Source organism: Pseudomonas oplopanacis (assembly GCF_057128725.1).
Map to the genome: position 1 here is coordinate 113,291 of NZ_JBSKHV010000001.1, position 55,886 is coordinate 169,176.

Sequence of the window (55,886 nt, forward strand, 5' to 3'; positions counted from 1 at the left end):
CGTTGGCCTTCAGCACTTTGGCGAGCATGCGTGCCGTCCCCGATGAGCCGATGGCCTGCTGCCAACCCAGGGCACGGTAACGTCGCGCGACTTTTTCAAACTGCAGCGTGGCCACCCGCTCCGCCTCCAGCAGCGCCGGGGCAGTGATGCAACCACCGGAAAAATAACGCGCGCCAAAGGTGCCGCTGCCAATCGCAATGCTTTCGGTCAACAGCGGTTGAGTGCCCTGGCCCAGAATCAGCTCGGTGGAGCCGCCGCCGATGTCCACCACCAGTCGCATGCTTAACGGACTGGGGATCGAATGGGCCACACCGGCGTACACCAGATGCGCCTCTTCGTGCCCGGAAATCACATCGATCCGAAACCCGAGATGACGTTCGGCACTGGCCAAAAACAGTTGTGCGTTGTCAGCCTCGCGCACCGCGCTGGTCGCCACCGCCCGCACCCGGCCGGGTTCAAAGCCACGTAATTTTTTGCCGAATCGCGAAAGCGCCTGCCAGCCACGGTCCAGTGCCATTTCATCCAGCGCACCGCCCTGGAAACCCTCCGACAAACGGACCGGTTCACGCAGGGTTTTCACCTCGTGGATCATCCACTTCTGGTTCCGTTTGACCGGCTGGCCAATCATCATGCGAAACGCATTGGAGCCCAGGTCAATGGCTGCAAACAGGGAAGCGTCTCCTTTCATGGGGCGGATTCCTGGCAATTTCATCAGCCCGCGGACGGAGTTCCGCTGAGCGTTCAAGACGGTTTGCGAGGATCCTGCCATGGGTTAGGTGACACCAAGATGACACCACGGTTTTTTTCGCCATGGCCTCATCGTCATTTGTCCGTCACATCCCCAGGCCTAGCATGGCCACTTCCACCTCTGTCGGGACTCGGACCATGCTTTTAGACAACGACACCCTGATTCAACGTATCCATCGTGAGCTGCTCGACCACAGCGACGAAGAGCTGGAACTGGAGTTGATGGAGGACGGACACGATCTGAGCGCGCTGTTCGATGAGCACGTAGGTGACAGCAGCGAGAAAGAACAACGTCGCCGCTATTTCAGCGAGCTGTTCCGCCTGCAGGGCGAACTGGTCAAGCTGCAAAGCTGGGTGGTGAAAACCGGGCATAAAGTGGTGATCCTGTTTGAAGGACGCGATGCGGCGGGCAAAGGTGGCGTGATCAAGCGCATCACCCAGCGGCTCAATCCACGGGTCTGCCGGGTCGCCGCCCTGCCCGCACCCAACGACCGCGAACGCACCCAGTGGTATTTCCAGCGTTACGTCTCGCACCTGCCGGCCGCTGGCGAAATCGTGCTGTTTGACCGCAGTTGGTACAACCGTGCGGGCGTCGAGAAGGTCATGGGATTCTGCAACGACGACCAATACGAAGAATTCTTCCGCACCGTGCCGGAGTTCGAACGGATGCTCGCCCGCTCCGGCATCCAGCTGATCAAATACTGGTTCTCGATCTCCGACCAGGAACAGCACCTGCGCTTCCTCAGTCGCATTCATGACCCGCTCAAGCAGTGGAAACTCAGCCCGATGGACCTGGAGTCCCGCCGGCGCTGGGAGGCCTACACCAAGGCCAAGGAAATCATGCTGGATCGCACCCACATCGCCGAAGCGCCATGGTGGGTGGTGCAGGCCAACGACAAGAAACAGGCCCGACTCAACTGCATCCACCACCTGTTGGGGCAGATGCCGTATGAAGAAGTGCAAGCCCCGGTAATCGAGCTCCCGGAACGCGTGCGCCAGGAACATTACACGCGCAGCCCGACGCCACCGGAACTGATCGTGCCGCAGGTGTATTGAGACCGACGGGGGCGCAAACGCCCCAACCGTCATCATTCTGTAACCTTGCGACAACAATACTGACGCCATACACCGCGTGCTTTTTTTTGGGCTGCCCTTTTGGGCGGCTTTTTTTTGTCTGGCAATACCCCTCAAGCCGCCCAATTGCCGCCCGGCTGTCGAACATTCATGAGCGCGTTGACCGGCTCACTTCTTGATCGGTGTGACGAGTTCCTTTTCGTTGGTGTCGAGGACGAACACCGCCAGCAGGCGTGCAGGCTCGGTGTCGCTGGCGTTGGCACTGACCAGGTGCACCGAACCCGGCTCCTCTACGAAGTTTTCGCCGACGTGGTAGATCTTTTCCGGCTGGCCTTTGACTTGGATGCGGAATGAGCCTTCCAGGACGGTTGCATAGATGAAGGCCGTTTTCGGATGGGTGTGGGATGGCGACGCGGCGCCCGGCCCATACTCGACGACGACGCCTTTCATGCTCTTGCCAGGAAGATTGGGAATGGGACGGTCGAACACGACCGTCACCTTGCCGTGGGGCGGCTCAGCGGCGGACGCTGCGCTGATCGATAGCGCTGCGAAGGCCGCGGCCAACAGGATTCGAGTAAGCATGGGATGGCTCCTTCGTGGGTGGGAATGTGAGGGTGCGAGCCGTTACCGGGCCTTCGATCGAGCTATCCAGTCTTCGAAGCGGATCGCCCCCAGCCGTGGGTTCTTGCCCGGCACCAGCGATTGATCATTGAGCACGGCACCGAAGTAACGCGCGTGCACGTCCGGCAAGACCTTGCGGCCGTCCCCAGTGGCCCGCAGAAAACGCCGGGCCAGTTCGTCGATCGGCATGGCTTCCGGGCCGCCGACTTCAACCGTGCCATTGACCGGTGCAGCCAGCACGACTTCGGCCAGCGCCGCCACTACGTCGTCGGACGCGATCGGCTGGATCAGCGCCGGCGAAACACAAAATTCCTCGCCTACGGCGAACGACTGGACGATGCCTTCGACAAACTCGAAGAACTGCGTGGCACGCAGGAGGGTGTAAGGAATGCCGGACGCCTTGATCAGGTTTTCCTGCGCGACCTTGGCCCGGAAATAACCGCTGTCGGGAAGGCGTTCGCTGCCGACAATCGACAGGGCTACGTGATGACGAACCCCGGAGGCCGCTTCGGCAGCCAGCAGGTTACGCGTCGATGTTTCGAAGAAATCGAGTACCGCCTGGTCCTCCCACGACGGTGCGTTCGCCACGTCGACAACGATGTCAGTGCCATCCATCGCTGCAGCCAGGCCTTCACGGGTGATGCTGTTCACGCCCGTGCTGGGGCTGGCGGCGACCGCGTCATGGCCGCGCTCGCGAAGGGTGTTCACAAGTTTCGATCCAATGAGGCCGGAGCCTCCGATAACAACGATCTTCATGGCTATTCTCCACGTGTCGACTGCAACCATTGCGTCGGTGTAGAGAGGTTGCGCGCACGCGCACGGCAAATCCTTGCAGCGGGCTTGGATTTCCCTTCATGAACCCTTGGATTTGCGTCCAAAGAAGTGGTTATTCGTCCATCGTCATCGTGGACCATGCAGCGGGTTTCGAGCTGCCGTATTATCAATCTCAACTAAATATCGCCAGCGGCCTGGGACACGGAGTTGAAGGCGCTTTGCCAGGGGAAGCCCGCTTTGCCATTCGCGTTTGAAGACTTCGTGCTCGATCAGGAGCGCCGGGAATTGTCCTTGCGTGGGCACGTCGTGGCCGTCGGGCCACAGACCTTCGATCTATTGCTGTATCTGGTGAGCAACCGCGATTGCGTTGTCAGCAAGGACGACTTGCTCAAGGCCGTCTGGAGCGGCCGGATCGTCTCGGAATCGACGATCACCAGCCACATCAATGCGGTGCGCAGGGCCATCGGCGATACAGGCGAAGAGCAGCGCCTTGTCCGCACGGTCGCCCGCAAGGGTTACCGCTTCGTCGGGCAAGTCCACATCGGCAATAGCGACCAAGCACGACAACCCGACATCGACGAACACGCGGCCGCCACGCAAACGTCCGCCTCTGCGCTGCTCCTCCCGGATAAACCCTCGATCACGGTCTTGCCCTTCCAGAACCTGAGCGGCGATCCCGAACAGGAATACTTCGCCGACGGCGTGGTAGAGGACATCATCGTCGCCCTGTCACGGATCCGCTGGCTGTTCGTCATCGCGCGCAATTCGAGCTTCACCTACAAGGGTCAGGCGGTGGACATCCAAGGCATCGGTCAGACGCTGGGCGTTCGCTACGTGCTCGAAGGCAGCGTGCGCAAGTGCGCGAACAAAGTGCGCATCACCGGGCAACTCATCGACGCGACCACTGGCACGCACATCTGGGCGGAACGCTTCGAAGGCCTGCTCGACGACATCTTCGAGTTGCAGGATCAAATCGCCGAAAGTGTCGTGGGGGCCATCGCGCCGCAACTGGAACGGGCAGAAATCGAACGCGCCAAACGCAAACCCACCGAAAGCCTGGACGCCTACGATTATTACTTGAGGGCCATGGCAAAACTGCACAGCGGCACCCGTGAAGCCATCGCGGATGCGCTGCCGATGTTCAACACAGCCGTAGAACTCGATCCGGAATTCGCCTCGGCCTATGGCATGGCCGCCTGGTGCCACTTCTGGCGCAAGCTCAATGGCTGGATGACTGACCGGCCGGCAGAAATTGCCGAAGGCACACGGCTCGCGCGCCTGGCGGTGACACTCGGACGCGACGATGCCGTCGCGTTGACGCGCGGCGGGCATGCGCTTGCTCATCTGGCCGGTGATGTCGATGGCGGCATAGCGCTGCTCGACAGGGCGCGGCTGCTCAATCCCAACCTCGCCCCCGCCTGGTTCCTGGGCGGAATCTTGCGTGCACTGCGCGGTGAAACAGAAGGCGCCATCAAGGACTTGACCCATGCCGTTCGCTTGAGTCCGGTGGACCCCGAAATGTTCAGGATGCAAATCGGCATGTCGCTCGCGCACTTCTTCGCCGGCCGCTTCGACCTCGCGACGCAATGGGCGGAAAAAGCCTTGGGCAACTTGCCCAATCTGCTGGCCCCGGTGGCCCTGGTGGCGGCCAGTTATGCGCTCAGCGGGCAAATGGATAACGCGCAGCAGGCAATGCAGCACCTGCGAGAGCTGGACCCGTTGTTGCGGGTTTCTAATTTGAGGGATTGGTTGCCCATCCAGCGCGCGGAGGATCTTGCACGGTTTGCGGAGGGACTGCGGCGGGCTGGGTTGGCTGAGTGAGCGTGGGATGGCTGACCGCAGGCGTATCAGATGCTTTATCGATTCAGGCAGTCATCGGCCACAAGCGACCCTTTGCAGGAGGTGATTAACGGCGAATAACAGTCGTTCCAGAGGGTCATGATTACGCGAAGAAGATGGGTTATCTTGTCAGCCGAATCACCTGCATCAGGTGAAGTTCATCAAGTAAGGATGCTGTATGAATCTATTGCCTCGTCGCCATGCCCTCTTCGCACTGACGCTCGTCAGTACACTCGCCGCAACCTCCGCGCTGGCTGCCCAGAGCCCTGATGCCCCGGCCTCCGTCGCGGGGCCTGTCGCCGGCACCAAAGTGACCGAACCCTATGTGCGCATGATGGCGCGCGAAGCGTATTTCTGGGGTTGGCCGATGGCCAATATTTTCAATCGTCGCCAGGCCTTCAAGGACCTGCCCGAACCCGGTTTGATGGGCGGCATCGTGCCGGTGGCCCCGATCAACCGATTGTCGATGCTCAGCGACTACATCGACCCGGCCGAACGGCTGGTAGCCTGTCCGAATCAGGACGTCGTGTACGGTGCTGGCAGCATCGCCCTGGACCTTGAGCCCGTGGTGCTGCAAGTACCGGACTTCGACGGCCGCTTCTGGGTGTATCAAGTGGTCGACCTGCGTTCCGACAGTTTCGCCGAGCTGGGCAAGATGTATAACACCCAGCCAGGTTTCTACCTGTTGGTCGGCCCGGACTGGAACGGCAAGGTGCCCCCAGGCATTACCCGAGTGTTCCGGGCACGTACCAACACTGGCTTCGTCATTCCCCGGGTGTTTCAGGACGACACGGCAGCCGATCGCCAGGCCGTGCAGCCGGCCCTGGCCGGTATCGACATGTACCCATTGTCCCAATATGACGGCAAGGTCAAAAAGCGCAATTGGGCCAAACTGCCGAAATTCCCGGGCCAGGCCTCGGATGGCAAAGCCGAAACCAAGTGGGTGATCCCGGAGCAGTTCTTCGACGAACTGCCGGCCCTGCTCAAGGACGCCAAGCCGTTGCCGGGTGAAGAAGCCCGCTACGCACAAATGGCGGCCCTCGCGGCCATCGCCAAAGCCGACCCGCAACTTCGTGCAGCGATGATCGACGAAGCGAAAAAAGCCGACAGCGAAGTGATCGACCCGCTGTTGCAGTTCCGCAACTATGGCCTGCAGCTGCCGGATCACTGGAGCACTGTCAGCAACGGCGCGGCGTTCGGCACCGATTACTTCAGCCGTACCGCCGTGGCACGCTCGAATATCTTCGTGAACCAGCAGAAAGAAACCAAATACTTCTATCAGGACCTGGATCAGTCCGGCCTGCGCCTCAATGGCCAGAACAACTACAGCGTGACCTTTGCCAAGGGCAAGCTGCCGCCAGTCAAGGGTTTCTGGTCGCTGACGCTGTACAACGAACAGCACTTCTTCTCGCCGAACGAACTCAAGCGCTTCTCCATCGGCACCAAGAACAAATCCCTGCAAACCAATCCTGACGGCTCGCTGACCCTCTACGTGCAAAGCGAATCGCCGGGCAAGGACAAAGAAAGCAACTGGCTGCCGTCGCCAAAGGACGCGGATTTCTCGCTGTACATCCGCGCCTACTGGCCGCAAGCCGATGCCCTCGACGGCAGCTGGACTCCACCGGCCGTGCTGAAAACCCATTGAAAAGGTTTTCGACGATGAACGCAGCCAGAAAGCGCTGACCGCACTGGCCTTGGCCGTTTCGGTCAGCCTCGGCGCCCAGGCAGCCACGCACTATGAACAATTGGCCGACCTGCCCTTCGCCGGCGGTTATCCAACCCTCGAAGGCGTGGCTCAGCTCAAGAATGAACTGCTGTTCCAGCGCGCCGTGCAGAGCTATATCTGGGCGCTGCCTGCGTTGAACATGTTTGCCATGAAAGAAGCCTCGGAGAAAACCTTCGGCGCCGGCTACAACGTGCTGCCAATCTGGAAGGACCGGCTCAACGCCAAGACCCTGGTGACCACGCCCAACTCGGACGTGATCTACGCCATGGGCTACCTGGACCTGAAGCAGGACGGGCCGATGGTGATCGAAGTGCCGCCGGGCATGCAGGGCATTCTCGACGACTTCTTCCAGCGCCCGATCTGCTCCGAAGGCCAGATCGAAGGCCGCCAGTGGTGCGGCGACGTCGGCTTGCCAGGACCGGACAAAGGCAAGGGTGCCAAGTACCTGGTACTGCCACCGGATTACAAGGGTGACGTACCTCCCGGCTACCTGACCTACCGTTCGCGCACCTACAACGTGTTTGTGTTCTGGCGCGGCTTCTTCAAGGACCCGAAACAGCTGGAAGCACCGGTCAAGCTCATGGAACAGACGCGCATCTATCCGCTGGGCAAAGAAGCCACGGCGAAAAAGATGGAGTTCCCCAACGCCTCGCAAACGCCGATCAACATGCTCTACCCCACCGATGGCAGCGCGTTCGACATGCTGTCGCGGTTTATCGACCATGAATATGTCGACCCGCAGGACATGGAAATGCGCGGTATGCTCGCCGCCCTGGGCATCATCAAGGGCAAGCCGTTCCAGCCGGACGCGGCAACTCGCGATCTGCTCGACAAGGCCGCGAAAACCGCGAGCAAAATGGGCCACGCCACTTCCTACACACCACAAACCATCGTCACCAATGGCACTTGGTATCCGGACCGCAAGTGGCTCAACGTCTTCCCGGGCAACGCGACTTTCACCGCCGACACCTTCAACTACATCGACCCGCGCACCGGCTTCTTCACCAACGCCTATTCGGCCAGCCCGGGCATGGCGGTCAACATGGAAAACGTCGGGGCCAAGTACCCGGCCACGTTCGTCGACGCTAAGGGCGAGTTCCTCTCGGGCAGCAACGCCTACACGCTCAACCTGCCCAAAGGCATCCCGGCGGCGTTGTTCTGGTCGGTCACCGTGTACGACTCAATCACCGCCTCAGGCGTGGACAACGGCCAGCCGTTCCCGTCGTTGAACACCATGGACAAACCGCTGGTGAATGCCGACGGGTCGATCGACGTACACTTCGGGCCGGATTCACCGGGCGAAGGCAAGAACTGGATTCGTACTTTGCCAGGCAAAGGCTATTTCGTGATTTTGCGGTTGTATGGGCCGACCAAGGCGTTTTTCGACAAGGCGTGGAAGCCTGGAGACCTGCAGAAGCAGTGACCTTAAAGGCTACTGGGTGATATGAGCGCAGGTTCGCTCATATCATTTCCGGGTACGGATCCGGTGGGTTTCGTGATGAAGTTAAACACGAGCCACCCGTCGGCTTCTGACCAATTTCTAGCGGTCATCACCGGCGGCTATATTGGGTTGTTTGCTGCGATTCGCGACTGGCAACAACCGGCCCAAAGCGGACACTTTCGAAGAATGAATCAGCCCTTTCGCTTATTCGAGAATAATCGCGCCGCCTATGACACCATCACGCTCAACCTGAACACGAGGGAATATTTTGTGAAATTTTTGGGTGCAAGGACGGAAATCAGATGAAGCACTACCAAGATACGGAAACGGGTGCAATCTATGCATTTGAGGATGACGTCGATCCTTGGGTATTGAATAACCGAAAAAATCCAACGACATTATCAGAAGCTATAAAGCCGAAGCCCGACGGTTCACATGTTTGGTATCAGGATGGTTGGATTAAGCGGGAAGAGGCGCCGCCGGGCTATACACAGCCCGTATCAAGTGTTCCTTCGTACAACCCAGCATGGATGGCTTATCTGCACCCATATACGGCAGTCCATCGTGATCAAAAATCGGGATTGAACATCTCCCTCGATCAGATCAATGCAAACTCTTACGATGGCAATAAACTTGCGGAAATTGTTACAGCTCTCCCATTAGGCACGTTGAGCGCAATACCTGCACTTATCAGTTATGACGGGGCAATAGCCATTCCCCAATGCATGGATTTTCCAAGTAAGGCTGACGGAGTTAGCAAGCTCAACGAGATTCTTTGTAGTCTTTTGCTGGGCGGTGTCCATGCGGAGGTGCTTCATTCGGATGCTCTTGTCATTGGTACGTTGCGGGACGAGATAAGGCTTTTTGCCTACACATCATCCCTGCATACCCAACTGCGGTTGAACTGGGCAGCCATAAGCGACCGGCTCCAACCTTTGGTAACACCAAGAGTGTTGATGGTGACGGAGATACAAGCGGCTTTCAGTCAGGGCCAACAAGTCGTTAACGCCATCCATAACCTCTCCCCTTTTTTTCTTTTGAATGGCTACACCGCCATGGGGTATCGAAATAACAGTGACGCACTCAATAATCTTTGGATAGCCGTGGAGCAGATCACGGAGCATCTATGGACAGAGTTCTATGTCCAGAACAAGAGCAGTCTCCCCGCTCGTGTTCTTGCGTGCCATACGCATTTAAAAAGACGTCCTGGCCTTGACAAAATTTCGACAAAACACAAGCTTTTACGACTATCAAAGATCATCAGCAAAGAATCTCAGAAAACACTTAATCTGGCGCGTGAAAAGCGTAATGAGCTAGCGCATAAAGGCATCGTACCGGACTTACGAATCATCGAAATGCTCTGGAAGACCTTACCCGATTTACTTGAGGAGGCCTCAGAAGTTCGATCACTTGGCATGAGAAAGCTTAGTGGTTGTGGCGAAAGCAATTGGGCTATACCCGCAAGGGCTAACTTCGATGAGTGGCGGAAGCTCGCTACCAAGGTATAGAGTCCAGACCGCTGAACACGTGGGCGGTAACGTGCATGGTGCGCTTGACACTATTGGCTAAAACGCTGGTCATATCAAACAAGGGCTAGCTCGACTCAAGGGGTTAGGTCTTACATAAAAAGTAGATACCTTCTAAATTCGTTTAATCGACTCACCACCATTAAATCAGCTTAAAACCTTCGGATGATCACACATGCAACTGCACCACTTTCAGACGCACTATAAGTTTTATCTCTACACGGAAGAACGGTCAGATATTTCTGAAGAAGACGCAGCTCAGGGCCTGTCGATTCCTTTTGGCTCAACGATCGTGCCACCTCCACTTGATCAGTGCCAACCAGATGAAATCCCGGTTTTTGAGGATGGAAAATGGACCATTGTGAAGGACGAATTTTGGCGGCCAACTGTTGAAGAAATTAATTACGATGCAAATAGAAAAGCAGACACCTTCCAATTTATCGACTCGTCGATATATGACTTCATAAAGTTTCCTTCGATACCTGTGCTTTTGAGCAGCCCCATGATAGGGATGAGAATCTCCCAATCATTAAAAATTATTAACAAGAAGTTCTCCCAATGCCTAGAAATGCATAAATCCATTTTACTTGGTAACTCCCCGATTGTTCTGGACTCCCCTAATCGCGGAGATCTCACTTTTTCACCAAGCCTAATATATGAATTTAAAACGGAGCTTGAGTCTATTATCTTCATAATGAGGAAAGTTCTAGACTCACTAGTCCAATTAACTGACATTTTAGTTAACCTCACTACAATTGAGAGAACCAAAATAATTAACTACGACTCAATTGGCTCGCTGCTTTCACCAAAAGCAGATAACAGCCCCGTAAAAGAAATTATTTTAGGGAGCACTACATACCTGCCAGACACCACTAACTTTTTAAAGATATCGAACGACTTATTTAATGGTTTCAAACACTCCCTAATAAATGACGAGACGTACAACTCAATCGGCGCGGACTGCCCAACGTTTGTTGGCCTATCTGTTAAATATGCGAATCATAAAAATACAATTCAATACCACAACCATAATGCGTATCACATAATGATGGGATTCCAAGACTGCATTGCTCGAATCCTCGAAAACCAAGAAACATATCGACAACACAATCCCTAGAGAGATCAAAATTCGCTTGCTGCTTGATTACAGACACGCGAACTTTCCCTCTCTCATCTACAGCACCATCCTTGACGCCGAAGTCCCCGCTATCAACTTCCCAAGCTGATAACGAGGGTTCGATTCCCTTCACCCGCTCCACTTCCTTGTTCCAGCATGTTCCCGCATATTCCGGCGAGCAGCTGAACAGCAAATAAACCGGCCCTCTTAGCCGGTTTTTTTGTGTCCGCATGATTTTGGTTGATGCCCCATACGGTTGTGATCGGTGTACACCCAGCTGTACACTAAAAAAAACACATAACTCTGGTGTACACAAATGAAGCGTGCGGACATCAAAAAGCGCCCCATATCTGACACCGCGCTCGCTAGCCTAGAGCCGGAAACCAAGGAGTACCGGGAGCTTGATGGTCACGGCTTGTATTTTCGTGTGAAGCCAAACGGTCAGAAGGGATGGTTACTCCGCCATAAAAAACCTGATGGTCGATGGGGCTGGCATGGACTCGGGGCATACCCGGACACCCCCGCCAAAGTCGCACGTCAAAAAGCCATTGAATTACGCGAGCTAGTGGCCAGAGGTGTCGATCCAGTCGAACATAAAGCGAAGGAGCGCGCGGCGAAATCTGCAGCCACCTTAAATCCGTTTCGAGAGTCCGTAGCCTATTGGTATCAACGCAAGGTTGATGACGGACTTGCCGAAAGCACGTTACGTCTGATGCGAGGGTACTTGGACAACGATATCTTGCCGGCTCTCGGGGAGCGCCCTATAGCCGAAATCAGCCCAAGAGAATGTGCCCTCCTCCAAGAGAAAATCGAAGCTCGAGGTGCAACGAATACCAGGGATAAAATTCGCGTAGCCCTGCGTCAGATTTTTAGTCAAGCGATTGCCAGAGGACTGTGTGAAGTCAATCCGGCCGCCGAACTCGTAACGATTGCCACAAAAACTCCAGCGGCTGTTCCGCACCCGCATTTGTTGGAGCCCGAGCTTCCTGCTTTCTTGAAAGCACTTCGCGGCAGTACTAGCCGTACTCCCGCGCGCACCGCAACATGGTTATGTCTATGGACTGCATCTCGCCCCGGAATGGTGAGATGGGCCGAGTGGTCAGAATTTGATTTAGACAGAAGCACATGGTCGATCTCAGCCGCCAAAATGAAAAGCAAGCGCGACCATGTGGTACCACTGTCCTCGCAAGCCGTCGAGGCGCTACGAGAGCTGCACCGGAGTACGGGAAGGGGTCGTTATCTTTTCCCTGGAATCGGGTCAAAAAAAGCAGTCATCAGCGAAAACACCATCAACCTGACACTAAAAAAAATTGGCTACCGGGGAAAACTTGTCGGCCATGGCACTCGTCACACCGCGAGTACCCTGCTGCGCGAGCATGGGTGGGACAAAGCTCATGTTGAAGCTCAACTGGCACATACTGAGGCCGGAGTAGCGGGCATCTACAACAAAGCTCAATACCTCATGCAGCGCCAGGTCATGGTGCAGTGGTATGCCGACTATTTAGACTGCCTAGAAAAAGGTATGACACCTGCACAACGAGCTGAGTTTGATGGCAGGATCATCCGTTGATTCACCAACGCAAAAAAGTCAGCTGAAAAACTAGCCCTTAGTTTGACTGGCAGGAATAACCCTCGTCATTACGATAGGTATCCGATCAAACGGAGACCTACAGATGCACATCGACGCACCATTCCAAATGCTAAGTTTGGCCGAAACCTGCAAGCTCCTTTGCAAGTCGCGTAGCGGCTTGTACAAGCTCATGGCAGCCGATATCACCTTCCCTCGACCGATCAAGGATGGCACCGCGCGTCAAGCGCGTGTCGTTTTCGTTTCCTCAGAATTGGCTGCTTGGCAACAGGCTAAATTGTCTGCCCGAGCATCGGCAACCTTCAGCAATGGGGAAGAGTTCTGATGACCAAGGAGCCAAAACCGGAATCAGTTCTTTGGTTCTGCAAAATCCAAAGAGGAATGATTACCAGCAGCGATTTCAAGGAGCTAAGTCCCGCGGCATTTAAGATTTATGTCGTGTTGAAAATGGGGGTGAATTATCACTCGGGAGAGACTGAAATATTCCATAGCAGCATTGCAAACCACTGCGGTCTGTCTATCAGCAGCGTAAAACGTGGTCTCACTGACTTGAAAAGGAAAGGTTACGTCACGAGCGAGGGGACACCTGGCCAAAATTGCATCTATCGAGTGTTCGAGCGAATTCCACTCACGCTGAAGGGTAAAGCAATCGCTACAGCGACGTATCTCTACACAGGAAAAACTAGTAAATCACGAGCAAACGAAATCAAAAAAATTCTGATCACGGGAAAGCTTCCAACCTCTTCACCCACTATCAAAATAGAAATAAATGAACAAAATCAGTTAATTAAAACTGAAGTACACCCCCCCACCAATGAAGACTTCGTCAGCAATGCATCTCCTGGCATCGCTGTTAGCTCCACGCTCCCAGCAGCGATGGGGAGAACACTAGAAAAGCATATGCTTAGAGCGGGAAAAGTAAAAATAGAGGATGCGAATTTTCACAGCAATCGCTCTGACGATGATGACCTAGCCCATGAGTGAGCTAGATCATCAGTGACTTAGGACGTAGCTCATCCGTGAGCGCCAACCTAGGTCACCATTGAGCGACATAAAGAGAGAGAACTAACAGAGAAAAAGATTAACGTTCCTCTCATCCTTGCCTGCAGATTTCTAATTCGGGTTGATAGGCGTCCATAATTGGGAGAGCTGTTTGATGGCACAGCTAATCATATTTCTTGATCAAAATCGGGGGGTAATGAGGTGTACTTCAGGGAGACTCAGGGCATTTCGGGGATAAAAGGGGGGGCTTCGGGGATAGGCTCACGCAGCTTTGGAGCTTCGCGTCACTACAGCTCGGTAGTGACGCGAAGCGAAGGGCCGCAACGCGGCCCCAATCGGCGAGCGGAGCGAGCCGACACAAACCCAGAAACAACGCAGTTATTCGCTTTGCCGTGGAACGGAGCTCAGCGCGCAGTTTCCTCGAGAGGGACTAGGCCTGCCGGTGTTTATATAATTTTTACTGCTAGGCTGCCCCTGCACAACTCGATAAACCTAGTGAATTTCTAGACACCATTTCGACTTTTCCGTTGCGTAATTCTGAGTTAACTTGCTCAGTGACACGCTAGTGATAGCCTACGAATTCTCATCATCAGCACCCTGGGGCCTCCTGTTTTTTCTTGAGGCCCCTCTGATGAGAGATGGCGTGTGATCAGCCTTTCTGATCACGCGCCGTCGCCAAGTCGCTCACCCGCTACTGCAGGTGCACGGCGCGGCAACATCGATCGGATTGGTAACCGACCTGATGCGATTCACCACCCGACAACCAAGTCGTAAACCCGGACCAACCAGTAGATCGCTCAACTACTGGTTTGGGAGGTAGAGCAAACGTCCAGCTCCGGACGAAAAACTGAGTCGTGCCCACCGCGACAATAGGCCTGATTAGACTAGGGATTTAATCAGTAATGGGCGCACTCCTCGGAGCAAGTCCTCCCGGCGCAGCATGGCGCTCGGGCTCCCGTTCACCAACCAGAACTTGTTGGGTTGTCGATCCATGCTCGACGAGATTGCGGTCTTAAACCGCACACAGCTGATGGCGGCTGCAGCTAATCCTATGGGACCAAGCGCCTGCCTATCGTTACCGCAGTTCCCCCGGGATATGCCGTAGCCGATGCCCCTTTGGGCCACCTGTGGAAACGCCGTTCCGCTCCTGAGCGAAAGCTCAGCTCCCCCCGATTCTTCGGCCGGGACAGGAACCAACACTTACCGAAATTGTGGCGTTTCGAACTCGACGAACAACTTGTGGATTTCCGGCATCGGATGGGATGGACTAATGAACAAACTGGCGTGGGACTTCTCCCAACAGCAACGGCACAACCGCGACGGGTCTTATTCAACTCAAGCGGCGCGTGCAGCGACGCTGAGATTAAGTGCGAAACACTTGCGAGAATTGGGGTATCGGAATTTACGTTCCGAAACGTTTGGCCAGCGACATTTGCAGGCACTCGTAGCCCACTGGCAAGGGTGCGGGATCAGCGATGGTGTTTTAAAAAACCGGATGAGTCATCTGCGCTGGGCGCTCGAAAAAGCAGGACGTGCTGGCGTCGCGCGAATCACTAACGACGAGTTGGGCATCGCTCGACGCACCTACGTCGCCAAGGAAAGCAAGGCCCGCGATTTGCCGACGGCCAATCTCGAAAGAATTACTGATCAGCATGTGCGTCACAGTTTGCGGCTGCAGGCGGCGTTCGGCCTGCGCCGAGAAGAAGCGATTAAATTTATTGCTGTGATCGCCGACAAAGGCGACCGAATCGAACTGAGGGCGTCTTGGACAAAAGGCGGCAAGGCTCGATCCATTCCCGTTCGGACCCTGCTCCAACGGATGGTATTGGATGAGGTCAGCGCGTTTGCCGGCAATGCCAGTCTGATCCCTGCTCACCTGAGCTACCGCGAGCACATGAGGCGCTACGAAGATCAGACTCGTGCAGCTGGACTGACTCGTATGCACGGCCTGCGCCATCATTACGCACAACAACGTTATTTGGATCTCACCGGCAAACAAGCCCCCGCGGTAAAGGCCTCTCTGGAGCGTGTCGAACAAGGCCAACTGATCGGCGGAGCCGAGCCTGGTTGGCTTGGTCAGGTCGGAGCAATACCGTCACTCACAACCTCAACCCATGCGGGCTTAAGCGATCGCGAAGCGCGGCAGCTCATCTCGCTGGAGCTCGGTCACGAACGAACATCAATTACCAGCGTGTACCTCGGATCAAGCAAATAAATCGGCCTCAACATGGGTGAATTTCCAGACCCTGTTTTGGCTGACGCCCACTTTTTTGCTGAGATTAACTGCTTGGCAGAACATCTAAAGGGACACCTGGACATGCGTAATCACGAAATTCCGCAGCAGTCTGCACGTAAGACAAGAGGCGGCAGCAAGCCGACACAAACGATCGCCCGGCTGTTCAAGCGACTTGATAATAACGGAGGCAACACCTCAGAAATGAACAACCGCAACACCCAAGAAGAATCCAAGCAAATGAGAGTTCTTCGAATTGTGGGGATGGTCGTGGTAGTTGGACTTTTCGGTTGGCTGGCCCGGTATGGCATCGATCAAGTGCCATACGTTGGGCATGCGCCAGGAATGGTTTTTGGTGTCCTTCTTTTCATTTGGATTGCTCCCAAGGCGAAGGCCATTGATAAGGGGAAACAATAATGGGAGCTGATTCGCTCGCTGGCCTTGAATGGCTGTTCGCACTGTTTGACGGTGCTCTTGATTTTTTGATCGTAGCGACTGCACCGTTTTTTTCTGCGATCGGCAAATCAATCAACGGCTGGCTGTCAGCAGTCGGTTTCATCGCTCTGATCATCGCGCTTATTCGCCTGCCAGCCGATGGACCTTTCAAGGCAATTTTCAGTTCGGCGGCGATTTTTCTAGTCATTACCTATGGCTTAAGCCCAACTACCATGACGTTGACAGGCGGCTCTACGATCGAGGCAACCCATGGCCAGCGGATTGCTTATTCAGTGGTAATGTCGTTCAACAAAACCCTAAATGCAGCGATCAGCAAGATCATGACTGAGTTGCACGTCGACGGGGCCTTCATCCCGACCTCGGCGATGATTCAGTACAGCGTTGAGCGCTCGGCTAATCAATATGCCAATAGCGATTTGGCACGGCTGATTCGGGACTACAACGAGCAATGTTCGCCATCCACGCGCGTATTTAGGGACTCTGCCGATGGCACCTCAATAGAGGCCTACCATGCGGTTGGCCTATTGGGAGGTGGCGGACTGGGCATACCGGAAGAAAAGGTCAGCCGAATTGCGCAGATGAAAATCGTTGGCCAAGGTGCGAAAGAGATCATCGGCAGCATGCCGTGGTCGCAGATGCAGACAATGCAAAACATGGCTAACAGCATTCTCGATGCTGGTTCGATTCGAGAACGCCGAGCAGAGGGGATAAGCGCCTTAGAGAAAGACGCGAAACCTTTTGTAACCTCCAGAGCCTATGCACTACCCACTAGGGAGTACTGGACGGGGATCGTCTCTGGCAACCCGGAATCCAAGCCCAGCTATTTGAAGGTGAGCGATGCACCCGGCGAGCTAGCGGCGACGATGGCTCAAAATGTCACCGCTTGGCAGCCTGAAGAAGGCGGCAAGGACGCAGCATTGGGCTACGTTCCAAAAAGCTGCGTCGAAGCTTATCAGGTTGCCCAATTTGCCGCCGAGCAAGCCTACAACGGGTTAGTAGAGACCGGCAGCATGAAAGCATCAGGCGGGCAAAGCAGCGATAGTGATACGGGTGTATTAGCCGCTCAAAAAGCCTGGATGCGTGTCCAACAAGCGACTTTTGCCGGCGGGGAAAAAGTAGCTCCAGACGGCCTCAACTCCATCGCTTCCGGCACGATATCGACCTGGCAATTGGGGAAAAACGCGCTTGCATGGTTCGAGTTACAAACACTTCTTCCGCTGTTTGTGGGGGCGATGGCTGGCATTTTTTGGCTGGTTTTGATTGCCGGACCGTTTGCTTTTCTACTCTCCCCATTACGAGGTGTTCAAAGCCTGACGGGATGGATCTCGATGTTGATCTTTCCAGTGTTATGCGTTTTTTTCGCACACCTTATTACATTGAGTTCGTCGGTGGTAATGAGCAGTGCAGCGCTTGCCCAAGCGGCATCCGCGGCAGGTTGGCAGGGGGGTGGAGCTGACATCGATATGGTGTACGGCATGATTCAGATGGTTTTTGGCGTGTTGCTAGCGGCCTCTAGCTGGATTTCCACCAAACTCACCGGAGTCGCCGTCACAGCCATGCTTGGCGCTGCTCGCTCGCAGGCGATCACCGGACCGCAGGCCATAAAAGCGACGGCGGATCTGGCAGCGTCGGCTGCCGGATTAAAAAAAGCCGCACTCAAGTTCGCTACTCCGGCAAGTGAGTCTGGGAAAAATAATGGCGGTGGCGGTGGCGGAAACAGTAATCCTAGTGTTCGTCCCGCTGTATCTGTTGCGAGTGGGCGTGCGGTCCAGCATACCGCTCGAGGCGCAGGTCGCGGCAGCTACAGTGGTCCAAGCCTAAACCCCACTCGGCCCAACATTGACAGCTCCCGCCCAGCTAGCAATAACGAAAAATTCGCCCAAGGGCGGACTCCTCGGAGTCAGAAACCGAAGTCACTATCGGATCACGATGAACAGAATTAATTTCGTTCGTGCTGATGCCGAGTTGATTTCAAATCCTAAGATTGGGAATGCGAAAGTGCTTCTGGCACGCAAAAAGTTCAGGAACCATGTGGCCTTCCGCGACCTATTGGGAACCGATTATGAGCCTTACGTTTGAGGACTACTTGACCGCAGACTGGAACAAAACATGGGACAGTCCGTTAGACCTTCGATATTTATTCGATGCTCTCGCTCCTTGGCCAGGATTGTGTTGGGTGCTACGAGGAGACCCTCAGCATTTGCGTCCGCAGCTCAGTGGATTGCCAACATTTGACTGGGAACAGGAAACGCCCATTGAAATCCGGCTGATGGAAACACCGAACATTGATGTGTTCACCTTTGATCTGGTGTTGGCTGAGCTGAACAAGCGTAATCGACTGGACGCCCGTCTCGAGGAAATCCATTTGTACTGGTATCAAAGCTTGCTGGAAAAGCTTTCACCGGCGAACGTTCCTTATTGCGGGAGGGCCTGATGTGAACTCAACTCAAATCCGATTCGGATGGCTGGCCACCTTGCTCCTGAGCATTCCGCTGATAGCTGCGGTGCCGGTTTGGCCAGGGTTCCTAACGGGCCAGCTGGTATGGGGTGCTTCGGCACTACTGGCAACCGCGACTGCCATTTATGTCCTGCGAGGCCGGCAAGAAAAACGTTTAGCTAGAGAGCTTTTCAGTGTCCTGATAGGCCTCGGTATCGGCTTGATCGCATCGCAGTTTTTCATTCAGTCATAGGAGCAATCGACATGAGGCGCGCCGATAGTGCAATTCGAGCAGTAGCCCTGCTCTCCCCCGATAAAATGGCTCAAGAAGCCTTATTGCTAGCCATAGGTGAGATCCCAGAGGAGGCGCGTGAAGCTATGACATGCTCAAGCTGGAATACCGCATTCGAGTCAGGTTTTCTTCAATTAGAAATGGCGTTGATGACCAGCACGAGCTGGGTTGATCGCGACGCCGTTGAGAATTTTGCGATCCGCGCCGTGGCCCTGATGACGAATCATGAGCCCGTTCGGGCTTGCCTGCTGTACATCTTGGCAGAGACGCCAGAAGTGGCTCGGCAAAAGCTCGCTAACAGCTGCTGGAGTGAATGCCTGTCATCTGACGTGGCCTTACAGCGCGCCAATCTAGCTCGCGAGTTTGGCCTGTCGGCGGTGATGTGAAGAGTTTCACAAACGCTCGTCAATCATTCTTTTCTGCGCGTCAGGCTGTCGGATATGAGTAAAGTGACCAATCAAAAAAGCCCCATCGTTTACCGGGATAGTGGCTTATTGACACGCACCAAAACTCCAATATAGTGGCACGATGCAGCTTAAACGGGGCGCTGAGAAGGAGCATTTGCAGTCACAACACTGGGGTGCCCTGCTGTTGGATGAAGGGGAGGCGGATCTACGGACGTGCCTCCCCTCGCCTTTTCTGGCTTTAGCATTCTAGCAACCGCTTTGGTGGTTCCGGAGTATGCGTCCGGCCAACACACCTTCCTGACCCCAACGCTTAGGGCGATGGTGGACACCTATTTAAGTGGACACCATTTCTAGCCCATCAAGCGGATTGCCATGCAACAACGACACTCTTACCCCAAATCCTTCAAAGCCCAGGTCGTCCAGGAATGTTTGCAGCCCGGTGCGTCCATCGCAAGCGTCGCGCTGGGCCACGGCATCAACGCCAATCTGGTGCGTAAATGGATACCGCTTTACCGTGACCTAGGCGGTAAAAACCTGCCAGCTTTCATCCCATTGACGTTAGATCCGAACGCCCAAACGCGTGCCGATCCCACGATCAAAATTGATGTGCCATTCGGGCAAGGGCAGCTTGTCGTGACTTGGCCGATTAACGATCCTGAGGGTTGTGCGCGGTTCGTCCGGGGACTAACGCGATGATCCGCATCGACACCATCTGGCTCGCCACCGAGCCCATGGACATGCGCGCCGGCACTGAAACCGCGCTGGCGCGGGTCGTGGCGGTGTTCGGTGCGGCGAAGCCGCACTGTGCTTATCTGTTCGCCAATCGCCGCGCCAATCGTATGAAAGTGTTGGTGCATGACGGTGTAGGGATTTGGCTCGCCGCTCGGCGCTTGAATCAGGGACGTTTCTTTTGGCCGGGCGTGCGGCATGGTTCTGAAGTCGAGTTAGATGCAGAGCAACTTCAAGCCTTGGTGCTCGGTTTACCTTGGCAACGCGTCGGTTCTGGAGGAGCTATCACGGTGCTCTAACTCGTCTGCAATGGCGCGCTTGCCAACGCAATTAGCCCATCAGTCTATCGCCGCCACTAGCCCGCTCTGGCAAAATCGGCGGCATGACTTCGCATCCGAATCTCGATCAATTAAACCCTGAAGAACTGCGTGCCTTGGCGGCGCAGTTGATCCAGCGTGTCGAGACGATGGACAAGCAAATTACTCATCACAAGTCGGTCAACGAGAAGCTGGCCCACGAGATCGCGTTGCTCAAACGCTTCAAGTTTGCCAAGCGCAGCGAGCAACTAAGTCCGGATCAAGCAAGCTTGCTCGACGGCTTGATCGACACCGATATCGCCGCCATCGAAGCTGAGCTTGAAGCGCTGCAACCGGAACCCGTTGAAGGCAAAGTACGCCAGCAACCCAAGCGCGCTGCGCTGCCGCCACAGTTCCCTCGCACACTGATCCATCACGAACCGGAAAACAGCCACTGCCAATGCGGCTGCGCTCTCAAGCGTATCGGCCATGATGCCAGCGAAAAGCTCGACTACACACCGGGCGTCTTCACTGTCGAGCGCCACATCCGTGGGAAATGGGCCTGTGAACAGTGCGAAACGTTGATCCAGGCGCCGGTACCGGCGCACGTCATCGACAAAGGCATACCGACAGCTGGCCTGCTGGCCCACGTCATGGTGGCCAAGTTTGACGATCATCTGCCGCTGTATCGGCAGGAGAAAATCTTCGGCCGCGCCGGCCTACCTATTGCTCGCTCGACCTTGGCGCAATGGGTGGGCAACTGCGGCGTGCAATTACAGCCGCTGGTGGACGCGCTGCGTGAAGCCGTGCTGACGCATGGTGTCGTCCACGCCGACGAAACCCCGGTACAAATGCTGACGCCAGGCGCGAAGAAAACTCATCGCGCTTACGTCTGGGCCTATGCCACCAGCCAGTTCTCCGATATGGCGGCGGTCGTTTACGACTTCAGCCCGAGCCGCGCTGGCGAGCATGCCCGGAACTTCCTAGGTAACTGGAACGGCAAGCTGGTGTGCGATGACTTCGCTGGCTACAAAGCAGGATTTGAACTGGGTGTTACGGAGATCGGCTGCATGGCCCATGCACGGCGCAAGTTCTTCGACTTGCACGCGACCAACAAGAGCCAGATCGCCGAAAAGGCATTGCACTACATCGCGGCCTTGTACGAAGTTGAGCGAGAAGTTCGCGATCTGGAGCCAGGCGACCGGCAGCGAATACGGCGAGAGAAAACAGCGCCAATTATCGACGTACTTCATGCCTGGATGATTGCCCAAAGGCAGCTTGTGCCTGAGGGATCGGCCATCGCCAAAGCCTTGGATTACAGTCTCAATCGCTGGATAGCGCTGACGCGCTATCTCGATGATGGTGCTGTGCCCATTGATAATAACTGGTGCGAAAATCAAATCCGCCCGTGGGCACTTGGGCGTTCAAACTGGCTGTTTGCAGGTTCGTTACGCAGCGGAAAACGCGCGGCTGCGATCATGAGTTTGGTCCAGTCTGCACGACTCAACGGGCATGATCCGTACGCCTACTTGAAGGACGTTCTCACGCGCCTGCCTACACAGCGGGCAAGTGAAATTAGCGAACTGCTGCCGCATAAGTGGGTGCCCGTTTAACAACGCAATGCGTGCTAGCCAAACGTTAAACCACGGGCTCATTCCACGGGCGGGTGACTTAAATGCCTCAGGGGCCATCGGACAACCACCGTCGGCGAAGGGGGGCCATCGTCGTAGGTCGTGTGCGCTTCCACCGTCATGTCGAGCGCGTCGCCGTTAAAGCGCCCGGTGAAAGTTTGGATGAACGTGTTAGCTTTCATGCTCGGGCCGCCCTTGTCGCTTATGCGTCGCTCGCCGGTCAACTGATCGCCCTCTCGGGTGTAGTTGGTCAGGATCTTGACCCCCGGATGATCGTGGGTGTAGTACGCCCATCGTTTCATGACCACGTCGTACGTCTCTTTGGTGCGCCACCATGTGAAGTGGCTATCGTCCAGAAACAACACGTAAACGTGATAGTGAAATTGATCGGGTTCTTCGCTCTTAGCATACCAAAGGCCATCCGGCACGCGATCACTGGTCACTGTTGTGCATCCCACGAGCGCGAGTAGCAAAAGCGCGACGATGTACATCGGCCTCATATATCCATCCTTAGTTTTTGGGGGGGGATAGTGTGTGGGCTCAAGATTGAGGTGTCTAGCGAGGAGCGGAATCTGAACAGTTGACCAGCCGCCTGCTTCCGTCGATTGGGTAGGATAATTAGAGGCCCACCGAATGAGAGAACCGTTTGAAATCGTCAGTTGTCGGCGCTGAATCACTAAACCCAGGCTTTCCACTGGTCTCCTAAGTGGACATAAGCGATAGCGTCAGACAGGCGTGTTTACCAGACGGTTACGTTCCGGAGGCAAGCCACAACATTGATTTGCGGTCGATGTAGTATGCCGGCTCAGAACGCCCGGTTCCTTGCTTGGTTGGAGGTAATGACCGAAAACTTAGTCAGCTTAGGGCATCCATCCGAGCTTTCAGACCAGGCAGCCCTCCTCGGCGCTGTTGAGGCTCATGCAGCTATTACTCCGCTTGAGAAATTCTCTGCTCTCATAGATAAGCATTCAAAGCCTGGAAATTGACTGACAACGCGTCTGCAAGGGCGCGAACTATCTCTGCAGATCACTTGTACGGAGTACGGTAATAGTCTGCCTCCATGTTTTGGGTTGATCTGACAACGACGGGCGACTGCACTTAGGCATTCGCCGATCACACGGCAGGTTGTTGTTACCCGGGTGTCACGGGTTACCGGCCATCTGGCGGGCGTAATGACGGTCACTGAGATCCTTCTTAGGATCAGCCTTGGCCCAACGCTCCGACTTCGTACAGTCCATGCAGCTCAGTATCGTTCTGTCGGTGCTGAGGGTGTACAGGTGAGCTTTAGGGCCATCTCCAATCTTCAAGCCAGCGTCCGTGACTTCGAACCTGGGAACCTCGTGTCCCAAGCGAGAATCAATTTTATCAAAGTTGAAGGACCAGCTTTTGATCTGGCTTTTGCTCCAGATGGTCATGATGGTCAATGGGTCTTTTTTCGTGGTGCGTTGATAGACCCAGTCACCTTCATAAGGCGTCAGCTTCGGGGCTTGTGCATCACGTCTAATTTGCTCCAGAGCGTCCTGCTGAATTTTTTCCAGCGCGGCATTCATTGCTTCCTCATTCTTGCGGGCCTGATCCTTCAGCAGCTGCCCTACGTCATATGGCCCTTTAGGGTCATATTTCCAAACCAGTTCGTCCTTCCTCGCGCCGATTACCTTGCAGTTAAGACAGTCAAGGCTTCGCTCATCGACGTTACGCTTCATGGCTATGCGCGTAGTAGCAGTCACATCATCAAGAAGAAGTTTTCCATCTTTTACCGAGACCCTCATTTTACCCAAAGGTTTGATACCGTTTTCGTTATCCCCAAAGAGTTCTGCTTCATCACCATGAATATTGAGAACCATGTCCCCCTGCATACTTGAGTCTTTAAACCGGTAAGCCCCTGTGAAGTCTTCGCCATCACAGGCAGCAAGAATTGAACCGGCGATAGCAACTGCCACTAACTTTAAAAAAGTGCGCATAACATCCTTTCGTTCAATCGATGACGCCCTGTTGCCAAGCGTCCAGTGAGTGGGCAGAAGCATCTGCGCCCAGTACCGCAACAGCGGTAATGAGCCAGCACATAGGACTCCTGTCTGTATTCGCGAACGCAACAATCGCGCCCTGTACTACCCTAGACACGTAGCGTCCCTGTCATATCAGGTTGCTTTAAGGCCAAGTCATATTATGGCAAAAAGCCATCGTCGATGTCGATGAATCCAAAATCTCAGCATTCCCGGCCAAATGAGGAGATCGGTTGCCTATTGCACTGGTCATGCTCCGCAGAATCGCGATGCATTGACGTACCCCAATCCCCTGCAGGCATTAAAGGTAAGCGTCTGCCCAAGACACCTTGCATGACCCAGGCATCCGCTTCACCGGATAAGGGGCATGCGCCGCCCCCGCCCACTCCCCCAACATTTACTTTCTCAGAAGCATCCACGATCTACTTGACGACTAGGGAGTTCCGGACCCACGGGATCCAGCGAGAAGCGAAGAAGCCAGCATGGCCAGCCACCAGACTGCACGTAAAAAACCCGAACAATTCTTGGCCGAATGTAGAGACCCAATGGTGGGCAGACTCACCACTTTCCATTAGGAGCGCCAGACACAGGCGCTAACGAACATGACCACATACTGGCGGTAAAGACCACATACTGAGCCAATGGCGATAGAGGAGAGAGCAAGAGCGAATCCAGAGTGTTCCATGGAGGGGCATTCCTTTTGCGTTAAAAATAAAGCACCCTGAAAACAACCTCAAAATGACATCATGCACATCCTGTTAGCTAAGCTGACATTCTCGCTGGAAGTGCATAGGAGATGACCTAGTCGCGCATCACCTATTGGCTGGTATTGGGTATCTTCAAGGTGTTGTGTCGTTAGCGATTTTTGAGGATTGATGTCAAAATAGTGGCTCAGATCCACTTAGACCGATCAGAAATAGCTCATGAAATCAATCAAGCTCGCGATTACCATCCTGGCTCTCATACCCACACTAGCCTCTGCTGACTTTTGCGACATCATGTCTGGCCCTGGTGCACCTCAGTGTCGGGAAATCTCCAAGGAAAACAACGTCAAAATCATAGGTAACTGGGCGCAACAGGAATCACTTGAGGTTCACCCCAATACTGGCAAGCAGGGAAAATTTGTAACGGCACATACACAGGCCATGTACATGATCGACACTCCTCGTATCGCTGAAAACGCCCTCACGGTTAAATGCTCATTTAATAGGAGTGCCACCACAATCGACGCGCTGCCTCACATGCTCACTCCATCAGCTGCCTCAATTAATAGATGGCCGTTGACCTTCCGGGTTGATAATGGCCGAGAGTTTACCGAGCAGTGGGGTATCAATCGCAAGAGTGGCGTTCTCTATGCGCTGCCCGGCTCTGCCGTGCCCGGTAAATTAAAAAGCGCCCACGAGATGATGGTTATCACTCCCGGCATGACTCAGGCTGACATGCCCTTGGGATGGATCTACCACCTCGATGGTATCGACGAAGTGCTAAAGAACGTTTGTCAGTGAATCGGCCGGCGGCAATCTACTAAGCAGAGCGTCAGCAGCAGTACAGTGCCCAGCTTTACCCACCTATACGCCCTGAGGATTGCTCACAGCGACTGGAGCCGCGAAAACTTCAGCCGGTCGCGCTCTGTCCTTATTACATTCTTCGCCCGAGAAACTGTTCGATCTTCTTGTCGGTATTGTACTGGCTCAGGGCATACACGGCCCAAATAGTTGCAGGAATCCAGCCCATAAGCGTGATCTGGAGGATTAGGCAGATTACACCGGCAATCGGCCTTCCAATGGTGAAAAATGTCAGCCATGGCAATATCAGGGCAAGCAGCAAGCGCATAGATCAATCTCCTTATGGTTATGAGTCGTGATACCCAATTCAACATCAGGCCACTCACTAGTGGCGCAATGATAGTATGGAACGACGGGAGAAAACCATTGGGCCGCTTATGTCATATGAGCCGGTGCAGGAGGACAGTCAAACTAGGCGACGGCGCTTTTCCTCCTAAGGGGAAGGTTGGCAGTTCGAACCTGCCCTGGGACACCATACAAAACAAGGCTTTCGGCTCTGCTGGCCATCGAATCAAAATCTTCCTGTCAGCAGGGTGACAGCAAAAGGTTTTATTTTTGTCTCTTCGATTGCATTGGGAAATTCGGTCGGTTGGCGCGAGGACCAGGGGAAAATTTAGATTTCGTTCCTTTTCTGGCTTCTGCAGCGTAAGGAAACAAACCAACCAGCAAATCTGTAGCATCTACCACCGCGTCTGCACTCATTTGCATCGCCAGCGCTATGTAGCACTTGTCACAATCGTTCTCTATGCCTGTTCCGCGGCCGTTGGGCTCAATGCGATAGAACGATATGGGGAGCACATGGGCGTATTGGGAAAGCAGATCCCAAAAGAAGTAGAAGGTCTTCTTATCCCAGTTCACCTTTTCCAGCATTTCGTCCCGATTCGGTATCATCAAGTTGTCACCAGCTAGGGATCTTCTTTGTACCGAAGCTGATAGATCCGCGAACCATTCATTTTTTCGGAGGCGCTCTCTCAGCTCTTCGGCCTGAGTCATAAATCCAGCTACTTCTTCAGATGCATCTATGTTCGCCATCAACTTAATCCGGCGGGTGCAGTCATTCAGGTGCATTACATTCAACTTGGCTGACCACTCCGGATCTGAACCTGGCTCCTCGATCAGATAGCGGAAAAGCAGGAAGCCCTCAATAATCGCGCGGCAGTGACCTGCGGCGCACCCAAAGTCCCAATCTTCAAAGTCTGCTCTTGTCCAGCGCGAGCGCGGCACCGCACGTAAGAGCGAAATTGCATGTGAGCAGAGTCGGGTAAAAATATGAGTCGAATACCCAATATGCGGTTCTCCCATCTGAGGCCCAATTGCTTGACCGACCGCCACCGCTTCGCAGACTGCAGCGTCGAGCGCCGCTAGGTTTGAGTTAAAGAACTGATTGCTGGTCGCCCCATTGAGTAGTTCTTCGATCTTCATGATTTGCCTTTGATGAACTCAAATACATTCATTGTGGTTGCTGTTCTTTTATCCTGAGTACCGTAGTGGTTGAGCAACTAGCGTGTCGAGCAGTCGCACGAATTCCAAGGCCGGCTTCCAGCAACTCAATCACTCGCTTGTGCAAATCCGCGTTTACTGGCCGGCCTTGATACTTACCAGCAGCTTTAGCTTTATCGATGCCCTGGGCCTGGCGTTCACGGCGCTGCTCGTAATCCTTGCGCGCAATGGCTGCCATCATTTCCACCAGCATAGAGTTGATCGCTCCCAGCATCCTTCCGGTGAACTCGTCGCCTTTGGTGTCCTGCATTCCTTGGTAGCTGGTTGGCAGATCAAGCGCGACGATGCGCAACCCCTTGGAGTCGATCGCGGCCTTGAGCTTTTGCCAATCCTCTACTGGCAAGCGGGACAGTCGGTCTATTGACTCAACCAAAAGTACGTCACCCTTTCGCGCGTCTTTGAGTAAGCGCAGCAGCTTGGGCCGATCCGCGGAGGCACCGCTAGCGTTCTCTAGGTACACGCTCGCAATAACGTCATTGTGATCGGTTGCAAATTGCTCCAGCGATGCCAGGGCTCGGCTGGCGTCTTGTTCTTCGGTGGATGCTCGGAGGTATGCGCGAATGAACATGATGGGGGCCTGTATCATTTAGGGTGTACTACTAATAGTAGTCGCACTATGGGTGTCACTTATCAAGCGGGAAACGCAAATAAATACGAGATTGCGCGTATCAGCTCAGGCATGCCCACAAGGGCACAGACCTATTTCCACGCTACGCTCAGGTGACACTGCTATTGTGTATCATCCCCCCTTTTGAATGTTAGGTGCTGCATGGAACAAGAGATACGTCTTTCCTTTTGCCCTCAGCAGGCATCCATTACTATCAGGCTAAATAGTGATGGAGCAAAAATTCGAACCATTACCTTAACCGTGAAGCTCGCAGACGGCTGCAGAGTACTGAACGGGGACTATTACACACTGCGCTATTCTGATTGGACTATTGAACTAATAAATAACCAATCGCATACGCTCAGCGAAGAAATAGGATACATTGGCTTGCTTTCACGCTCATCCGAACCTTTATACGATGTGTACCACCCCGCGCGATCCAATGTCCCGAAGAAGTGCTTAATTAAGATAGCTATTGACTCGCTATGCTTTCAGACTGCCTATGACACATTGAAGTCTGGCAGACTACCTAGCTTGATCTATGTTTCAGTTAACAGCCTGAAGCACAGTTACGATCTTGATCTTGATAGTGAAACAAGAAAAATGGGGGACGGTATTGATGATAAGACAATCATATGGGAAAACGCTGATACACGCCCACACGTTAAAAGCTTTTCGATCACTAGCTCGCTTGTAGATGATGAGGCTGAAGCACCTGAAGTAGATTTTGATGAGCCTATTATCCTCGCCACCTCAGCCGATGCTAACGCCATCAGACAAGAAGTGACTGGTGCCATCGTGCAGATGCAGAATGAAGTCCTTGCTCAAAACAGGTGGCTCGTTGGGATTGGTGTGGTGATCGTGATTTTATTGACGATGCATTTCAAGTGACAAAGTCACCAGTCGTCGATTCAGCGAAGAAAGCTATCAGCTTTTCCTTATTAAGTATCGTCTATCGATTCAGCCCAACCACTCCGAAGAATTTGGATAACTCATCCGGCTTCTGTTTTTCGATTGCCCTTGCGAATTGATACAAAGGGAACCTTGTTGGCAATCTCTCGGAGGTCTTCGACTTTTTCAGTTGTGAAGATGGTCAAGTAAGCTTGATGAGGCGCCGCCCCTTTCTCTCAGTTTGATGAGGCTCTGGAATGGCGGAACAGACGGAAGTCTAACCACCCACCGCGACGGTTATTTCTGGTCAGCCGCGAAAGACATAAGCTCGCCTCTATGAGTGAACGCCTCACCATACCCTCATCAGACAGGACCTCTCCACTCCAGTGCCTGCCGAAAAGTGGGTGCATTCGAGCGAATTCTATCGATCAGAAGGGACATCCAACGATCAACGTAGATATAGGGCCGCCGTTTGTGGCCGTACTCTAGACGTTATCCCCAGCGATGGCTTTTGCGAAAACGGCGCTGTGTTGTTTTCCCTACCAGGGGACTGGCCTTGCTACCTTTGCATATCATGCAAACTCGGCCATAACCGCCAGCCCCACCACCTAGCGCCGGATCGTAATAATCCGCCTTTTCCCTAATTTGGCCGCATTTCGAGCACGGCTTGAGGTCCTTGTTAGCTAGGCCTTGAGCCTGAGACTGAATATGGTTGACCGCCTCTGAGATCTGCTCTCCCACGGCGATCTCCACGAGCTGATACAGGCGCTCGGACATCGTTGCGACAGGGTCATCGCCCAAGTTGAAGCGATTGATGCGCAGGAACCGGTAGCCGTAGCTCTCCAGCGTTAGCTGACGCTCAATATCGGCCTCATTCAGGTATCGTTCGTGATTGCCCACATGAACGTGTTTACCCTTGGCAAAGTGGAAATCGAAGCCGTCGTACTCGATTACGATTTGAATCGGTCCCTTGCTGGATTGGTAGGTTACGAGGAAGTCCACTCGCCATTTTGGATGCTCATAGGTCGGGTCAAGTTGCTTGAGATAAGTCCCGATTTCGAACTGAGCAAACACATCGATGGCGTCCATGTTGGCCTGATAAAACCTTGTCTGGCGGAACCACTCTAGGACCTTTGCTTCCATTGGGCTGGACTGATCGGTGTCCTCAGCAGAGGGTATTCTGCTTGCGTTCTCAAGAATATTCGCATAGTGGTTTAGCGCTTGCCCAATGGCACCGCGAAACTCGTTCAGTGGCTTGGAGTGGACAAACCAAATCATTTCTTGGGCGCGGCTAAAGCCAACGTTAAGTCGCTGTACCTTCAGTTTTTGCTCCACCGCCTGTTCAGCATCATTCAGCTCGACCGGGAAGATATAGTTCAGCGCGTCCTCCTCTGCAGTCGCTACCATCGAATAGAAAATGATGTGCCGCTCCTCGCCTTGGCAGCTGTCAAAAGTCATAACCTTCAACCGCAATAGGCGTTCAAAGTCTGCCCCTCGGGGATGGTTGAACAGCTTCTTGGACAGCAGGGTCTGCTGTTCACGAAAGGGCGAGATGATGCCTACGGTCGGGGGGACTTCCTCCTCAACCAGTTCAAGGAGGCGTTCAAGGATGAATTCGGCTTCCGCTTCATTGGTTCCTCGACTCACTTTCTTGTCAGTCGGGTCGACTTGGTCGAAGCGGATAACTTCGTCGACCGGGATGCCGCGGATTTTGATGGCCTGCAGTTGGTGCCCGTAAAAAGTGCCCGAAGAGTATCCGATCAGCTCCTGATACGAGCGAAAGTGCTTGCGCAGCATGACCGAGTAAGAGGCAGCGTGATTGCAGAACTCAAGAATGGAACGTTTAACGTCGAACATCGACAGCCGCTGCAGAGCATCGGCTGCACCGCTGACGTGAGTCGTGAAATAGTTTTTCAGCTCGCTGCGATACTTGTCATTTTGCTCGATACTGGCGTTGGCCGACTTCACGTTTGAAAACTGTTTGTCATCGCCCAGCACGACAACTTTTTTCGCGCGCAGCAATGCTGGCAATGCCTGGGCAACTGAGACCTGAGAGGCCTCGTCAATGACCACTACGTCGAACATGTCATGGGCCAGCGGCATGTACTCACCGAACTCGCGAATACTGGCAATGATGACCGGAAAGCTCTCGCGCACATGTTTGAACTTGTCTTCTGGAAATTTTTGTCGGTTAGCGATCACACCAGCTAGAGCCCGAGCGTCTGAGCGATAGTTCTCCATGAAGTTCAGCAAGCGCGTATCTACGTGCGCATTCATGACCGAAGTGTTGAGTCGCTCGAGTTGAGTCTTGGTACCTGCATAATCGTACTGGGGGGCTGATGCGAAGGCGTGGCGGGTGCGCAACCACCCGAGCAGGAACCGAACGGAAAGGGGCCAGAGACGGGCATCGTCCTTTGGTTGTTCAAGCAGTACATCCACAATTTGCGCATCGACACGACGCAGTATTGCCATGATTTTTGACGTGTTGTCGGCGTTAAGCTTGGGCGTTTTTCCTCGGGCGAACAGTCGATAACAAACTTCGAATTCGTCTTCCAAATCTTCGCTTTGCAGCTTCAGTCGCAGTTTATTTGCCGTCGCCACGAGATTTGCCAGCATCGGCTGCTGTTGCTTGAGTTGCAATGGGCTACTGACGGGCATGGTATTAAGCTGGCGTTCGATACCGCGCACCTGACCGCCGCGGAACAGGTAGCCGAATATAGGCATCTTCAGCTGGTCGTAGTGGACCAACAGTTCGCCAAGCGCGCGCAATTGAGGTGGCGACATCGACTCGAACAGATTCCATGGGACATCAGGATTGTCGTAAGTGAACGCCACCAGCAAGGCATCCCTACGCGTCCTGTTCCAAAGGGTTTGCGCATTGAAATCTCCCTCAGAGAAGACCTCAATAAGGTACTGTTCCACCCCCTCTAGGTGCTCACTGATGCTTTCCAACTCCGGAATCAGGCTCGCTCCATTTGCACGCCTCAACACTTCTAGCACTGACGGTGCCAGTTCAGAGAGCTCGGTTTCATCCTTGAGCATCGCCTGCACGCTGGACATTTCGATAGCGCCCAAAGTAGCCACAGTCAGCTTGATCTGCTCCTTCAAGTTCTCCGACCGGCTTTTGCGTTCCTCCTCGAGCCTGGGTTGATTCGCCTTCATTGCCTTGGCGTAGGCCCCGATCTGGGTGACCGCCTGATTCGAGGTCAGTTTGCGGAAGTTGTGGGCCTGTTGGCCGAGACGGAGTATCGGGTTCGGGAAGTCGCTATCGTGGCGCACGCGAGACATGGCTTCCGACAGTTTGTCGTAGACCACGTCTAGTGCCTCAGTCTTATCAGACAACACCAGACAGGAACGCTGATTAAAGGCACAGTCGGCTGCAATTGCTGTGATCGTATGGCTCTTGCCTGTACCTGGTGGGCCGGAGACGACAACGATCTTGCCTTCCGGTTGTCGCACGGCAATCAGTACCTTGCGTTGCTCCTCATTCAGTGGGATGGGCGAGTCGAAGACCATGCGATCCACCATCGGTAGCGCATCCCATTCAGACTCTACGGCCGCAGCGATGGACTTGGGGTTTTCGCGTAGTACGCCTCCGACGATACCCTCGAACAGTTCAACCACAGCCGATCCACCGTGATTTAGGGCTTCGAGTATCTCCTCGTAGTCGTTGAGCAGCGCCTCATCTGATCGTTCGTAAGCGGCTAGGAACAGGGAGCTGGACAATCCTGCCGCAATGGTCGAGGTATCGACAGCAGAGGATGACAGGTTGATCTTGCCGCCCAGATCCATTGCATTGGCCACTCGCTGGAACAGTACACGGGCTTCTTCGAAAATGGACTGTTCAGGTTTGATGTAATGGATTCGTTCAGGGATCGGAGAAACCCACGCACGCTCAAGCCCTGCAGCCAGTTCCTGCAGAACAAAGTCGATCGCCTTGCGGTTGGTATAAAGTTGATTGAGCAGCTTTAGCGTGTAGCCAGTACCTTTTTCCTGCCTGTGTACCTCGATGGGAATAAAGAATAGAGGGTATTGGTTTCCACCGTACTTTACCGCACCCATGTACAGGTAGAGCTGCATACCGTCGCTCGTGGCAACATAGGTTTCCAGGTCTCGGAACTCGTGATAAGCATCAGCAGCCACGAATCCTTCAAAGAACGCCATCAGCGCCTGGCGTGTTCCCTCTAGTGTCAGGAACTGTGGAATCGCCTCCTGTAATGGGGCTGAGTCTTGGGTAGCGAGGAGCTTCGCCAGCAACTCCGGCAGTACTCGGACCAAGTCTCCGCAGACACGACCGACAAGATCCTTCTCTGCGGCGAAAAGAGAATCCATCACCCAGTACGCTTGGTTGCGTAGTGGACCATCCAGATGCGCGAGCAGGGGCTTAATGATGTGTTCGGCGACCTTACTTCCCAAGTGGTCCTGAACTGACTCAACCCATTGTTCTGGGTCTTCAATTGCTTTTGCATAGGACTCTACGGCTAGTTGTTCCACCGAGGCATGCACTGTTTCTAGAGATGACGCCGGGATGGCATTTACCTGCTCTTGAATCACCTTGCGAAGTACATCGCTGATCGGGCGCGTGTAGCGCCGTGGATCGATCGTCAGTGTCAGGTTCTCGCTTGAGGGGCGCCCCAGCAGATTCCATAGGTCGCGGTCTAAGGAGGGATAGGGCGATGTACGCATGCCCGACCTAAACCCGGTATCGGTTGTCAGCACGATTCGGCGGCGTGGAGCTTGTTGACGCTTGAAATCCGAGTCTAGAAAGTCACGGAAGTACTGACTGATTCGCATTGCAACCGGTCGAAGTTGCTGCCCTAGAGCTTCCATCAGGTTCCCCTAAAAACAAATACTGGACTTCTTCACTCGAAGCTCCCTAATAAGGGGGCTTGGGCAATCCAAAATGTACGATGAGATGGACGTCACAATAGTGGCTGTGGCACGAGCGCGCCAATGCATCAGAGTTTCCGCTAGCTTGTGCCACTCAACAACCGTACATAGCAGTTTGATCGCCAGGAACATAAGAGGGGCGACCTGTGCTTTTGGGCAGCGCTTTATCAAAGCCCAGTTAAGTTGACTGATGCGGCGGCTCAAACGATGGGCGATCCGACGTGCCGTTCACCTCAGCTCAATGCCGAGCAATACACCGGCATTTACCACGCCAGGGCGGCCAAACAGTCAGCGCCGCATCAGCTTAATCCCGAGCCGGCGTTCCTCTGGTCGGTGTTGCGTCTGCGGCGGCAATCAGTACACCTCTCCTTCACCACAAAGAGGAAGACCTCATTATCTAAAGACCAAGATCTCCTCCTAAGATGTGCCCCCTAAAAGCGTACCGAAGAAGCTCCAACAGTTCAGGCTCCTTGGAGAGTTCCCTTTCAAGAGCTTCGATTCTCTCTTTTCCTGGTGCCTCACCGTGCAGATGCCGAATTATCTCAGAGCTATCGATTGCGGTATTTTGAAAACCGAACAAGATGTCGTACATGTTTTGCGAGCGATCATTAAGCGAAGAAATGATTCGTTCGCTCCTTTGAATATTGTTCATCAGTTTTTGCCCGAATAATGGGATAACGAAACCCAATGCATATGGAGGCATAAGGCTACTACCGATCCCTGATAGAGCGCTACAGCTAGATGACCAACTTCACTTTGCCGGCTCCTGGACAAACTCGCTTGCGCGAAGCCCAATGGAGATACAGCAGCGGTACAGTGCCCAGCTTCACCCTCCTATCTAATACTAGCCAAACCTACGTGTAATCAATTGGCTAGGACTATTTTACCCTACCCCTACCTAACCTAGACTTTACTCACCTCGGTGCATCAGTCGGCGACTCATAATCCTTCGGTCTGAAGTTGAAACGTCTGCAGGCCCAATTACATTTCAATGAGCCGCAAGGTGCCGCTGGGTAATTGCACGGACTTGCCCTCCCATTTGCATTCGACCTGATCAATCATTTCCATCGGACTTGACCATCACGCTGCGTGGCCATGACCGGCAGAGAACGGCCAAATTCGGACGTTCAGAACAGGTCACTTTCGGCCGATAGAGGTCAATTACTTGCGGTACGGATGCGCGTCTGTTTGAAAGAGGAGTTCTTCTATGTTGAAGCTAGTCTTCAGGAGCTCCCGACGACCTTGGTCACCAGGAATTCACGCACCGCGTGTTGTTGCACCAGGTGCACCAGAGCGTCTTCGTGAATACCTTCGCCAATCACTGCTCATGCTCCAGGCGCCGCGCCGTGGCCGCGTTGTCGAACGCCACATACAAGCCTTCCAGGCTCGCCGCGCTCAGCGCCTTGACGGTTTCCAAACCCAGGACAAAACCTTCAGACGCGATCAGCGGCGCTGAACAGCTCGTCCGCCGTGCGCGCCTGCTGAATGCGCTCCAACAATTTTAACGCCTGGGCGCGCACCGCCGCCGGCAGGTTCAACGCGACCAAGGAGTCGTTCATGCTTATTCCCATTTCCAGCCGCTCCCGTTCGCCGACTGTCCGAGGGCATGATCCCGATCGACATCGAGCATCACGCGCAACGCGTCCTCGTGAATGCCGCTTTTCATTTTTGGCGGTTCCAGGCTTTGTAAATACACAGGGCGGCAACCAGCAGGGCCACGCCTATCGCGAGGCCTACTGGGTTAACCGTGAGACCGTATCTAGGGGTATCTCGCACTGCACCCGCAATAAACAAGACCCCGAAACCGCTCAAGGGGACGATCTGCACCGGGGGAGATTGGAGGACGCGGAGCAGGCGAGAACGTAGGTCGGTCACAGGGCTGGATTCTCGAGTACCGGGCTGACGACGGGTCAAGCCACCTCTGTGGGTGATGGTAGGCCAGTCCTCCAATTTCTGGCGTCCAGCGGCCACAAAAAAGCCCACCAGGGTGGGCTTAGATGAGTGGTGCCACTTAACGAAAACGCCGTTATTCGCAGCACTCACACCAAGCGTATTCAAAACCGGCAACTTGCATATATTGCACATTACATATTTTGAATGTAGTCTGGATCTCAGATTCATCACGCAAGAAGGCTGTACCAATGAGCGAACTAAATGCGGCTACAACATCAGCGGCTGTCCTTGGGGCTGTTTTGGCCAAGCTAAGAACACTCAAAGGCATGAAGCAAGCCGATTTGGCTGAGGCTGTGAAGGTAGGGGCTTCAACATGGTCGAGGGTTGAAAAAGGGGAAAGCGGATTATCTATCGATCAGTTGCGACTGGTGGCCAAAGCCTTAGGGCAAACACCTGGTCGGATTCTGGAAATTGCCGAAGCCGCAGAGCAGGAAGCAATAAAAAAAGGAATCAATTTAGAACCGCTGGGAACCTCGACGAAGGTCTTCACTGCTGCGTCTTTGACCTCCTTGATCCCTGTTTTCGGTAACGTTTTAGGAGGCCTCATCGGAGGAGTGATCGCCTCCTACGTGAAAGAAAATAATGAAAAAAAATAGCAGAAAACTCCAGGTAGCGACTGGGGACAACCATTAATTCAGATTAAATGTAAGGATAAAAAATGATCGACATTCATTTTGGTTGCTCTGCTCCTGGCGGGGTTGAGGCGGAGCTGGATATTCATGCAACGGGTAACGAAGGAGCAGCGGTGGCTGCACTTTTGGTTGCGACTGCATTGATGGCGATAGGAGCCGGTATTGGTTACTTGGTGGTCACCAGGCGTGCGAAGCGACTTAAAGAACTCTGAATCAGTAAAATTACCAATGTATGGGTCGTTCGCTGTGATGCTGTTAATTTGATTGCAGAGCGCCAGTACAGAGATGCGTTTATTTTCGCCAAGGGGAGGTTAAGCACATGAAAACCGTCAAAGCTCTGCTCGCCGCCATCATCGTCGCAGGTCTAACCGGCTGCACGTCTGCTGATATGGTTTCTTCGCCAAATTCTGGATCCGCATTTGCACCGGTGAATGAAGGTTCAAGAGGGGGTTTAGTAAAATACCTGAATGATGGTGCTGACTTCGTACGTAAGCAGCGCCGTGAGGATGCTTATAAGCAGATGCACGACGCGTGCAATGGTGCGTACAGAATTGATTCAGAAGGCTCAAATGCGGAGGGTGGCGCTGTCATTACCTCAGGTTCAGGAGCCTTTTGGGCACAATCTCATTACTGGTACATTCAATTTTCCTGCGTCTAATTCCATCGCCAATCGACGGTGTTTTTTGCTTTGGATTTAACGGATGCCGCGTTTTTCGACACGCTGCGGGTCAGCCTTCCGCCGTCTTTTTGGCCCACAGTGCTGCATTGAATTCGGCATTGAATGCGTCGAACTCGTCTTGTTCGAAAATCCCCAGTTCTTTCAGCTCCAACATGCGGCCATTGATCATACCCTGACGCCAGGCACGAGAGTGGGGATCGTCTTCGTCCAGCAGGTAGCCAAGCTCTTCGCGCAATCGCGCCAGACGGCGGGCTTTCAGGGCTTCGTCGGGATCGACAGTCATCGCGGGGTTCCTTTCAGGGGAAATTTGTCCGGTTAGAGGTAGAGTTTTCCCGGTGCGATCAATGGGCGCTATGCATCACGCGCCCTGGCCTTGCGCCGGGCTTCCCGAACTTCAGGTAGCAGGTATGCCACAAACATGGCGAGCGTGGCGCCATAACAGAGCCAGATGACGAGCGGCCAGCGCAGCACGTTAAATTCGCCATAGGCGCCAAACGCTACGTACTCAATAAGCGCGACGGCGAGCAAATTGCCGACGAAGCCGAACCAAGTCATGGGGTATTCCTTTCAGTTGGCCGGCGGCAGTCGTCGGTTCCATGGATTGAATGTAGTAAACGCTGATTTTAGGCACTGCGATCAACGAGATGCGGCTCGTATTTGCTAGGCCGAAAAAAGACACTCCAGTCCCATATCAGTCCCATATAGGCATTTTTCAGACGCAAAAAACCACAAACCACCGACTTTCTCTAGGAAAATCAGGGGTTTGCGTTTACTGAATGTGGCGGTGAAGGAGAGATTCGAACTCTCAACCTACATTAAGTCTATTGCATCTAACGATGAGCGCTTCAGATCATTAGTTGCCTACGAGAAAATTCGTATTGGGTCGACCGCAGCTATCGTGACTGACTGCTTTTGGTCGATTCTGTTGAAAAAGTCGGCCATCCAAAACTGCCCGATCATTGACCGGTGAAAACGCCTTTTTTACACGCTGCTACGTGAAATCTGCGTCTGAAAACCTCTGACGAAAGTAAAGATTTCAATCTCGGACGCGTACGTTTCAGCTGCGGAAACCATGGCCGACTTTTTCAACACAATCGGTCGTTTTCTGCCGGTCGCACGACAGGCCTGTATGGGTCGATTTTTGCCAGTCACGACTAGCCGAAATCTACCCAATGCGATCATCGAGACTGTGGCCAGTGATCCTGAATTTCACCCCATGGTGCCTTGGACGTTACTTCGACATGCGTATGCTTGTCGGAAGTAAAGCCATCCGCTTATGAGCAGCGACGGTAATGGTGTAAAGATATGAGTTTTAGGCAGCCTTCGGCTGCCTGCGTCACGACTGGCGATAAATCAACTGAGAGCTGAAGAATTGAAAATTGTTGGAGAGTGGCATAGATCACCAGGGGCTTCTGATGATGCGTTGGCCGCGTTGCGAGCGGTTGTACCGCATGTGCTCCCTGATGAGTACTACCAGTTGCTGACCTTCAGCAATGGTGGCGAGGGGCCGTTACCTGTTGGTCCATTTAACTTCGTTCTCGATTCTGCGGAGGTTGCGGCCGACCCCAAGCAGGTTTTGTTCTATGAGCAAATAGCTCCAGATTTGTTTGTGTTCGGTAGTAACGGTGCCGGTGAGCTTGTAGCTTTCGATTTCAGAGGAAACTCTCCACCTTGGCCTATCGTTTGTTTCGATGGGATCGCTCCAGAAGAGTCCGTGGAAAGGATTGCAGATAGCCTTACGGGGTTCGTATCGCTGATAGGCAAGCTATGATTGAGCCTGGCCTGGTCAACCTGGTGTCTCGCGCCCCTTTGAACTCGAATTAAGCTCCAGCGGCGGCTTCTGGCCGTTTTCTGCCTACCACGACTGGCTGAAAACGACCCAAAGCCTACCCATCGTTAGCTGCCTGTTATCACGGGCGACTACCAGTCTTCAGTTGAGGAGCTAAACACAGTACTAAATGCGCCTAAGCCTCGTTTTCTTGCTTCCTCTTCAATTCGGCCAGCCAGTAGAACGTCGCGCTTAGTGGGAAAATGACGCAAAAGGAATTGAGCGTTCTGTCTAATGCGCTCGGGCACTTCCGTATCGCATGCAAGATCCGTCAGGAAAGCATGAGTTTGTGCGACAGATCTGGTACGTTCAAATGGCATCGTCATTTAATCCTCCAACTGCTGTGATCATCAGTCCAATACAAGGCAGCTAGCTTCGGTCAACGCAGAAGAAAAGACCATCCACGAACAGGGCTTGGTCTCACTGCAAGGAGAGCTGCACGACGATCTGGATCGCAACGTCTTTGCTGCCTACGGCTGGGACGATTTAGCCGCACAGCTGGTGGGCAAACCTAGCGCTACAACCCCACTACCAGATAAACCCGAAGCTCAGGCCGCGGCCGAGGAAGAGTTGCTCTGTCGCCTGGTAGCATTGAACAGTGAGCGAGCCGCTGAGGAAGCCCGCGGCCATATCAGCTGGCTGCGGCCCGAGTACCAGAACCCCAGCGCTACTGTCGCGTTCGAGCAAAGCGAAGCCGAGTTGGACGATACAACGTATTTCGAGTCCGCTCCTGCTGTCGCAGCAACCACAGGTAAGCTCACCTGGCCGAAACTTATGCGCGAACAAGTCGCCGCTGTGCGCCACGCCCTCAGCCAAAGCCCACTGCCCGCCAACGCACTTGCCGCCCAGTTCAAGCGTTCGCCCAAGCTCCCAGTTCAAGCCGTACTGGACGCCCTGGAAGAATTGGGCATGGTGCAGCAGGATGCAGACCAGTATCGCCTGGCAGGCTGATTCATAAGGGCCTGCAATGGCCGTGGGGAACGACATTAGAAGCGGTGGAAATCATCCGGCGACTGGAAGGTGGCATCACTCGCCCCTTCCTATGTTGTGCCAGCAATGGCAAACACTATGTGGCCATAGGATTGGAGCTCCCGGCCGCCGAGTGTATTACCGATCTTCTCTGTGCCCGCCTGGCGGCGCAGTTCGGTGTCCGGCACAACCCTTGTGCTGGACAACGTGGCTGCACGTCATCGAAGCCAAACGCCTGCGGCAGATGATATTAAGCATCTTCTTCATCGACAATATGCGGGATAGAGAAAGCAATGTCACCTCGAACGACACGACAACAGTCGCTCGCGCTTATAGGAGAGTTTTTGTACACCCACCTGTACACCAGCATGTAAAAACACCCCGGACATCCTGTATTTTATGAATACTTCTACTCCCTTCACCGCACCACTATTTTCAAGGCCTCCAGCGGTGCGTGTACGTGACTGCAATCAGTTGGGGGCTGTAGCCGAACGGCTGCAATGGGTCGGTAGTTGCCCTTCGCGACAGCCAGCCAAAAGCGCCCATCCATTCTTGAACTCCAAAAAATCGAAAGGACTGAACATGAGCGAACTACCGAGGTCCGGAGCGGGCCATGATGATGTAACACGGAAGAAAATCCATGTTGCCGTAGCTGCGAGAAACCTGGCCAGCGCATCGAACAATACCAAGTGGGATGAGCTGATCAATCATTTCCGCCAGCTTCAAGGTTGGCGTCCGTCTTACCGATCCAAGTCCGTCACAGGATATTTCTCAGAGTGGGATGTCGAGTGGTTTTACCATCTGCCGTTCCCATTTGCGTCTGTCGAATGGTTCGACATTGGCTTGTCGGAAGCAGTGCCCTCAAAAGGAAGGCTGCTTGCACGTACAACCATTGACCATACAAACGAAATATCGAAGGTCGTCGCACAAATTGGATTCGAGTTTGAGGTGCGCGCTGACGTCCTGAGGATTTGGGGATACCTTCCGAAATCGTATGAAGACTTTCCACCTGTATGACAGGCTGAGAACGGCCAGCAGCAGCCGGTGGACGGAGCGATAGCTAATGAGTAGCTATGCTTGGTCTACTGCCGGAACTGATTGAGCAGATTGGGCTTTCCGTCCATGGTGTATATACCCCTTCAGCAGACACTCGACTGTCACAATGCCCGGTCTAGTCAGGGCTAGACGACAGAACAAGAAATGTTCTCCACCAAGCCCGTGAAGGTGTTAGTTGTCACCCCACTTGGGGTCAATTCAGAGTCAGGCCCAAAGAGGAGTCCGCCATGACCGTAGTCGATCGCCTCAGGTATTTGCGCGTCGTTCTGGTTTTGGCTGGCCTCGCGTGCCTTGCTCTCTACCCCCTTATGTTGTTCTGGCCGTCCGGCTGGGCCTGGCACGTCGGTCACTCGGATTACCCGATGATGATCGTTGGCCTCTACGCCACACTTGGCGTGTTCTTGATCCTGGCCGCACGTGATCCATTAGCCAATCTGAGCCTGATCTGGTTCACCGTGTGGTCTAGCGCCGTACACGGAGGAATCATGACCGTCCAGGCGGTCACCCAGCCGGAGCAAATGGGGCACCTGGCAGGTGACGTGCCGGCGCTCTTCATAGTGGCGGTTGCGTTGGCCATCTTGACGCCGCGCTCACAATTGGCCGCTCGGCCCCGGACACACAATGGGGCCTGAGAGCAGGTTTGACTGTCAGGATCGGGACGAAAATCGCGTTTCTACGCTATCTAAAAAGATGTCGGACATTTCCTCGATCTCTGGAAAGCTTTCACGCGTTTAATGGCGCCTGTTTAAAGACACCCGAAGTTACTTCCCAAAGGCTACAAGACCTTGCGCCGTTACCTACGGCTAAGCCAGAATCCGCCGGCTTGTGCGTCGATGGCTTGGGTTTTATCGTTTCCCTGTCGCTGAAAAACAGCGATCGGGTTTGGTAGCCCGTCCTTCACATGTCGCATAACGTCACCTTTTACAGATGCTTTTTCGGCATTCGTTTTTATGGTGGCCATGCGCAGGGCGCCCTCGGGCGCGCCGGATTTTCCATGTGGGCCGGTCTACCAACCTTCGTATGGTCACCACCCTTCGTTTGGTAGCGAGGGTGATGGCTCCGATAATCCCATATGGAGTTTCATCTATGTTCAAGGTAACGCCCAACCCACCCGACACCGACTCACCCGAAACCGAAACCGATCCGGCCTCTCCCTACTCATCCCTCGATTCCAAAAAACTCCATGCCGCCGCCGAGCGTGCCCTCGATTTCTACCTCAACCCGGCGGCACTCATGAACGACATCCCACGCAAACCCAGCACCATTTACATGATTGCCCCGGATGTCGACCATGAAACCTTGCTGGTGCAAACCTGCGAGAACCTGGCGTCGGCCAGTGTCATGGCCAGCAACGTGGCGGCGTTGTTAGAGGGCACCCACCGCAGTACCGTGCTGGCGCTGCAGCAGGTCATCATGCTGGGGGAGTTGGCGGTGAATCGAATGCTCGATAACTTCGTTCCGCCCAAGTAAGCACTCGCGCTGAAGCCGAACTCACCCGGTCAGGCGTTTGCATTGCCCGACCGGGTGAACGAGTACCGATCGATATCGGTCCTGAGCGTCCAGCCCTGACGCTGCCAATAGCGGGCCGCCGCCTCATTGGTCTTGAACACATCGAGATGGCATTTAAGGATGCCAAGTGACTCCAGACTCGACAGGCAACGCTCCACCAACCCACTCGCGATGCCCTGACGCCGAAACACCGGTTCAACGATCAGGTGCTGCAAATAACCTCGACGCCCGTCGTGGCCAGACATGATGCAAGCGCACACCGCCCCGCCGACTTCAGCCACGAAGCTCAACCCGGGGTTTCGTTGCAGATAACGGGCGGTGGATTCACGCGAGTCTGCGTCACGCAACGAGACGCCTGGCGTGCGCCGCATCAGTTCGATAACCGTCTCGTAATCGTCCAGGGTCATGACACGAATGTTGAACATTGAGGGCGCCTGAAGGTGGGAGTTATCTGGCGCAGAAGCCTACCAGATGCGATTCCGGCGGGCAGAATTGTATCGATCTGTATGTTCACCGGTGATCTTACACAGCGATACACAACGACCGGTTCCAGACACATACGCACGACATGAGGGTGCAAAAGTGCGCCACGTCGCAAGGACTTCCCTGAACCCGCGACCTGAACTCACAAGCCCTCAACCCTCAGCAGGAACTTGCCATGATCAATCAAATCGACACCGTGCTGTACACCGGCAAAACCCACACCACCGGCGGCCGTGATGGTCAGTCCAAAAGTTCGGATGCACGCCTGGACATCAAGCTGTCCCCGCCCGGTTCTTCGGGCAGCGGCACCAATCCGGAACAGTTGCTGGCGGCGGGTTGGTCGGCGTGTTTCATCGGCGCCATGGGTAAGGCGGCGGTGGCATTGAAAGTGACCCTGCCGAGCGATGTCGCGGTGGATACCGAAATCGACCTGGGCAAAACCGAGAATGCGTTTTTCCTCCAGGCACGCCTGAATGTCAGCCTGCCGGGCCTGGATCCAGCCGTTGCTCGGGCCGTCGTGGACGCCGCTCATCAAACCTGCCCGTACTCCAAAGCGACCCGTGGCAACATCGATGTCGAGATCAATCTGGCTTGATCCGGCCCGCTGGATCAGCCTGCCTTGCGGGGTGGGCTGTGCCGATAGCAGTTTTCCGTCCTGCGGTGTTTTTCACAGGACGAAATCGGTCTAAAAACGGCGCTGTACACAGCGCATGCTTTGCTATTCTCAAGGTGTAGGTGAAGACGCAGACTGATGCGCAAGCGGATAGCAAGGAGACGTGGGGCACGTCCCGAAGGGTACACGGTTAGAAAGGTCTCCGCGCTGAGACCCAGCCCTTACGCCGTGTGAAGCAGAAGTACATAACACTGTTCTGTCAGAGTCCTGATAAACCTTGTAAGCCAGAAACCAGCACTGGCCACCTACTCGAAATCCGAAGCCCGCCTTGTGCGGGCTTTTTCGTTGTTCGTTCATTGCCCTCCTCCACGTGCCTCCCGGATGAATTCACAAAGAAGCAGAAAGTAGTCGCGAGGCTGCGCAATAATCGGGTCAAATCGATCAACACTGAGGAGTGAGTTTTATGACCACGCAATCCGAAACCGCCATTCTGGCCGGCGGCTGCTTCTGGGGCATGCAGGATTTGATCAGGCGAATGCCCGGCGTGCTGTCTACCCGGGTCGGTTACTCGGGCGGCGATGTGCCCAACGCCACTTACCGCAATCATGGCACCCATGCGGAAGCCATCGAGATCGAGTTCAATCCGACGGTGATCAGCTATCGCCAGATCCTCGAGTTTTTCTTCCAGATTCATGACCCTTCCACGGCCAATCGTCAGGGTAACGACATCGGCCTCAGCTACCGTTCGGCGATCTTCTATCGCAACGAAGATCAACGCGATATCGCCGAGGACACCGTGGCCGATGTCGATGCCTCCGGCCTGTGGCCTGGCAAGGCCGTGACCGAAATCGCCCCCGCCGGCCCGTTCTGGCAGGCCGAGCCGGAGCATCAGGATTACCTCGAAAAAGTGCCCAATGGCTACACCTGCCATTTCATTCGGCCGAACTGGAGACTGCCGAAACGCGCACTCTGAAGCGGTGACTTGGGTCCCGATAACGGGACCCAACGTTCATCAGGTATTGGTCTTCAACTTGGTCCACAACCGAGTACTCAGCCGTGCGATAGCCGCTGGCAGTTCCTCTACGGTGAACAGTTTATCCAGCACACTTTTCGGCGGGTAAATCGCGGCATCTTCTTTCACCGCCGGTACGACGTAGGCATCGGCAGCACTGTTAGGGTTGGCGTAATGGATGCTGTTGCTGATGTTGGCAATCACTTGCGGCGTCAGCAGGTAGTTCATGTAGGCGTAGCCGTTCTTCTCGTGGGGCGCGCTCTTGGGCATGACCACCATATCGAACCACAGCGTCGAACCTTCGTCCGGAATCGAATACGCGATGTCGATGCCGTTGTTGGCTTCCTTGGCACTGGCAGCGGCTTGCACAATGTCGCCGTTGAATCCGATCACCGCGCAGACATTGCCGTTAGCCAGGTCGCTGATGTACTTGGAGGCATGGAAGTACTGTACGTAGGGCCTGATTTTGAATAATGCCTGTTCGGCTTTTTTGTAGTCCGCCGGTTCGTGACTGTGCGGTGGCAGGCCCAGGTAATTAAGGGTGATCGGCAGCACCTGCGTCGGGTTATCGATAATCGCCACCCCGCACGCACTCAACTTTTTGATGTTGTCTTCATCAAAAAACATTTTCCAGGAATGGGTGATGTCGGTGTTGCCGAAGATCGCTTTGATCTTCTCGACGTTGTAGCCAATGCCCGCCGTGCCCCACATGTACGGATAGCCATACTGGTTGCCGGGGTCGTTGACTTCGAGCTTTTTCATCAATGCCGGGTCAAGGTTTTTCCAGTTCGGCAGTTGGCTCTTGTCGAGTTTCTGGATTGCCCCAGCCTTGATCAGTCGGGACAGGAAATGGTTCGACGGGCTGACCACGTCATAACCGGTGTTGCCGGTCATTAACTTGGATTCCAGCACTTCGTTACTGTCGTGAATATCGTAAGTGGCCTTGATCCCGGTTGCCTTGGTGAAGTTGACCAGGGTGTCGTCGGCGATGTAGCCGTTCCAGTTGGAAATGTTGACCTGTTCGTCGGCAAACGTGGTTGCCGAAAACGTCGTGAGCAAGGCCATCAGGGAGATCGTTTTAACGCGCATGTTCAATCACCTTTTTGTTCTTTTGTGATAAGCAGATGTCTAGATTTCTGTCTTTGCCCGGATGGCCTCAACGCGCATCCGAAGCATGGCACCGATGTCGAGCAAAGGTTTGGGCGGCAGCCAACCGGGCTGTGCCCTGCGCATCACTGAATCGAGCATCGGTGAGTCAACACCCGACGCCAGTTCGGCCAGCAACCGCCCCCACAACGTGCCGCGCGCCACGCCGGAACCGTTGCAGCCGGCCACGGCAAATACGCCCTCTTCCACCTGCGAAAAAAACGGCTGCCCGGAGCGCGAGGCGCTCAGGTGACCGGTCCAGGTGTAGTGGATGTCTTGCTCGCCCAGCCAGGGGAAACGCCGTTGCAGGCCGAGCACATGGTGTTGGCGGCGGATCGACAGCTCGCTGGTGGATAAATCCCGGGAGCGGTATTCCGCGGTATTGCGGATCATCACGCGACGGTCCGGGGTCAGCCGCACCGTGGCGCCTAGCGGACGGGTGGACAAAACGCCCCACGGCTCGACGCTGCCCATGTCGCGAAACTCGGCGTCGGTCAGCGGCCGCGTGAGACTGGCGCTGAGTTCCATGGCAAAGGTGCCGCTGTCCTGAATGCCCGCGCGCGGCACAAAGGCGTTGAGGCAGACCAGCACCTGTTTCGCCTCGATGCTGCCCTCGACGCCGTTGGCCCGCAGCCGTCCTGTGCCCAGACGCTCAAGGCTGGTGATGTCGGTGTTTTCGTAAACAGTGACCGACTGGGGCAGCGCATCGAGCAAGCCCTTCACGTACTTCGCCGGTTGCAGCAGCGCGTTGCCTTTGCCACACCAGATCGCCGCGCGGTAATGCCGGGTGCCGAGTTTCTGCACCAGCTGCTCACCTTCCAGAAACTGCGCAGCAGCACCCAGAACCCGCAGTGTTTTCAGCTTTTCCTCGACGTGGGTCAATTTGCGCGGATCACTGACAGCAAAGAAATAGCCGGAATCCTTGAAGTCGCACTCAATGCCGTGACGGGCAATCATCTCGCGCACTTCAGCGCTGGCGGTGCGTGAAATCGTCGTGTCCACTTCAAATTCGGTGAACCCGGCGCTGCCGAGCAACTCTTCGTTGCCCGGATGTTCATGAGCCACTACAAACCCGGAATTGCGTGCCGAAGCGCCTTGCGCGGCGCGCTGGCGGTCGACCACCACGATGCGCGCCTGCGGGTGCAATTGTGCGAGGGCATGGGCGGCGCTCAAGCCCGTAATGCCGGCGCCGATTATCAGCCAGTCAGCTTTTTGCGCACCGCTCAGACGATCACGCGCCGGGGCGCTTTGAACCTGGGCGATCCAGCCACATTCATTTTTCATGCATCACCTGCCTGGAGTGTCGTTCCCCGGCCTGCGCATGCGGTAATCGCATAGGCGATGTCTGATGGCGGCCGTCAGGGCTAGAATCTATTAGGTCTTCGGTGATACAACCAACGTTATAAAATCATCGAGCCATTCTGAAAACGCATGGATAAAATCCGCCACGTTCCCAATCTCCAGGCCATGCAGGCGCTGGTGGAAGTCGCCGAAGCCGGCAGCTTCACGCAAGCGGCGCACACGCTGTGCCTGACCCAAAGCGCCGTCAGCCGGCAGATCCAGCAATTGGAAAGTCACTTTGGTGTGGCGCTGTTTGTGCGCAGCAGTCGCCGCCTGCAACTGACGCCGGAGGGTGAGTGGGTGCTGGCCAGCGCGCGCACTATTCTCGAGCAACTGAAGACCCTTGAAGATCGGCTGTCCCCGCAAAAACGCACGTTCCGCATTCGCATGCATGTGTCGCTGGCGGTGCGTTGGTTGCTGCCGAAACTCAGCGATTTCTATCGCCATCACCCGGATGTTTCCCTGTCGATCGAAACGGTGGCCACCGAGATCGTCGAGCCGGCCAGCGACAGTGACGCGTACATCCTCTATCTGCCCGAGCCGTCCAGCGATCCGACGTGCCTGACCTTGTTCGAGGAATCACTGATCCCGGTGTGCGCTCCCGGTCTCGGCAATCCGAGCCGGCCACTGAACTCGGTGGAGGACCTGAGCGGGTTTGCGTTGCTGCATCGTTCGGCGGACAAACAAGCGTGGATCGACTGGCTGGCGGCCAATGGTGGCCAGTCGCTGGAGCACTACCGGCACATCCCCTTCAACCTCGACGAGTTGGCGCTGGACGCCGCCGCACGCGGACTGGGGGTGGCGATGACGGACCTGACCCTGGCCGAGGAATCGATCGAGCGAGGGGTGCTCGTCGTCCCGTTCGGCCATCCGTTGAAGACCCGCGGATGTTATTCGCTGTGCCTGCAACCCTCGGCCGCCTCGCATCCGGCGTGCGCGCTGATCATGCAGTGGTTTTCAGGCCAGGCTGAGGGAATTGCAAGCCCCAGCAAATCCCCCTGACCACCCCGTCCCCCCTGTGGGAGAGAGCCTGCTCGCGAAGGCGGACTGACCTGCTACAACGATGTTGCCTGACCCACCGCTTTCGCGAGCAGGCTCGCTCCCACAGGGGAGTTTTGTCAGCCAAACAATTTGTGATCAGTGGAGATCAATTGTGGGAGCGGGATGGGCTCAGACCTGCCGCTGCACCACCCCACGCTCTTCCAGCAACCGCACAAACATGGTCAAGCTCTGGGACACCGTCCCCCGCCGCCACACCAGCCACGTGCGCAAATAGCGGAACGATTCCGACAGCGGCCAGATACTCACCGTCGTGCACCCCGGCATACTTTCCAGCATGCTGCGCGGCATCAGCGCCAGGCCGGCACCGGCGCTTACGCAGGCGAGCATGCCGTGATAGGACTCCATTTCGAAGATCTTGCCGGGCACCGCCGCGTCCTTGCTGAACCAGCTCTCGAAGTGGTGCCGGTACGAGCAATTGGAGCGGAAGGCGTAGATGTTTTCGCCGTTCACATCCTGCGCGCGGTGGATCGGCGAATGGTTGAGCGGCGCGATCAGCACCATCTCTTCCTCGAACGCCGGCACGCCTTCCAGTGCCGGGTGCAGCACCGGCCCGTCGACAAACGCGGCGGCCAACCGGCCCGCCAACACGCCATCGATCATGGTCCCCGAAGGACCGGTCGACAGGTCAAGCTCAACCTTGGCGTGTTTCTGGTTGTAGGCCGCCAGCAACTCGGGAATGCGCACCGCTGCCGTGCTCTCCAGCGACCCCAAGGGAAACGAGCCTTGCGGTTCTTCCCCGGCCACGGTGGCGCGGGCTTCCTGCACGAGGTCGAGGATACGCCGGGCATAGTCGAGAAAACTCCAACCGGCCGGCGACAGGCGCAAACGGCTTTTCTCGCGGATAAACAGGTCCACGCCCAGGTCCAGTTCCAGCTGCTTGATCCGCGTGGTCAGGTTGGAGGGCACGCGGTGGATGTGCTGCGCGGCGACGCTGATGCTGCCGTGCTCGGCAACGGCCTTGAAGATTTCCAGCTGAACCAGATCCAAGTCATTCTCCAAACGTGAACGATACGCTCAGTATTATTCAGTTTCCGAAAAACAAATGCCACCGTAACCTGAGCGCATTCCCACCTAGCAGGACGGTGCCATGACCAGCGTTTCCAGCCTTACCCACGCCATTTCGATCAACCCGACCACCGGCGAGCAAATCGGCCACTACCCTTTCGAGTCCGAAGTAGCACTGCAAGCCGCGTTGTCGCGCGCCGCTACTGGTTTCCGCGTCTGGCGCAAAACCGCTGTCGAACAACGCTCGCAATTGCTGATCGCCCTCGCCCAGGCACTGCGCAACAGCGCCGACAAAATGGCCACCATGATCACCCTGGAGATGGGCAAGCCCATCTCTCAGGCGCGTGGCGAAATCGAAAAGTGCGCGCAACTCTGTGAGTGGTACGCCGAACACGGCCCGGCCATGCTCAACGCCGAATCAACGCTGGTTGAAGGCGGCAAGGCGCGCATCGAATACCGCCCGCTCGGGCCAATTCTGGCGGTGATGCCGTGGAACTTCCCGATCTGGCAAGTGCTGCGCGGCGCCGTTCCTGCGTTGATCGCCGGCAACACCTACGTGCTCAAACATGCCCCCAACGTCATGGGCAGCGCTTACCTGCTGCTGGAAGCCTTCAAGAACGCCGATTTCCCTGAAGGGGTTTTCGAAGTGCTGAACGTCACGCCGGATGGCGTTTCCACTGCCATTGCCGACCCGCGCATCGCCGCAGTGACCCTCACTGGCAGCGTGCGCGCCGGCATGGCCATCGGCGCTCAGGCCGGTGCGGCGTTGAAGAAATGCGTGCTGGAACTGGGCGGTTCCGATCCGTTTATCGTGCTCAATGATGCCGACCTCGACGAAGCGGTCAAAGCTGCCGTCATCGGTCGCTACCAGAACACCGGGCAAGTTTGCGCGGCAGCCAAGCGTTTGATCGTCGAGCAAGGCATCGTCGAGGAATTCACGCGTAAATTCGTCGAGGCCACGGGCAAATTGGTGGTCGGCGATCCACTGGCCACCGACACCTACCTCGGCCCGATGGCGCGGTTTGATTTGCGTGATGAACTGGATCAACAAGTGCGTGCCACCCTGGAAGAAGGCGCGACCTTGTTGATGGGCGGCAAAAAGGCGCAAGGCCCGGGTAACTTCTACGAGCCGACCGTGTTCGCCAATGTCACCGACCAGATGACCTCGTTCAAGCAGGAACTGTTTGGCCCGGTAGCCTCGATCATCACCGCACGCGACGCCGCGCATGCGCTGGAACTGGCGAATGACAGCGAGTTCGGCCTGGCTGCCACGGTCTTCACGGCCAACGTCGCGCTCGCCCAACAGATGGCCGACGAACTGGAAACCGGTGGCGTGTTCATCAACGGCTACAGCGCTTCCGACCCCCGCGTGACCTTTGGCGGCGTGAAGAAAAGCGGGTTTGGTCGCGAACTGTCGCACTTCGGCGTGCGCGAGTTCTGCAACGCCCAGACCGTGTGGCTGGACCGCCGCTAAGCGAAAAACGCAGCCAGGGCGTCGATGGCACCCAGGCTGCGGTTTTACTCGCGGGCGGCGACTATGCTGTTGTTGGTCACTTCCCGGGAGGCGCTGAAGATGTCCCTGACGCTTTATTACCATCCGCTGTCGTCGTACTGCCACAAAGTGCTGATCGCGCTCTATGAGCACGCGGTCGACTTCGACAAGCGGATCATTGATCTGGGCAACGCCGCTGAAAAAGCAGAGTTGCAGGCACTCTGGCCGATCGGCAAATTCCCGGTCATTCATGATCACACCGGCCAGTGCGACGTGGCGGAGTCGACGATCATCATTGAATACCTGGATCACTATTTTGCCGGGCAAAACCGACTGATTCCGGGCAACTGGGACACCGCGCTGGAGGTTCGTCTGTGGGACCGGGTCTGCGACAACTACCTTCAGACGCCACTGCAACAGATTGTCCTGGATCGCATCCTCGGCGCGAATGGCAATCTGACCCAACAGCGCGCCACGCTACAGACCGTCTACAGCATGTTCGACCGCCAGTTGGCGAGCAATTCCTGGCTGGCCAGCGCGGAGTTCAGCCTGGCCGATTGTTCAGCGGCCCCGGCGCTTTTCTATGCCAGTACGCTTGAGCGGATGCCTGAAGAACACAGCAACTTGAACGCCTATTTCGAGCGGCTGATGACCCGGCCGTCCGTGCAGCGGGTGATCGACGAAGCCAGGCCTTACTTCTCGTTCTACCCGTTTGAACAAGACATCCCGCAACGGTTTTACCCGCGTCCCTAACGCACGATGTCGATCAATTGCTCGCGCTGCGCATTCGTGAGCATCGGCCCGAAACCGGCGCCGGCATTGTCCGCCATGTAACGCGGATTACCGGTGCCAAGGATCACGCAGGTCACCGCCGAATGGGACAGCAGGAATTTCAACGCCAGTTGCGCCCAACTGGTGACCCCCACTTGTGCGGCCCACCCGGGCAGTGGCTTGCCTTTCAAGCGTTCGAGCAAACCGCCGCCGCCGAAGGGCCGATTGCAGATCACCGCCACTCCGCGTTTGCGACACAGTGGCAGGATGCGTTGCTCGACACCGCGATCGTCCAGCGCATAGTTGATCTGCAAGAAATCCACGGCCTCGGCCTTGAGCACCGCCTCCACTTCTTCATAGGCCGTCGGCGTGTAATGGGTGATGCCAATGTAGCGAATCCGCCCCTGCTCCTTCCATTCGCGCAAGGTCGGCAAATGGGTTTGCCAGTCCAGCAGGTTGTGAATCTGCATCAGGTCGATGCGGTCGGTTTGCAGCAGGCTAAAGGACTGCTCCATCTGCGCGATACCTTCCTCGCGGCCACGGGTCCACACCTTGGTGGCGAGAAAGGCCGGCGAGCGCGGTTCATGGATCGACAGCAATTCACCGGTGGTCTGTTCCGCGCGGCCATACATCGGCGAGCTGTCGATGACCGTCCCGCCCTTCTTGAACAAAGCGCTGAGCACCTCCGGCAATTGTTTGTACGCGGGGCTGGAAGGCTCGACATCAAAACCGCGATACGTGCCCAACCCGACGATGGGTAATGGCTCGTTGCTGGAGGGAATGGCGCGGGTCAGCATGGTCTTGCCTCCTGTTTCCGTCGACGGCGCCGAGGTTGCAAAAGCCCGATCGAAGGTGAAAACCGCCGAAACACCGGCAGCCAGCGTGAGAAATCGTCGACGCGTGTAATCGTCAGTGTGGCTCATCGTATTGCCCGTGTGGCCCAACCCGGCGTGCCCCGCTACCGTTGAACTAAACTCTGGCACCGATCCTGTGTTACCGGACCTCGATCCCTGAGCCGTCAATGTCGCCCCCTAAAGTTAGTCGAATGTTCAGAACCCTGACGCTTCTCGTTGTCATCATTGCTGCGTTGTACCTGGCGCTGTGTGCGGCGTTGTTCGTGTTTCAGCGCGCGTTGATCTATTACCCGCAACCCAGCGCCCTCGCCACACCCGCGTCGCTGCTGACGCTGAACGTCGAAGATGCGCAAGTACAGGTGTCGGTCAGGCCTCATGACGGCCCGAACGCCTTGATCTATTTCGGTGGCAATGCAGAGGATGTGTCTCGCAGCCTGTCCGGGTTTTCCCAGGCGTTCCCCGAGCATGCGCTGTACTTGATGCACTATCGCGGGTTCGGCGGCAGTAGCGGCTCGCCGTCCGAAGAGGCGATTGCGCGGGATGCGCTGACCCTGTTCGACAAGGTCTACAGCACCCATCCGAATGTGGCCGTGGTCGGACGCAGTCTCGGCTCGGGCGTCGCCGTGCGCCTGGCCAGCCAGCGCCCGGCTTCGCGGCTGATCCTGATCACGCCCTACAACAGCCTGGAAAGCCTCGCCCGGCGCCAGTTCCGCTGGTTCCCGGTGAAGTGGCTGTTGCAGGACCGCTTCGACTCCTGGCGATACGCTGCGCACATCACGGTGCCAACGTTGTTGATCGCCGCGAGCCACGATGAGGTCATCCCGCGTTCCAGCACACAGCAGCTCTACACTCATTTCGCCCCCGGTGTAGCGACGTTGAAGGTGATACCGGACACCGGACATAACTCCATTTCCGACAGTCCCGAATACCTCAAATTGATGCGTGACGGATTATGAGCACGCGCGCATTCATAGACAGCATCGATCACGCAGTCATCGAGAGTGATTGGACTCACCGCTCGCAAGCTCTTAGCCTGCGCGCGACGCGAAACACCTGAAGGCAGAACTCCATGATCGTCAGACCCAAACCGAATTTCATCAACATCCTCAGCGCGATCAAGGGCTCCATCGCCAAACGGATTGCCCTGCGCAGTTTGATGGTGACGCTGCTGGCGTCGGTCATCGTGCTGGTCGAGACCTTGCACCCGAGCTACTTTTCCAAAGTCAGCGCAACGCCGTTCACGCTGCTCGGTTTGTCGCTGTCGATCTTCATGAGCTTTCGCAACAACGCCTGTTATGACCGCTGGTATGAAGGCCGCAAAGCCTGGGGCGATGTGATCGTGGCGATTCGTTCGATGATTCGCGAAACCGTGATCATCAAGGACGCCGACACGCGCAACACCCTGCTGAGTCACTTGTGCGGGTTCGCCCATGCGCTCAACGCCAAACTGCGTCAGGAAAACGAACTGGCGGCGAGTGGCCGCTGGCTCGACCCGATCCCCAAGGACAACGCGCCGGACTTCAGCGGACGCATTTTGCTGCAGGTAGGCCAGCAGTGTTCGGCGCTCAGCGAGTCCGGGGTGATCAACGAATGGCGCTACACGATCATGACCAATCATCTGGCGCACCTGACCCAGGCGCAGGCCGCCTGCGAACGGATCAAACACACGCCATTGCCGTTTGCCTACACCCTGTTGCTGCACCGCACCAGCTACCTGTTCTGCTTCCTGCTGCCCTTCGCCATGGCCGAACCCCTGGGCTGGCTGACCCCGATTTTCACGGCGATTGTGAGCTACACCTTTTTTGGCCTGGACGCGATTGGCGACGAACTGGAGGACCCGTTTGGCCGCGACGAAAACGATCTGCCCCTGGATGCGATCGTGCGCACCATCGAACGGGAAATCCTCACCGCAATGGGGGAAACACAGCTTCCACCGGCGCTGGAACCGGTGGACTTTGTGTTGAAGTGATTTCACACCTGATAGAAATCCCGGTACCACTCGACAAACTGCGCCACACCGGTTTCAACGCCCACTTGCGGGCGGAAGTCGACCCAGTCCGCCAGCGCCGACACATCGGCCCAGGTCTTGATCACGTCGCCCGCTTGCATCGGCAGGTTGTTGCGCTGCGCTTTGATCCCCAATGCCGCCTCCAGGCACTCGATAAAATCCAGCAACGCGACCGGTTGGCCACGGCCGATGTTGAAGAGGCGATTAACGCCCCCGCTCTCATGGGTCGCCAGTGGCGGCTTTGTGCGCAAGCGGGCGATGCCTTCGACGATGTCGTCGACATAGGTGAAGTCACGCGCCATCTGGCCATGGTTGAACACCTCGATCGGCTGGCCCTTGAGGATCGCTTCGGTGAACTTGAACAGCGCCATGTCCGGGCGACCCCAAGGCCCGTACACGGTGAAGAAGCGCAAGCCGCTGGCCTTCAGGCCGTAGAGATGGCAGTAACTGTCGGCGAGTAATTCATTGGCACGTTTGCTTGCGGCGTATAGCGAAACCGGATGGTCCACTGGATCATCGACGCTGAACGGCAGCTTGTTGTTGGCGCCGTACACCGAACTGCTCGATGCGTAGATCAGGTGCGCAGGCGGAGAGTGTCGACAGGCTTCCAGCACATTCAGGAAACCCACCAGGTTGGATTGCGCATAGGCGTCCGGGTTGTCCAGCGAATAACGAACCCCCGCTTGCGCCGCCAAGTGCACCACTTCGGTGAAGTGATGTTCGTCGCACAACGCCATCAACGCAGGCTTGTCGACAATGTCCATTTTCAGAAAACGGAAGCCTTGCAGCACGCTCAATTGTTTCAGCCGGGCCTGTTTGAGTTCGACGCTGTAATAGTCATTGAGGTTATCGATGCCTATCACTTCGAGGCCTTGCAGGCACAACCGTTTGACCGTGTGATACCCGATGAACCCTGCGGCGCCAGTCACAAGAACGCTCATAGTGCCTTGCTCCGCTGTCTGCACATGAAGGTGATAGTTATAGCTTTGCAATTGCATTGGGTCCAGATTCGGCGCTAACTACTTAATATCCCCCACAGTTGGGGGGTTATATCCATATCGCATGACTACCAGTAACAGCAAAAGTTTAATTGGCCCGACGAAATAAAAATCTTCCTTAAAAACAACTGCTTGAGCAGTAGCAAAATGACCAGCGGATAAAAGGCATATTTTTTGACAAGGAACGTTTGACAGCTCGCTTAGAGTGGTCGATAAATACACCGGTCTATTGGAACAGCACGCGAGTGCGGACTATCTGTTTAGCGACTGTTCTTCAGGCCCCCTTCCGAACTATTTTTTTATGCGGGTCCGATGTGCAGACCGTGCGGTAGCTTTGCCCAAGACAAAGTTAAGTCAGGCTTATGCCGAATGCACTGCACGGTATAGCGTCACGTCATTGGCTTGTGCCCTTTCGTGAGGCGTTTTGTGATTCATTATTGATACACAACTGCATAACTCTATAAAAAAACATATCTGCTCGACTAACACTTCCTAGGCCTCAATAGAGCCACTGCCTGCCTAAACTTCTCTATTCACAGAGTTTACCAGCATGCCAGCACATAGCTCCGAACGGTCTAATTGGTACCTGTTGCAATGTAAACCACGTCAGGATGAACGTGCCCACCTCAACCTGCTGCAACAAAACTATGTGATCTTCCACCCCCAACTGGTGACTGAACGCGTGATACGCGGAAAGCGGCGCAGGGTGCTGGAATCGCTCTTCCCTGGGTATCTGTTTATCCACCTCAGCCGTAACGACAATTGGGCGCCCCTACGCTCCACCCGCGGCGTCAGTCGTATTGTCGAATTCAATCATGGTCCTGCGACGGTGGCAGAGCACGTCATCGAGCATTTGCGCGCGCGCTGTTTTGAATCGGCGCAGGCACACGTCGACCAAGACCTGAAACCCGGCGAACACTTGCAAATCATCCGAGGGCCACTGTCGACACTGGAAGGCATCTTCGTGTCCTCGCAGGGGGATGAGCGCGTGATGATCCTGATGCAGTTTCTTAATCGCGATCAAACCATTTGCGTCCCACTGCGTGATCTCGGACGTCAGAGCACACCCATACAACTTAATAA

At 55.2% G+C, this 55,886-nt stretch carries 57 protein-coding genes (2 of these 57 running past the window's edge); 38 read left to right on the forward strand and 19 right to left on the reverse strand.

Features of this window, described 5'->3' with window-relative positions:
* On the reverse strand, nucleotides 1–688 hold the 5' portion of the coding sequence (locus tag ACWKV5_RS00555) for a Ppx/GppA family phosphatase (protein WP_027924718.1). The gene continues 248 nt to the left of window position 1, outside the view; the window shows 688 of its 936 coding nt (coding positions 1–688); its start codon is at nucleotides 686–688; its stop codon lies off the left edge, out of view.
* Between the two features lie 197 nt (nucleotides 689–885).
* Between ACWKV5_RS00555 and ppk2 the strand changes: the two genes are divergently transcribed.
* Nucleotides 886–1,803, forward strand: a complete 918-nt coding sequence (gene ppk2 / locus ACWKV5_RS00560; RefSeq protein ID WP_483839691.1) for a polyphosphate kinase 2 — start codon at nucleotides 886–888, stop codon at nucleotides 1,801–1,803.
* A gap of 186 nt (nucleotides 1,804–1,989) precedes the next feature.
* Here ppk2 and ACWKV5_RS00565 read toward each other — a convergent pair whose 3' ends face one another.
* Entirely contained in the window at nucleotides 1,990–2,403 is a 414-nt protein-coding gene (locus ACWKV5_RS00565) for a cupin domain-containing protein (RefSeq protein WP_483839692.1), read from the reverse strand.
* Between the two features lie 42 nt (nucleotides 2,404–2,445).
* Nucleotides 2,446–3,198, reverse strand: a complete 753-nt coding sequence (locus ACWKV5_RS00570) for an SDR family oxidoreductase (protein ID WP_483839693.1) — start codon at nucleotides 3,196–3,198, stop codon at nucleotides 2,446–2,448.
* A gap of 98 nt (nucleotides 3,199–3,296) precedes the next feature.
* On the opposite strand from ACWKV5_RS00570, the gene ACWKV5_RS00575 reads away from it, so the two are divergent.
* From ACWKV5_RS00575 to tnpC, 18 genes are all read left to right on the forward strand, one after another.
* Nucleotides 3,297–3,470 (forward strand): hypothetical protein, encoded by a 174-nt coding sequence (locus ACWKV5_RS00575; protein WP_483839694.1) that lies wholly within the window; start codon nucleotides 3,297–3,299, stop codon nucleotides 3,468–3,470.
* Nucleotides 3,454–5,037 carry a winged helix-turn-helix domain-containing tetratricopeptide repeat protein gene (locus ACWKV5_RS00580; protein ID WP_483839695.1) on the forward strand — a complete coding sequence of 528 codons (1,584 nt, stop codon included), beginning with the start codon at nucleotides 3,454–3,456 and terminating at the stop codon, nucleotides 5,035–5,037. The genes ACWKV5_RS00575 and ACWKV5_RS00580 overlap by 17 nt, the downstream gene beginning before the upstream one ends.
* A gap of 196 nt (nucleotides 5,038–5,233) precedes the next feature.
* A complete protein-coding gene (locus ACWKV5_RS00585) occupies nucleotides 5,234–6,700 on the forward strand; it encodes a DUF1254 domain-containing protein (RefSeq protein WP_483839696.1) in 1,467 nt (488 codons plus the stop codon).
* Nucleotides 6,701–6,749: 49 nt separating this feature from the next.
* Nucleotides 6,750–8,204, forward strand: a complete 1,455-nt coding sequence (locus ACWKV5_RS00590) for a DUF1254 domain-containing protein (RefSeq protein WP_483839697.1) — start codon at nucleotides 6,750–6,752, stop codon at nucleotides 8,202–8,204.
* Between the two features lie 72 nt (nucleotides 8,205–8,276).
* Nucleotides 8,277–8,528, forward strand: a complete 252-nt coding sequence (locus ACWKV5_RS00595) for a hypothetical protein (protein ID WP_483839698.1) — start codon at nucleotides 8,277–8,279, stop codon at nucleotides 8,526–8,528.
* Nucleotides 8,525–9,730: a hypothetical protein gene (locus tag ACWKV5_RS00600; RefSeq protein WP_483839699.1), complete on the forward strand. Its 1,206-nt coding sequence runs from the start codon at nucleotides 8,525–8,527 to the stop codon at nucleotides 9,728–9,730. Before ACWKV5_RS00595 ends, ACWKV5_RS00600 begins: the two co-directional genes overlap by 4 nt.
* Nucleotides 9,731–9,923: 193 nt before the next feature.
* Nucleotides 9,924–10,865: a hypothetical protein gene (locus tag ACWKV5_RS00605; protein WP_483839700.1), complete on the forward strand. Its 942-nt coding sequence runs from the start codon at nucleotides 9,924–9,926 to the stop codon at nucleotides 10,863–10,865.
* A 316-nt stretch (nucleotides 10,866–11,181) separates the two neighbouring features.
* Nucleotides 11,182–12,435, forward strand: a complete 1,254-nt coding sequence (locus ACWKV5_RS00610; RefSeq protein WP_483839701.1) for a tyrosine-type recombinase/integrase — start codon at nucleotides 11,182–11,184, stop codon at nucleotides 12,433–12,435.
* A gap of 103 nt (nucleotides 12,436–12,538) precedes the next feature.
* A complete protein-coding gene (locus ACWKV5_RS00615; protein ID WP_223522381.1) occupies nucleotides 12,539–12,778 on the forward strand; it encodes a helix-turn-helix transcriptional regulator in 240 nt (79 codons plus the stop codon).
* On the forward strand, nucleotides 12,778–13,437 hold the full coding sequence (locus ACWKV5_RS00620) for a hypothetical protein (protein WP_483839702.1): 660 nt from the start codon (nucleotides 12,778–12,780) through the stop codon (nucleotides 13,435–13,437). The genes ACWKV5_RS00615 and ACWKV5_RS00620 overlap by 1 nt, the downstream gene beginning before the upstream one ends.
* A gap of 1,288 nt (nucleotides 13,438–14,725) precedes the next feature.
* On the forward strand, nucleotides 14,726–15,670 hold the full coding sequence (locus ACWKV5_RS00625) for a phage integrase N-terminal domain-containing protein (protein WP_483839703.1): 945 nt from the start codon (nucleotides 14,726–14,728) through the stop codon (nucleotides 15,668–15,670).
* 102 nt (nucleotides 15,671–15,772) lie between these two features.
* Complete coding sequence (locus tag ACWKV5_RS00630; RefSeq protein ID WP_483839704.1) at nucleotides 15,773–16,105, forward strand: hypothetical protein; 333 nt, start codon at nucleotides 15,773–15,775, stop codon at nucleotides 16,103–16,105.
* Nucleotides 16,105–18,087, forward strand: a complete 1,983-nt coding sequence (locus ACWKV5_RS00635; protein ID WP_483839705.1) for a hypothetical protein — start codon at nucleotides 16,105–16,107, stop codon at nucleotides 18,085–18,087. Before ACWKV5_RS00630 ends, ACWKV5_RS00635 begins: the two co-directional genes overlap by 1 nt.
* Before the next feature lie 119 nt (nucleotides 18,088–18,206).
* Entirely contained in the window at nucleotides 18,207–18,578 is a 372-nt protein-coding gene (locus ACWKV5_RS00640) for a hypothetical protein (protein WP_483839706.1), read from the forward strand.
* A gap of 267 nt (nucleotides 18,579–18,845) precedes the next feature.
* The gene (locus ACWKV5_RS00645) at nucleotides 18,846–19,259 is read left to right on the forward strand and encodes a hypothetical protein (protein ID WP_483839707.1); all 414 of its coding nucleotides are present in this window, start codon (nucleotides 18,846–18,848) and stop codon (nucleotides 19,257–19,259) included.
* Between the two features lie 393 nt (nucleotides 19,260–19,652).
* Nucleotides 19,653–19,976, forward strand: a complete 324-nt coding sequence (gene tnpA, locus ACWKV5_RS00650; protein WP_483839708.1) for an IS66-like element accessory protein TnpA — start codon at nucleotides 19,653–19,655, stop codon at nucleotides 19,974–19,976.
* Entirely contained in the window at nucleotides 19,973–20,308 is a 336-nt protein-coding gene (tnpB, locus tag ACWKV5_RS00655) for an IS66 family insertion sequence element accessory protein TnpB (protein WP_483839709.1), read from the forward strand. The genes tnpA and tnpB overlap by 4 nt, the downstream gene beginning before the upstream one ends.
* A gap of 83 nt (nucleotides 20,309–20,391) precedes the next feature.
* Complete coding sequence (gene tnpC, locus ACWKV5_RS00660; protein ID WP_483839710.1) at nucleotides 20,392–21,918, forward strand: IS66 family transposase; 1,527 nt, start codon at nucleotides 20,392–20,394, stop codon at nucleotides 21,916–21,918.
* A gap of 38 nt (nucleotides 21,919–21,956) precedes the next feature.
* On the opposite strand, the gene ACWKV5_RS00665 is transcribed toward tnpC, so the two are convergent.
* Together ACWKV5_RS00665 and ACWKV5_RS00670 are read right to left on the reverse strand one after the other, a co-directional pair.
* Nucleotides 21,957–22,427, reverse strand: a complete 471-nt coding sequence (locus ACWKV5_RS00665) for a hypothetical protein (protein WP_140665667.1) — start codon at nucleotides 22,425–22,427, stop codon at nucleotides 21,957–21,959.
* 651 nt (nucleotides 22,428–23,078) lie between these two features.
* A complete protein-coding gene (locus ACWKV5_RS00670; protein WP_483839711.1) occupies nucleotides 23,079–23,897 on the reverse strand; it encodes a hypothetical protein in 819 nt (272 codons plus the stop codon).
* Nucleotides 23,898–24,862: 965 nt separating this feature from the next.
* Between ACWKV5_RS00670 and ACWKV5_RS00675 the strand changes: the two genes are divergently transcribed.
* The gene (locus ACWKV5_RS00675; RefSeq protein ID WP_483839712.1) at nucleotides 24,863–25,444 is read left to right on the forward strand and encodes a hypothetical protein; all 582 of its coding nucleotides are present in this window, start codon (nucleotides 24,863–24,865) and stop codon (nucleotides 25,442–25,444) included.
* Between the two features lie 133 nt (nucleotides 25,445–25,577).
* Here ACWKV5_RS00675 and ACWKV5_RS00680 read toward each other — a convergent pair whose 3' ends face one another.
* From ACWKV5_RS00680 to ACWKV5_RS00690, 3 genes are all read right to left on the reverse strand, one after another.
* A complete protein-coding gene (locus tag ACWKV5_RS00680; protein WP_483839713.1) occupies nucleotides 25,578–25,772 on the reverse strand; it encodes a YqaE/Pmp3 family membrane protein in 195 nt (64 codons plus the stop codon).
* 281 nt (nucleotides 25,773–26,053) lie between these two features.
* On the reverse strand, nucleotides 26,054–26,926 hold the full coding sequence (locus ACWKV5_RS00685; RefSeq protein WP_483839714.1) for a hypothetical protein: 873 nt from the start codon (nucleotides 26,924–26,926) through the stop codon (nucleotides 26,054–26,056).
* 28 nt (nucleotides 26,927–26,954) lie between these two features.
* Complete coding sequence (locus ACWKV5_RS00690; RefSeq protein ID WP_483839715.1) at nucleotides 26,955–27,572, reverse strand: recombinase family protein; 618 nt, start codon at nucleotides 27,570–27,572, stop codon at nucleotides 26,955–26,957.
* 201 nt (nucleotides 27,573–27,773) lie between these two features.
* Between ACWKV5_RS00690 and ACWKV5_RS00695 the strand changes: the two genes are divergently transcribed.
* Nucleotides 27,774–28,502, forward strand: coding sequence for a hypothetical protein (locus ACWKV5_RS00695; RefSeq protein ID WP_483839716.1), 729 nt, complete (start codon nucleotides 27,774–27,776; stop codon nucleotides 28,500–28,502).
* A 492-nt stretch (nucleotides 28,503–28,994) separates the two neighbouring features.
* On the opposite strand, the gene ACWKV5_RS00700 is transcribed toward ACWKV5_RS00695, so the two are convergent.
* Both ACWKV5_RS00700 and ACWKV5_RS00705 read right to left on the reverse strand, forming a co-directional pair.
* Nucleotides 28,995–33,332, reverse strand: a complete 4,338-nt coding sequence (locus tag ACWKV5_RS00700) for an AAA domain-containing protein (RefSeq protein WP_483839717.1) — start codon at nucleotides 33,330–33,332, stop codon at nucleotides 28,995–28,997.
* Nucleotides 33,333–34,825: 1,493 nt separating this feature from the next.
* Nucleotides 34,826–34,951 (reverse strand): hypothetical protein, encoded by a 126-nt coding sequence (locus tag ACWKV5_RS00705; protein ID WP_258667317.1) that lies wholly within the window; start codon nucleotides 34,949–34,951, stop codon nucleotides 34,826–34,828.
* Between the two features lie 582 nt (nucleotides 34,952–35,533).
* Here ACWKV5_RS00705 and ACWKV5_RS00710 point away from each other — a divergent pair.
* The 3 genes from ACWKV5_RS00710 to ACWKV5_RS00720 all read left to right on the forward strand — a co-directional run bounded on the left by ACWKV5_RS00710 (nucleotide 35,534) and on the right by ACWKV5_RS00720 (nucleotide 36,635).
* A complete protein-coding gene (locus ACWKV5_RS00710; RefSeq protein ID WP_483839718.1) occupies nucleotides 35,534–35,941 on the forward strand; it encodes a helix-turn-helix domain-containing protein in 408 nt (135 codons plus the stop codon).
* A gap of 62 nt (nucleotides 35,942–36,003) precedes the next feature.
* Nucleotides 36,004–36,189 (forward strand): hypothetical protein, encoded by a 186-nt coding sequence (locus ACWKV5_RS00715; RefSeq protein WP_483839719.1) that lies wholly within the window; start codon nucleotides 36,004–36,006, stop codon nucleotides 36,187–36,189.
* 107 nt (nucleotides 36,190–36,296) lie between these two features.
* Nucleotides 36,297–36,635 carry a hypothetical protein gene (locus ACWKV5_RS00720; RefSeq protein WP_483839720.1) on the forward strand — a complete coding sequence of 113 codons (339 nt, stop codon included), beginning with the start codon at nucleotides 36,297–36,299 and terminating at the stop codon, nucleotides 36,633–36,635.
* A gap of 70 nt (nucleotides 36,636–36,705) precedes the next feature.
* Here ACWKV5_RS00720 and ACWKV5_RS00725 read toward each other — a convergent pair whose 3' ends face one another.
* On the reverse strand, nucleotides 36,706–36,939 hold the full coding sequence (locus ACWKV5_RS00725; RefSeq protein ID WP_483839721.1) for a hypothetical protein: 234 nt from the start codon (nucleotides 36,937–36,939) through the stop codon (nucleotides 36,706–36,708).
* 68 nt (nucleotides 36,940–37,007) lie between these two features.
* Complete coding sequence (locus ACWKV5_RS00730) at nucleotides 37,008–37,211, reverse strand: hypothetical protein (RefSeq protein WP_483839722.1); 204 nt, start codon at nucleotides 37,209–37,211, stop codon at nucleotides 37,008–37,010.
* 817 nt (nucleotides 37,212–38,028) lie between these two features.
* On the opposite strand from ACWKV5_RS00730, the gene ACWKV5_RS00735 reads away from it, so the two are divergent.
* Nucleotides 38,029–38,427: an SMI1/KNR4 family protein gene (locus ACWKV5_RS00735; protein WP_483839723.1), complete on the forward strand. Its 399-nt coding sequence runs from the start codon at nucleotides 38,029–38,031 to the stop codon at nucleotides 38,425–38,427.
* A gap of 149 nt (nucleotides 38,428–38,576) precedes the next feature.
* On the opposite strand, the gene ACWKV5_RS00740 is transcribed toward ACWKV5_RS00735, so the two are convergent.
* Complete coding sequence (locus ACWKV5_RS00740; RefSeq protein WP_080942986.1) at nucleotides 38,577–38,810, reverse strand: BPSL0761 family protein; 234 nt, start codon at nucleotides 38,808–38,810, stop codon at nucleotides 38,577–38,579.
* An 88-nt stretch (nucleotides 38,811–38,898) separates the two neighbouring features.
* On the opposite strand from ACWKV5_RS00740, the gene ACWKV5_RS00745 reads away from it, so the two are divergent.
* The 5 genes from ACWKV5_RS00745 to ACWKV5_RS00765 all read left to right on the forward strand — a co-directional run bounded on the left by ACWKV5_RS00745 (nucleotide 38,899) and on the right by ACWKV5_RS00765 (nucleotide 41,979).
* Nucleotides 38,899–39,435, forward strand: coding sequence for a hypothetical protein (locus ACWKV5_RS00745; RefSeq protein WP_483839724.1), 537 nt, complete (start codon nucleotides 38,899–38,901; stop codon nucleotides 39,433–39,435).
* Between the two features lie 44 nt (nucleotides 39,436–39,479).
* Nucleotides 39,480–39,701, forward strand: a complete 222-nt coding sequence (locus ACWKV5_RS00750; protein WP_483839725.1) for a HipA family kinase — start codon at nucleotides 39,480–39,482, stop codon at nucleotides 39,699–39,701.
* Nucleotides 39,702–40,035: 334 nt separating this feature from the next.
* On the forward strand, nucleotides 40,036–40,470 hold the full coding sequence (locus ACWKV5_RS00755) for a DUF6678 family protein (protein WP_483839726.1): 435 nt from the start codon (nucleotides 40,036–40,038) through the stop codon (nucleotides 40,468–40,470).
* Between the two features lie 266 nt (nucleotides 40,471–40,736).
* Complete coding sequence (locus tag ACWKV5_RS00760; protein ID WP_483839727.1) at nucleotides 40,737–41,141, forward strand: DUF6632 domain-containing protein; 405 nt, start codon at nucleotides 40,737–40,739, stop codon at nucleotides 41,139–41,141.
* Between the two features lie 454 nt (nucleotides 41,142–41,595).
* Nucleotides 41,596–41,979 (forward strand): DUF6124 family protein, encoded by a 384-nt coding sequence (locus ACWKV5_RS00765; RefSeq protein WP_483839728.1) that lies wholly within the window; start codon nucleotides 41,596–41,598, stop codon nucleotides 41,977–41,979.
* A 29-nt stretch (nucleotides 41,980–42,008) separates the two neighbouring features.
* Here ACWKV5_RS00765 and ACWKV5_RS00770 read toward each other — a convergent pair whose 3' ends face one another.
* Nucleotides 42,009–42,443: a GNAT family N-acetyltransferase gene (locus ACWKV5_RS00770; RefSeq protein ID WP_483839729.1), complete on the reverse strand. Its 435-nt coding sequence runs from the start codon at nucleotides 42,441–42,443 to the stop codon at nucleotides 42,009–42,011.
* Between the two features lie 233 nt (nucleotides 42,444–42,676).
* Between ACWKV5_RS00770 and ACWKV5_RS00775 the strand changes: the two genes are divergently transcribed.
* On the forward strand, nucleotides 42,677–43,096 hold the full coding sequence (locus tag ACWKV5_RS00775; RefSeq protein WP_483839730.1) for an organic hydroperoxide resistance protein: 420 nt from the start codon (nucleotides 42,677–42,679) through the stop codon (nucleotides 43,094–43,096).
* Nucleotides 43,097–43,577: 481 nt separating this feature from the next.
* Nucleotides 43,578–44,087, forward strand: a complete 510-nt coding sequence (msrA, locus tag ACWKV5_RS00780) for a peptide-methionine (S)-S-oxide reductase MsrA (RefSeq protein ID WP_483839731.1) — start codon at nucleotides 43,578–43,580, stop codon at nucleotides 44,085–44,087.
* Nucleotides 44,088–44,126: 39 nt separating this feature from the next.
* Here msrA and ACWKV5_RS00785 read toward each other — a convergent pair whose 3' ends face one another.
* Nucleotides 44,127–45,215 carry a polyamine ABC transporter substrate-binding protein gene (locus ACWKV5_RS00785; protein ID WP_483839732.1) on the reverse strand — a complete coding sequence of 363 codons (1,089 nt, stop codon included), beginning with the start codon at nucleotides 45,213–45,215 and terminating at the stop codon, nucleotides 44,127–44,129.
* Between the two features lie 39 nt (nucleotides 45,216–45,254).
* Nucleotides 45,255–46,556, reverse strand: a complete 1,302-nt coding sequence (locus tag ACWKV5_RS00790; protein WP_483839733.1) for an NAD(P)/FAD-dependent oxidoreductase — start codon at nucleotides 46,554–46,556, stop codon at nucleotides 45,255–45,257.
* Between the two features lie 147 nt (nucleotides 46,557–46,703).
* On the opposite strand from ACWKV5_RS00790, the gene ACWKV5_RS00795 reads away from it, so the two are divergent.
* Nucleotides 46,704–47,615, forward strand: a complete 912-nt coding sequence (locus tag ACWKV5_RS00795; RefSeq protein WP_483839734.1) for a LysR substrate-binding domain-containing protein — start codon at nucleotides 46,704–46,706, stop codon at nucleotides 47,613–47,615.
* A 168-nt stretch (nucleotides 47,616–47,783) separates the two neighbouring features.
* Here the strand turns inward: ACWKV5_RS00795 and ptrR are convergent, their stop codons facing one another.
* A complete protein-coding gene (gene ptrR, locus ACWKV5_RS00800; RefSeq protein WP_483839735.1) occupies nucleotides 47,784–48,662 on the reverse strand; it encodes a putrescine utilization regulator PtrR in 879 nt (292 codons plus the stop codon).
* A 100-nt stretch (nucleotides 48,663–48,762) separates the two neighbouring features.
* Between ptrR and ACWKV5_RS00805 the strand changes: the two genes are divergently transcribed.
* Together ACWKV5_RS00805 and ACWKV5_RS00810 are read left to right on the forward strand one after the other, a co-directional pair.
* The gene (locus ACWKV5_RS00805) at nucleotides 48,763–50,154 is read left to right on the forward strand and encodes an aldehyde dehydrogenase family protein (RefSeq protein WP_483839736.1); all 1,392 of its coding nucleotides are present in this window, start codon (nucleotides 48,763–48,765) and stop codon (nucleotides 50,152–50,154) included.
* A gap of 99 nt (nucleotides 50,155–50,253) precedes the next feature.
* Nucleotides 50,254–50,925: a glutathione S-transferase family protein gene (locus ACWKV5_RS00810; RefSeq protein WP_483839737.1), complete on the forward strand. Its 672-nt coding sequence runs from the start codon at nucleotides 50,254–50,256 to the stop codon at nucleotides 50,923–50,925.
* On the opposite strand, the gene ACWKV5_RS00815 is transcribed toward ACWKV5_RS00810, so the two are convergent.
* Nucleotides 50,922–51,866 (reverse strand): aldo/keto reductase, encoded by a 945-nt coding sequence (locus ACWKV5_RS00815; RefSeq protein ID WP_483839738.1) that lies wholly within the window; start codon nucleotides 51,864–51,866, stop codon nucleotides 50,922–50,924. The two genes, ACWKV5_RS00810 and ACWKV5_RS00815, sit on opposite strands and share 4 nt — an antisense overlap.
* 98 nt (nucleotides 51,867–51,964) lie before the next feature.
* On the opposite strand from ACWKV5_RS00815, the gene ACWKV5_RS00820 reads away from it, so the two are divergent.
* Both ACWKV5_RS00820 and ACWKV5_RS00825 read left to right on the forward strand, forming a co-directional pair.
* Nucleotides 51,965–52,753, forward strand: coding sequence for an alpha/beta hydrolase (locus tag ACWKV5_RS00820; RefSeq protein ID WP_483839739.1), 789 nt, complete (start codon nucleotides 51,965–51,967; stop codon nucleotides 52,751–52,753).
* Nucleotides 52,754–52,866: 113 nt separating this feature from the next.
* Nucleotides 52,867–53,766: a bestrophin family protein gene (locus ACWKV5_RS00825; protein WP_483839740.1), complete on the forward strand. Its 900-nt coding sequence runs from the start codon at nucleotides 52,867–52,869 to the stop codon at nucleotides 53,764–53,766.
* 2 nt (nucleotides 53,767–53,768) lie between these two features.
* On the opposite strand, the gene ACWKV5_RS00830 is transcribed toward ACWKV5_RS00825, so the two are convergent.
* Nucleotides 53,769–54,746, reverse strand: a complete 978-nt coding sequence (locus ACWKV5_RS00830) for an NAD-dependent epimerase (RefSeq protein WP_483839741.1) — start codon at nucleotides 54,744–54,746, stop codon at nucleotides 53,769–53,771.
* Between the two features lie 607 nt (nucleotides 54,747–55,353).
* On the opposite strand from ACWKV5_RS00830, the gene rfaH reads away from it, so the two are divergent.
* Nucleotides 55,354–55,886, forward strand: the 5' portion of a protein-coding gene (rfaH, locus tag ACWKV5_RS00835) for a transcription/translation regulatory transformer protein RfaH (RefSeq protein WP_483839742.1). Its footprint extends 4 nt past the window's final position; only the first 533 of its 537 coding nucleotides appear in the window; its start codon is at nucleotides 55,354–55,356; its stop codon lies beyond the right edge, outside the window.

What these genes read in the sequence shown, in the direction of transcription:
- ppk2 (WP_483839691.1), top strand. Translation starts at nt 886, where the DNA reads ATGCTTTTAGACAACGACACCCTGATTCAACGTATCCATCGTGAGCTG.
- ACWKV5_RS00565 (WP_483839692.1), bottom strand. Translation starts at nt 2,403, where the DNA reads ATGCTTACTCGAATCCTGTTGGCCGCGGCCTTCGCAGCGCTATCGATC.
- ACWKV5_RS00570 (WP_483839693.1), bottom strand. Translation starts at nt 3,198, where the DNA reads ATGAAGATCGTTGTTATCGGAGGCTCCGGCCTCATTGGATCGAAACTT.
- ACWKV5_RS00575 (WP_483839694.1), top strand. Translation starts at nt 3,297, where the DNA reads ATGAACCCTTGGATTTGCGTCCAAAGAAGTGGTTATTCGTCCATCGTC.
- ACWKV5_RS00585 (WP_483839696.1), top strand. Translation starts at nt 5,234, where the DNA reads ATGAATCTATTGCCTCGTCGCCATGCCCTCTTCGCACTGACGCTCGTC.
- ACWKV5_RS00600 (WP_483839699.1), top strand. Translation starts at nt 8,525, where the DNA reads ATGAAGCACTACCAAGATACGGAAACGGGTGCAATCTATGCATTTGAG.
- ACWKV5_RS00605 (WP_483839700.1), top strand. Translation starts at nt 9,924, where the DNA reads ATGCAACTGCACCACTTTCAGACGCACTATAAGTTTTATCTCTACACG.
- ACWKV5_RS00610 (WP_483839701.1), top strand. Translation starts at nt 11,182, where the DNA reads ATGAAGCGTGCGGACATCAAAAAGCGCCCCATATCTGACACCGCGCTC.
- ACWKV5_RS00615 (WP_223522381.1), top strand. Translation starts at nt 12,539, where the DNA reads ATGCACATCGACGCACCATTCCAAATGCTAAGTTTGGCCGAAACCTGC.
- ACWKV5_RS00620 (WP_483839702.1), top strand. Translation starts at nt 12,778, where the DNA reads ATGACCAAGGAGCCAAAACCGGAATCAGTTCTTTGGTTCTGCAAAATC.
- ACWKV5_RS00625 (WP_483839703.1), top strand. Translation starts at nt 14,726, where the DNA reads ATGAACAAACTGGCGTGGGACTTCTCCCAACAGCAACGGCACAACCGC.
- ACWKV5_RS00630 (WP_483839704.1), top strand. Translation starts at nt 15,773, where the DNA reads ATGCGTAATCACGAAATTCCGCAGCAGTCTGCACGTAAGACAAGAGGC.
- ACWKV5_RS00635 (WP_483839705.1), top strand. Translation starts at nt 16,105, where the DNA reads ATGGGAGCTGATTCGCTCGCTGGCCTTGAATGGCTGTTCGCACTGTTT.
- ACWKV5_RS00640 (WP_483839706.1), top strand. Translation starts at nt 18,207, where the DNA reads ATGAGCCTTACGTTTGAGGACTACTTGACCGCAGACTGGAACAAAACA.
- ACWKV5_RS00645 (WP_483839707.1), top strand. Translation starts at nt 18,846, where the DNA reads ATGAGGCGCGCCGATAGTGCAATTCGAGCAGTAGCCCTGCTCTCCCCC.
- tnpA (WP_483839708.1), top strand. Translation starts at nt 19,653, where the DNA reads ATGCAACAACGACACTCTTACCCCAAATCCTTCAAAGCCCAGGTCGTC.
- tnpB (WP_483839709.1), top strand. Translation starts at nt 19,973, where the DNA reads ATGATCCGCATCGACACCATCTGGCTCGCCACCGAGCCCATGGACATG.
- tnpC (WP_483839710.1), top strand. Translation starts at nt 20,392, where the DNA reads ATGACTTCGCATCCGAATCTCGATCAATTAAACCCTGAAGAACTGCGT.
- ACWKV5_RS00665 (WP_140665667.1), bottom strand. Translation starts at nt 22,427, where the DNA reads ATGTACATCGTCGCGCTTTTGCTACTCGCGCTCGTGGGATGCACAACA.
- ACWKV5_RS00670 (WP_483839711.1), bottom strand. Translation starts at nt 23,897, where the DNA reads ATGCGCACTTTTTTAAAGTTAGTGGCAGTTGCTATCGCCGGTTCAATT.
- ACWKV5_RS00675 (WP_483839712.1), top strand. Translation starts at nt 24,863, where the DNA reads ATGAAATCAATCAAGCTCGCGATTACCATCCTGGCTCTCATACCCACA.
- ACWKV5_RS00680 (WP_483839713.1), bottom strand. Translation starts at nt 25,772, where the DNA reads ATGCGCTTGCTGCTTGCCCTGATATTGCCATGGCTGACATTTTTCACC.
- ACWKV5_RS00685 (WP_483839714.1), bottom strand. Translation starts at nt 26,926, where the DNA reads ATGAAGATCGAAGAACTACTCAATGGGGCGACCAGCAATCAGTTCTTT.
- ACWKV5_RS00690 (WP_483839715.1), bottom strand. Translation starts at nt 27,572, where the DNA reads ATGTTCATTCGCGCATACCTCCGAGCATCCACCGAAGAACAAGACGCC.
- ACWKV5_RS00695 (WP_483839716.1), top strand. Translation starts at nt 27,774, where the DNA reads ATGGAACAAGAGATACGTCTTTCCTTTTGCCCTCAGCAGGCATCCATT.
- ACWKV5_RS00700 (WP_483839717.1), bottom strand. Translation starts at nt 33,332, where the DNA reads ATGGAAGCTCTAGGGCAGCAACTTCGACCGGTTGCAATGCGAATCAGT.
- ACWKV5_RS00705 (WP_258667317.1), bottom strand. Translation starts at nt 34,951, where the DNA reads ATGAACGACTCCTTGGTCGCGTTGAACCTGCCGGCGGCGGTGCGCGCC.
- ACWKV5_RS00710 (WP_483839718.1), top strand. Translation starts at nt 35,534, where the DNA reads ATGAGCGAACTAAATGCGGCTACAACATCAGCGGCTGTCCTTGGGGCT.
- ACWKV5_RS00715 (WP_483839719.1), top strand. Translation starts at nt 36,004, where the DNA reads ATGATCGACATTCATTTTGGTTGCTCTGCTCCTGGCGGGGTTGAGGCG.
- ACWKV5_RS00720 (WP_483839720.1), top strand. Translation starts at nt 36,297, where the DNA reads ATGAAAACCGTCAAAGCTCTGCTCGCCGCCATCATCGTCGCAGGTCTA.
- ACWKV5_RS00725 (WP_483839721.1), bottom strand. Translation starts at nt 36,939, where the DNA reads ATGACTGTCGATCCCGACGAAGCCCTGAAAGCCCGCCGTCTGGCGCGA.
- ACWKV5_RS00730 (WP_483839722.1), bottom strand. Translation starts at nt 37,211, where the DNA reads ATGACTTGGTTCGGCTTCGTCGGCAATTTGCTCGCCGTCGCGCTTATT.
- ACWKV5_RS00740 (WP_080942986.1), bottom strand. Translation starts at nt 38,810, where the DNA reads ATGACGATGCCATTTGAACGTACCAGATCTGTCGCACAAACTCATGCT.
- ACWKV5_RS00755 (WP_483839726.1), top strand. Translation starts at nt 40,036, where the DNA reads ATGAGCGAACTACCGAGGTCCGGAGCGGGCCATGATGATGTAACACGG.
- ACWKV5_RS00760 (WP_483839727.1), top strand. Translation starts at nt 40,737, where the DNA reads ATGACCGTAGTCGATCGCCTCAGGTATTTGCGCGTCGTTCTGGTTTTG.
- ACWKV5_RS00765 (WP_483839728.1), top strand. Translation starts at nt 41,596, where the DNA reads ATGTTCAAGGTAACGCCCAACCCACCCGACACCGACTCACCCGAAACC.
- ACWKV5_RS00770 (WP_483839729.1), bottom strand. Translation starts at nt 42,443, where the DNA reads ATGTTCAACATTCGTGTCATGACCCTGGACGATTACGAGACGGTTATC.
- ACWKV5_RS00775 (WP_483839730.1), top strand. Translation starts at nt 42,677, where the DNA reads ATGATCAATCAAATCGACACCGTGCTGTACACCGGCAAAACCCACACC.
- msrA (WP_483839731.1), top strand. Translation starts at nt 43,578, where the DNA reads ATGACCACGCAATCCGAAACCGCCATTCTGGCCGGCGGCTGCTTCTGG.
- ACWKV5_RS00785 (WP_483839732.1), bottom strand. Translation starts at nt 45,215, where the DNA reads ATGCGCGTTAAAACGATCTCCCTGATGGCCTTGCTCACGACGTTTTCG.
- ACWKV5_RS00790 (WP_483839733.1), bottom strand. Translation starts at nt 46,556, where the DNA reads ATGAAAAATGAATGTGGCTGGATCGCCCAGGTTCAAAGCGCCCCGGCG.
- ACWKV5_RS00795 (WP_483839734.1), top strand. Translation starts at nt 46,704, where the DNA reads ATGGATAAAATCCGCCACGTTCCCAATCTCCAGGCCATGCAGGCGCTG.
- ACWKV5_RS00805 (WP_483839736.1), top strand. Translation starts at nt 48,763, where the DNA reads ATGACCAGCGTTTCCAGCCTTACCCACGCCATTTCGATCAACCCGACC.
- ACWKV5_RS00810 (WP_483839737.1), top strand. Translation starts at nt 50,254, where the DNA reads ATGTCCCTGACGCTTTATTACCATCCGCTGTCGTCGTACTGCCACAAA.
- ACWKV5_RS00815 (WP_483839738.1), bottom strand. Translation starts at nt 51,866, where the DNA reads ATGAGCCACACTGACGATTACACGCGTCGACGATTTCTCACGCTGGCT.
- ACWKV5_RS00820 (WP_483839739.1), top strand. Translation starts at nt 51,965, where the DNA reads ATGTCGCCCCCTAAAGTTAGTCGAATGTTCAGAACCCTGACGCTTCTC.
- ACWKV5_RS00825 (WP_483839740.1), top strand. Translation starts at nt 52,867, where the DNA reads ATGATCGTCAGACCCAAACCGAATTTCATCAACATCCTCAGCGCGATC.
- ACWKV5_RS00830 (WP_483839741.1), bottom strand. Translation starts at nt 54,746, where the DNA reads ATGAGCGTTCTTGTGACTGGCGCCGCAGGGTTCATCGGGTATCACACG.